The organism is Myxococcales bacterium (genome assembly GCA_016706225.1).
GTDB lineage: Bacteria > Myxococcota_A > Polyangia > Polyangiales > Polyangiaceae > JADJKB01.
This window is the reverse complement of sequence record JADJKB010000022.1, coordinates 749,731-806,990: the sequence shown is the minus strand read 5'-3', so window position 1 is coordinate 806,990 and position 57,260 is coordinate 749,731. Positions and strand designations below refer to the sequence as shown.

Annotated in this window: 52 protein-coding genes and 1 pseudogene (2 of these 53 only partly in view); 28 read left to right on the top strand and 25 right to left on the bottom strand. The window is 67.4% G+C overall.

The features are described from left to right. The 3 genes in view from IPI67_34590 to IPI67_34580 are tightly spaced (at most 12 nt apart) and all read right to left on the bottom strand, a layout consistent with a single transcriptional unit that may run on beyond the window. On the bottom strand, positions 1–700 hold the 5' portion of the coding sequence (locus tag IPI67_34590; GenBank protein ID MBK7585305.1) for a PEGA domain-containing protein. 413 nt of this gene lie to the left of the window's left edge; 700 of the gene's 1,113 nt are visible here — the first part of the coding sequence; its start codon is at positions 698–700; its stop codon lies off the left edge, out of view. Then, the gene (locus tag IPI67_34585; GenBank protein ID MBK7585304.1) at positions 697–2,160 is read right to left on the bottom strand and encodes a serine/threonine protein kinase; all 1,464 of its coding nucleotides are present in this window, start codon (positions 2,158–2,160) and stop codon (positions 697–699) included. Before IPI67_34585 ends, IPI67_34590 begins: the two co-directional genes overlap by 4 nt. Before the next feature lie 12 nt (positions 2,161–2,172). After that, positions 2,173–4,224 carry a hypothetical protein gene (locus IPI67_34580; protein ID MBK7585303.1) on the bottom strand — a complete coding sequence of 684 codons (2,052 nt, stop codon included), beginning with the start codon at positions 4,222–4,224 and terminating at the stop codon, positions 2,173–2,175. A 110-nt stretch (positions 4,225–4,334) separates the two neighbouring features. Here IPI67_34580 and IPI67_34575 point away from each other — a divergent pair, with 110 nt between their 5' ends. The 3 genes from IPI67_34575 (at position 4,335) to IPI67_34565 (ending at position 9,475) form a co-directional block, all read left to right on the top strand. Continuing rightward, on the top strand, positions 4,335–5,135 hold the full coding sequence (locus IPI67_34575; GenBank protein ID MBK7585302.1) for an FHA domain-containing protein: 801 nt from the start codon (positions 4,335–4,337) through the stop codon (positions 5,133–5,135). Next, positions 5,132–6,076: a 50S ribosomal protein L11 methyltransferase gene (locus IPI67_34570; protein MBK7585301.1), complete on the top strand. Its 945-nt coding sequence runs from the start codon at positions 5,132–5,134 to the stop codon at positions 6,074–6,076. The genes IPI67_34575 and IPI67_34570 overlap by 4 nt, the downstream gene beginning before the upstream one ends. A 231-nt stretch (positions 6,077–6,307) precedes the next feature. Next, complete coding sequence (locus IPI67_34565) at positions 6,308–9,475, top strand: glycosyltransferase family 39 protein (protein MBK7585300.1); 3,168 nt, start codon at positions 6,308–6,310, stop codon at positions 9,473–9,475. A 67-nt stretch (positions 9,476–9,542) separates the two neighbouring features. Here the strand turns inward: IPI67_34565 and IPI67_34560 are convergent, their stop codons facing one another. The 4 genes from IPI67_34560 to IPI67_34545 form a co-directional block, all read right to left on the bottom strand. Further along, a complete protein-coding gene (locus IPI67_34560; protein ID MBK7585299.1) occupies positions 9,543–11,024 on the bottom strand; it encodes a sigma-54-dependent Fis family transcriptional regulator in 1,482 nt (493 codons plus the stop codon). A 71-nt stretch (positions 11,025–11,095) separates the two neighbouring features. Further along, entirely contained in the window at positions 11,096–11,944 is an 849-nt protein-coding gene (locus IPI67_34555) for an MBL fold metallo-hydrolase (protein ID MBK7585298.1), read from the bottom strand. Between the two features lie 182 nt (positions 11,945–12,126). Then, on the bottom strand, positions 12,127–12,954 hold the full coding sequence (locus tag IPI67_34550) for a hypothetical protein (GenBank protein ID MBK7585297.1): 828 nt from the start codon (positions 12,952–12,954) through the stop codon (positions 12,127–12,129). A 73-nt stretch (positions 12,955–13,027) separates the two neighbouring features. Beyond that, the gene (locus IPI67_34545; protein MBK7585296.1) at positions 13,028–13,387 is read right to left on the bottom strand and encodes a DUF2804 family protein; all 360 of its coding nucleotides are present in this window, start codon (positions 13,385–13,387) and stop codon (positions 13,028–13,030) included. Positions 13,388–13,585: 198 nt separating this feature from the next. On the opposite strand from IPI67_34545, the gene IPI67_34540 reads away from it, so the two are divergent. The 4 genes from IPI67_34540 (at position 13,586) to IPI67_34525 (ending at position 16,524) form a co-directional block, all read left to right on the top strand. After that, complete coding sequence (locus IPI67_34540) at positions 13,586–14,308, top strand: hypothetical protein (protein MBK7585295.1); 723 nt, start codon at positions 13,586–13,588, stop codon at positions 14,306–14,308. Between the two features lie 10 nt (positions 14,309–14,318). Further along, the gene (locus IPI67_34535) at positions 14,319–14,864 is read left to right on the top strand and encodes a YaeQ family protein (protein MBK7585294.1); all 546 of its coding nucleotides are present in this window, start codon (positions 14,319–14,321) and stop codon (positions 14,862–14,864) included. Between the two features lie 61 nt (positions 14,865–14,925). After that, entirely contained in the window at positions 14,926–15,489 is a 564-nt protein-coding gene (locus IPI67_34530) for a TIGR02265 family protein (GenBank protein ID MBK7585293.1), read from the top strand. Positions 15,490–15,591: 102 nt separating this feature from the next. Beyond that, positions 15,592–16,524, top strand: a complete 933-nt coding sequence (locus IPI67_34525; protein ID MBK7585292.1) for a 3-phosphoglycerate dehydrogenase — start codon at positions 15,592–15,594, stop codon at positions 16,522–16,524. A 6-nt stretch (positions 16,525–16,530) separates the two neighbouring features. Here the strand turns inward: IPI67_34525 and IPI67_34520 are convergent, their stop codons facing one another. Genes IPI67_34520 through IPI67_34505 form a run of 4 tightly spaced genes read right to left on the bottom strand, consistent with a single transcriptional unit; the run spans position 16,531 to position 21,298 of the window. Further along, positions 16,531–17,454 (bottom strand): AEC family transporter, encoded by a 924-nt coding sequence (locus IPI67_34520; GenBank protein ID MBK7585291.1) that lies wholly within the window; start codon positions 17,452–17,454, stop codon positions 16,531–16,533. Positions 17,455–17,468: 14 nt separating this feature from the next. Next, positions 17,469–18,227, bottom strand: coding sequence for a hypothetical protein (locus tag IPI67_34515; GenBank protein ID MBK7585290.1), 759 nt, complete (start codon positions 18,225–18,227; stop codon positions 17,469–17,471). A gap of 14 nt (positions 18,228–18,241) precedes the next feature. Further along, a complete protein-coding gene (locus IPI67_34510; protein ID MBK7585289.1) occupies positions 18,242–19,909 on the bottom strand; it encodes a protein kinase in 1,668 nt (555 codons plus the stop codon). Positions 19,910–19,957: 48 nt separating this feature from the next. Next, entirely contained in the window at positions 19,958–21,298 is a 1,341-nt protein-coding gene (locus IPI67_34505; protein MBK7585288.1) for a sigma 54-dependent Fis family transcriptional regulator, read from the bottom strand. 634 nt (positions 21,299–21,932) lie between these two features. Between IPI67_34505 and IPI67_34500 the strand changes: the two genes are divergently transcribed. Next, complete coding sequence (locus IPI67_34500; protein ID MBK7585287.1) at positions 21,933–22,208, top strand: four helix bundle protein; 276 nt, start codon at positions 21,933–21,935, stop codon at positions 22,206–22,208. A gap of 46 nt (positions 22,209–22,254) precedes the next feature. Further along, a complete protein-coding gene (locus IPI67_34495; GenBank protein MBK7585286.1) occupies positions 22,255–22,590 on the top strand; it encodes a hypothetical protein in 336 nt (111 codons plus the stop codon). A gap of 973 nt (positions 22,591–23,563) precedes the next feature. On the opposite strand, the gene IPI67_34490 is transcribed toward IPI67_34495, so the two are convergent. Both IPI67_34490 and IPI67_34485 read right to left on the bottom strand, forming a co-directional pair. Continuing rightward, on the bottom strand, positions 23,564–23,884 hold the full coding sequence (locus IPI67_34490; GenBank protein MBK7585285.1) for a hypothetical protein: 321 nt from the start codon (positions 23,882–23,884) through the stop codon (positions 23,564–23,566). Continuing rightward, a complete protein-coding gene (locus IPI67_34485; protein ID MBK7585284.1) occupies positions 23,884–24,822 on the bottom strand; it encodes a hypothetical protein in 939 nt (312 codons plus the stop codon). The genes IPI67_34490 and IPI67_34485 overlap by 1 nt, the downstream gene beginning before the upstream one ends. Between IPI67_34485 and IPI67_34480 the strand changes: the two genes are divergently transcribed. The 8 genes from IPI67_34480 to IPI67_34445 all read left to right on the top strand — a co-directional run bounded on the left by IPI67_34480 (position 24,797) and on the right by IPI67_34445 (position 30,458). Beyond that, a complete protein-coding gene (locus IPI67_34480; GenBank protein MBK7585283.1) occupies positions 24,797–25,207 on the top strand; it encodes a hypothetical protein in 411 nt (136 codons plus the stop codon). The two genes, IPI67_34485 and IPI67_34480, sit on opposite strands and share 26 nt — an antisense overlap. 467 nt (positions 25,208–25,674) lie before the next feature. After that, the gene (locus tag IPI67_34475) at positions 25,675–26,001 is read left to right on the top strand and encodes a four helix bundle protein (GenBank protein ID MBK7585282.1); all 327 of its coding nucleotides are present in this window, start codon (positions 25,675–25,677) and stop codon (positions 25,999–26,001) included. Positions 26,002–26,315: 314 nt separating this feature from the next. Continuing rightward, positions 26,316–27,485 carry a hypothetical protein gene (locus IPI67_34470; protein MBK7585281.1) on the top strand — a complete coding sequence of 390 codons (1,170 nt, stop codon included), beginning with the start codon at positions 26,316–26,318 and terminating at the stop codon, positions 27,483–27,485. Further along, complete coding sequence (locus IPI67_34465; GenBank protein MBK7585280.1) at positions 27,482–28,030, top strand: hypothetical protein; 549 nt, start codon at positions 27,482–27,484, stop codon at positions 28,028–28,030. Before IPI67_34470 ends, IPI67_34465 begins: the two co-directional genes overlap by 4 nt. Before the next feature lie 628 nt (positions 28,031–28,658). Next, a complete protein-coding gene (locus IPI67_34460) occupies positions 28,659–28,985 on the top strand; it encodes a four helix bundle protein (protein ID MBK7585279.1) in 327 nt (108 codons plus the stop codon). Between the two features lie 172 nt (positions 28,986–29,157). Further along, positions 29,158–29,562 (top strand): nucleotidyltransferase domain-containing protein, encoded by a 405-nt coding sequence (locus tag IPI67_34455; GenBank protein ID MBK7585278.1) that lies wholly within the window; start codon positions 29,158–29,160, stop codon positions 29,560–29,562. Next, positions 29,549–29,968, top strand: a complete 420-nt coding sequence (locus IPI67_34450) for a DUF86 domain-containing protein (GenBank protein ID MBK7585277.1) — start codon at positions 29,549–29,551, stop codon at positions 29,966–29,968. Before IPI67_34455 ends, IPI67_34450 begins: the two co-directional genes overlap by 14 nt. A gap of 244 nt (positions 29,969–30,212) precedes the next feature. Continuing rightward, positions 30,213–30,458, top strand: a complete 246-nt coding sequence (locus IPI67_34445) for a hypothetical protein (protein MBK7585276.1) — start codon at positions 30,213–30,215, stop codon at positions 30,456–30,458. A 90-nt stretch (positions 30,459–30,548) separates the two neighbouring features. Here IPI67_34445 and IPI67_34440 read toward each other — a convergent pair whose 3' ends face one another. Next, positions 30,549–31,403 (bottom strand): class I SAM-dependent methyltransferase, encoded by an 855-nt coding sequence (locus IPI67_34440; GenBank protein ID MBK7585275.1) that lies wholly within the window; start codon positions 31,401–31,403, stop codon positions 30,549–30,551. Between the two features lie 296 nt (positions 31,404–31,699). On the opposite strand from IPI67_34440, the gene IPI67_34435 reads away from it, so the two are divergent. The 8 genes from IPI67_34435 to IPI67_34400 all read left to right on the top strand — a co-directional run bounded on the left by IPI67_34435 (position 31,700) and on the right by IPI67_34400 (position 39,193). Continuing rightward, positions 31,700–31,945: a hypothetical protein gene (locus tag IPI67_34435; protein ID MBK7585274.1), complete on the top strand. Its 246-nt coding sequence runs from the start codon at positions 31,700–31,702 to the stop codon at positions 31,943–31,945. Between the two features lie 110 nt (positions 31,946–32,055). After that, a complete protein-coding gene (locus tag IPI67_34430) occupies positions 32,056–32,658 on the top strand; it encodes a hypothetical protein (protein MBK7585273.1) in 603 nt (200 codons plus the stop codon). 60 nt (positions 32,659–32,718) lie between these two features. Beyond that, on the top strand, positions 32,719–33,201 hold the full coding sequence (locus IPI67_34425) for a hypothetical protein (protein MBK7585272.1): 483 nt from the start codon (positions 32,719–32,721) through the stop codon (positions 33,199–33,201). Beyond that, positions 33,198–36,200 (top strand): hypothetical protein, encoded by a 3,003-nt coding sequence (locus IPI67_34420; GenBank protein ID MBK7585271.1) that lies wholly within the window; start codon positions 33,198–33,200, stop codon positions 36,198–36,200. The genes IPI67_34425 and IPI67_34420 overlap by 4 nt, the downstream gene beginning before the upstream one ends. Positions 36,201–36,207: 7 nt before the next feature. Then, entirely contained in the window at positions 36,208–37,164 is a 957-nt protein-coding gene (locus IPI67_34415; GenBank protein ID MBK7585270.1) for a hypothetical protein, read from the top strand. 135 nt (positions 37,165–37,299) lie between these two features. Continuing rightward, the gene (locus IPI67_34410) at positions 37,300–37,626 is read left to right on the top strand and encodes a hypothetical protein (protein ID MBK7585269.1); all 327 of its coding nucleotides are present in this window, start codon (positions 37,300–37,302) and stop codon (positions 37,624–37,626) included. A gap of 96 nt (positions 37,627–37,722) precedes the next feature. Further along, complete coding sequence (locus IPI67_34405; GenBank protein MBK7585268.1) at positions 37,723–38,403, top strand: hypothetical protein; 681 nt, start codon at positions 37,723–37,725, stop codon at positions 38,401–38,403. After that, complete coding sequence (locus IPI67_34400) at positions 38,303–39,193, top strand: NAD(P)H-binding protein (protein ID MBK7585267.1); 891 nt, start codon at positions 38,303–38,305, stop codon at positions 39,191–39,193. Before IPI67_34405 ends, IPI67_34400 begins: the two co-directional genes overlap by 101 nt. Positions 39,194–39,501: 308 nt before the next feature. Here the strand turns inward: IPI67_34400 and IPI67_34395 are convergent. The 5 genes and pseudogenes from IPI67_34395 to IPI67_34375 all read right to left on the bottom strand — a co-directional run bounded on the left by IPI67_34395 (position 39,502) and on the right by IPI67_34375 (position 46,212). Then, positions 39,502–40,473: pseudogene (locus IPI67_34395) on the bottom strand (thrombospondin type 3 repeat-containing protein). Further along, positions 40,473–43,511 carry a thrombospondin type 3 repeat-containing protein gene (locus IPI67_34390; GenBank protein ID MBK7585266.1) on the bottom strand — a complete coding sequence of 1,013 codons (3,039 nt, stop codon included), beginning with the start codon at positions 43,509–43,511 and terminating at the stop codon, positions 40,473–40,475. The pseudogene IPI67_34395 and the gene IPI67_34390 overlap by 1 nt, the downstream one beginning before the upstream one ends. Further along, positions 43,508–44,662, bottom strand: coding sequence for a hypothetical protein (locus IPI67_34385; GenBank protein ID MBK7585265.1), 1,155 nt, complete (start codon positions 44,660–44,662; stop codon positions 43,508–43,510). The genes IPI67_34390 and IPI67_34385 overlap by 4 nt, the downstream gene beginning before the upstream one ends. 86 nt (positions 44,663–44,748) lie before the next feature. Next, positions 44,749–45,312, bottom strand: coding sequence for an AgmX/PglI C-terminal domain-containing protein (locus IPI67_34380; GenBank protein ID MBK7585264.1), 564 nt, complete (start codon positions 45,310–45,312; stop codon positions 44,749–44,751). 30 nt (positions 45,313–45,342) lie between these two features. Continuing rightward, positions 45,343–46,212, bottom strand: a complete 870-nt coding sequence (locus IPI67_34375) for a pirin family protein (protein ID MBK7585263.1) — start codon at positions 46,210–46,212, stop codon at positions 45,343–45,345. A gap of 189 nt (positions 46,213–46,401) precedes the next feature. Here IPI67_34375 and IPI67_34370 point away from each other — a divergent pair, with 189 nt between their 5' ends. Continuing rightward, positions 46,402–46,788, top strand: coding sequence for a hypothetical protein (locus IPI67_34370; protein ID MBK7585262.1), 387 nt, complete (start codon positions 46,402–46,404; stop codon positions 46,786–46,788). Positions 46,789–46,839: 51 nt separating this feature from the next. Here the strand turns inward: IPI67_34370 and IPI67_34365 are convergent, their stop codons facing one another. Beyond that, entirely contained in the window at positions 46,840–47,718 is an 879-nt protein-coding gene (locus tag IPI67_34365; protein ID MBK7585261.1) for a hypothetical protein, read from the bottom strand. Next, a complete protein-coding gene (locus tag IPI67_34360; GenBank protein MBK7585260.1) occupies positions 47,718–49,772 on the bottom strand; it encodes a trypsin-like serine protease in 2,055 nt (684 codons plus the stop codon). Before IPI67_34360 ends, IPI67_34365 begins: the two co-directional genes overlap by 1 nt. A 90-nt stretch (positions 49,773–49,862) precedes the next feature. Between IPI67_34360 and IPI67_34355 the strand changes: the two genes are divergently transcribed. Next, on the top strand, positions 49,863–50,606 hold the full coding sequence (locus tag IPI67_34355; protein ID MBK7585259.1) for a 1-acyl-sn-glycerol-3-phosphate acyltransferase: 744 nt from the start codon (positions 49,863–49,865) through the stop codon (positions 50,604–50,606). A 43-nt stretch (positions 50,607–50,649) separates the two neighbouring features. On the opposite strand, the gene IPI67_34350 is transcribed toward IPI67_34355, so the two are convergent. The 4 genes from IPI67_34350 to cobA all read right to left on the bottom strand — a co-directional run bounded on the left by IPI67_34350 (position 50,650) and on the right by cobA (position 56,455). Continuing rightward, positions 50,650–51,309 carry a hypothetical protein gene (locus tag IPI67_34350; GenBank protein ID MBK7585258.1) on the bottom strand — a complete coding sequence of 220 codons (660 nt, stop codon included), beginning with the start codon at positions 51,307–51,309 and terminating at the stop codon, positions 50,650–50,652. Next, positions 51,306–53,498: a hypothetical protein gene (locus IPI67_34345; protein ID MBK7585257.1), complete on the bottom strand. Its 2,193-nt coding sequence runs from the start codon at positions 53,496–53,498 to the stop codon at positions 51,306–51,308. Before IPI67_34345 ends, IPI67_34350 begins: the two co-directional genes overlap by 4 nt. Positions 53,499–53,511: 13 nt before the next feature. Further along, the gene (locus IPI67_34340; GenBank protein ID MBK7585256.1) at positions 53,512–54,729 is read right to left on the bottom strand and encodes a hypothetical protein; all 1,218 of its coding nucleotides are present in this window, start codon (positions 54,727–54,729) and stop codon (positions 53,512–53,514) included. Positions 54,730–54,934: 205 nt separating this feature from the next. After that, positions 54,935–56,455, bottom strand: coding sequence for a uroporphyrinogen-III C-methyltransferase (gene cobA, locus IPI67_34335; protein ID MBK7585255.1), 1,521 nt, complete (start codon positions 56,453–56,455; stop codon positions 54,935–54,937). Between the two features lie 299 nt (positions 56,456–56,754). Here cobA and IPI67_34330 point away from each other — a divergent pair, with 299 nt between their 5' ends. Further along, on the top strand, positions 56,755–57,260 hold the 5' portion of the coding sequence (locus IPI67_34330; protein MBK7585254.1) for a DUF4339 domain-containing protein. 403 nt of this gene lie beyond the right edge of the window; the window shows 506 of its 909 coding nt (coding positions 1–506); the start codon lies at positions 56,755–56,757; its stop codon lies beyond the right edge, outside the window.

Sequence of the window (57,260 nt, the reverse complement as noted above, 5' to 3'; positions counted from 1 at the left end):
CGTCGAGCGTGATCTTGGTTCCGCCCTGCAGGTTGCGGGACTCGGTGAACACGCGGAAGCCCGGCTTCTCCACCTTGAACGAACGGTCGCCCTGGGTGAGCACGACCGGCGCGGTGAGCGGTGACTCTCCGAGCTTGTCCCCGTCCACACTGATCTGCGCTCCGGGTTCGTTCACCGTCAAGGTCACCTCACTGACCAACGCGCGCACCATGTCGACCAGCGATTTGGCCTCCAGGCGGTCCGCGTCGGTCAGTTTGTCTCCGCCCTCTGCCAGGTATCGTTCGACCAACCCGAGCACCCGGTCGTAGCGCCGCTGCTGTTTCTCAGCGGCGGCCATGTTCCAGAGCAGCCGAGGGTCTTTCGAAAGCTCGTGCGCTGTCTCGAACTTGAGCTTCGCTCCAGCGTAGTCGCCGTCGACGTAGAGCAGCTTGCCTTGTTCGTACGCATCCTTGGCTTCGCCAGTCAGGCTGTCGGATAGGGGTGCCACCGCCGCGACAGGTTCCGGCTCGTCGGCCTTCTTGTCGGCCTTCTTGTCGGCCTTCTTGTCGGCCTTCTTCGCTTTTTCCTGCTTGGCGGCGGCGGGCTCCTGCTTCTTTTCCGCGGGCTGCGCCAGGGCATGCGGCGCCGCGATGGCAACACTGAGCAGCAGCGCCAGAGCAGAGCTCCACGGTGCGCGACGGGGTTCGCTTCGGGTGGTCACTTGAGTCCGATGTCCAGGGGGTTCTTGGGTTTGGGCGGCGGCTTGGGCTCGGGCTTCGGCTCGGGCTTGGGCTCGGGTTTCGGCTCGTTTTTGCTCGGGGCCTTGGGCTCGGCTTTGGGTCGAGGCGCCGCAGCCGTGGGAAGCGGAGCCGCAGACGTGCTCGGGGCAACCGTCACGGCCGGCTCCGTCGACGCTACTGCAGACGGTTCCACCGTCGGAGGCAGCGCGGGGTCCACGCTCGGTGCCTCGGTCTTGACCGGAGCGACGCTGGCGGCGGCGGGCTCGGGGCTCGGTGTCGGCGTGCGCGTCAGCCAAATGCCAAGGCCACCGAGCGCCGCTACGCCGACTGCAGCCAGGGCGATCATCGGGATGGGTGACTTCTTCTTCGCGCCGCTGACGCTGGTCTCGGTCCACGCCGCGTTGGTGCGCGCCCCTTCCCCGAAGGCAATCGTGGTTGCCGCCGGCTCGTTCGGCGAGTCGACCAAGCTCTCAGTTTCGACGGAGATCGATAGCTGGCCAGCGCTGCTGGTGAGTCCCGCTCGCGACAGCACCTTCCCGATGCGCTCGACGAGCCGATGAGAGCGGTTGGGCGCGAAGGGCGCGAGCGCATTGCACAGCTCCGCCACATTTTGCGGTCGGTCGACGGGATTTCGCTCGAGGCACTTCATCACGACCGCGGCCAGGGGTTTTGGCACGTCCGGCCGCAGCGCGAGCAGGTCCTGGGGGGAGTCCGAGAGGATGGCCGCGCACAGCTCCGGCAGCGAGTTGGCCGTGAACGGCGTGGTCTTCGAGAGCAGCTCGAACAAGATCACACCGAGGGACCAGATGTCCGTGCGATGGTCGACCGTCTTCGCCGACTTCATCTGCTCTGGCGACATGTAGAGCGGCGACCCCATCGCGGTGGCGGTCTTGGTCAGCGAGAAACTGACGGCGTCCGGCTGGGTCATCTTCGAGATGCCGAAGTCGAGCACCTTGACCATCTCGGAGCCGTCGGGGCGCTGGGACAAGAACAGGTTCGCGGGCTTCAGATCTCGATGAATGATCCCGGTCGCGTGGGCCTCCGCCATGGCGTCACAGGCCTGGATCACGTAGTCGACCGCGTCCTCGATGCTCACGCTGGCGGCGTTCTTCTCCTCCGAGAGGTCGTGCCCCTCGAGGTATTCCATCACCATGTACGGCGAGCCGTTGTCCATGCGCCCGACGTCGATGATGCGTGCGACGTGTTCGCTCTTGATCTTCACCGCGGCGCGCGCCTCACGCACGAACCGCTGGGCGACCTCCTCGTTCTCGACCGCGTCCGGGTGCAAGAACTTCACAGCGACGCGCTCCCCCAGCTCGACGTGGGTGGCTGCGACGACGACACCCATGCCGCCTTCGCCGAGGATGCGCTCGACGGAGTACTTGCCCGCGAGCAGCGTGCCCGGGGTCAGCGTGAGTTTTTCGAGGTCAACGTCGCCCATGTTTGCCTGGCCTCAGCAGCCGAGCCCCGGTGGAGTGCCGCCGTCCGCGTCCGTCATGAAGGTGCAGTATCCCAGCTGACCCCAGAGCGAGGTCAGGTTCGAGTCCGGGTTCGGTGTGCAGATCATGTTGGGATCGCTGCAAGGCACCTGGCAGTCACAGAGCTCGATGCACTGACCGAGGTCACCGATGTCGCTGGTGCTGGGCACGAAGTTCTTCATGCACGCGGCAGCGGCCGGCCCGCTCCCGCTCCAGCCGCAAGACGAGGCCGGGTTGATCACACACCCGCCGCTGCACACGAACGTGCCCGGAAGGCCGCCCAGGCTCGGATCCGGAATCGGGCTGCAGATGCCTTCGCAGAACTGGCCAGCGGTGGCGTCTGGAGGGCCCCCGTCCAAGGGAGGGCCCGCGTCCACGCCGGGCGGTGCGCAGCTCGCCCCGAAGGGAGCGCCGAAGGGAGCGAGCTTCGTGCACAGCCCGCTGGCCGGGTTGCACGACGTGAACGCGCTGCCGCCGATGTCGCAGTCCTGCGTGCCGCTGCAGGTCGGCAGGCAAGCTTGCGCAGGACCACCGCCCGAGAACAGCGTGGCGCAGGCCATGTCCGGGCGGCCACCGCACTTGTTGGGGTCGAAGCCGCCGTCGGCGTTGGCGGCTCCTGGAGCACAGCCCTTCAAGCAGTAGTCGGAGCCGGTGCCCGGTGGCCCGAACGAGAAGCAGATCGAGCCTTTTTCGATCAGGGAGCAGTAGTTCGACGGCAGCGCGCCGCCACACGGGTAAGAGCACATGCCCCGCGCGGGCACCTCACCCATCAACGCGCCCGCGACCGTATCCACACACACCAGTGGCGCGCATTCGCCGTTGGTCGTGCATTGTTTTCCGAGCGCGCTGCTCACCGGCGGCGCGTCGAAGGTCGGTGCGTCGAACGCCGAGTCGATCGGCGCATCGAGCGAGGCGTCCGGCGCGGCGTCGCCTCCGCCCGAATCGGAGCCGCCATCCGGGTTGCCACCGTCGACCGAGGCATCCGGCGACGCATCCGGCGAGGCGTCCGGCGACCCGTCGGTGTTCACGTCCGGGGCGATGGAGCCGTCGAGATCCACGCTGCCTGCGTCGAAGGTGCCCGAGCTGCTGGTCACGCTGGACCACGGACCGCAGGTCGGCAGCCCAGAGGTCTTCGTGGTGCAACTCACGGCGGTCGCCACGGCCACCACCGAGCTGTCGAGCAGCTTCTTGCACACACTCGGCGGCAGCTGGAGCCGACCGTTCTCCACCTTCCAACCCTCGGCGTCGTCCCGCTCGAGCGGGATCAGACAGGTCGTGTCGCTACAGATCCCCGCGCCGCCTCCGGGCGGCAGCACCAGCGCGACGTTGTATTTGTCTTCTTGGCCGGCCGGCGGTGCGGCCAGCGTGCAGTTCCCGTCCGGGGCCTCGGTCTGCGCGCCGTTGAAGCACGACAGGGTGTCGAAGCACTGCCCTTTTGCACCCGCCGCCTTGGCGCCACCGAAGATCTGCGTGGGGTCGTAAGGGGCCAGCGTGGCCGAGTCGACCTTCTGGGGCGCGCAGCTTCCCGCGATGCAGGTCTCGGTGTCCGAGCAGTCTTTGTTGGCAAAGCTCGGGTTGTTCGGGTCCGACTTGTCCTCGGTCACGCCTTCCCAGCACAACCACTGAATGCCGATCGGCAGCATCACCAGGCGGTCGTTGGGGACGGTGGTGGTGACCTCCCGCATGATGGTCGCCTTGCCGCTCTTGGTCCGCGCGACGATGCGGATCTTCACCGGCAGCTTGGGGTCGCTGGGGGGCAGGAGTGCCAACGTCCCCGGTAGCGTGGTCTTGTCCGGCGCCGGCCCCAGGTTGTACTCGTTGAGGAGCTTCGGAACCCCGTTGGTGAGCACCTCGATCCGCATGGACGCGACGTCTTCGGGTACGGACATGTCCGTACGAATCGCGAGCATGAGCCCCTTGGCGGGCTCGACGCTGTCTTCGCTCGAGCAGCCCGCCGTGCCGAGCATCGGAATGCCCAGCGCTGCCCCGATCACCAACCCTGTCCGCAGCCAACCGAATCTGTGCATGGAAGAGACGCCTACGTTATCACGGGAGCCGCCCGGGGGCCGCGCGCTGAGCCAATTCGGCGCAGGGGCTGCCGCGCCGCTGCCAGACTGGTGTAAATAGCTGGCCGCGCATGCCTCGGGCTCGCCTCTACCTCGACACGCCGGACGGGAAGCGGCACTTTCCGCCCGGCAGCTACCTCATCGGTCGCGCCGAGGAGTGTGAGGTGGTCCTGGCTAGCGGTCGCTGCTCGCGCCATCACGCCCGGCTGACGGTGAGCGCGGAGAGTGTGACTCTCGAAGATCTCGCCAGTGCCAACGGCACGTTCGTGAACGGCGCAAAGATTGTCGGCACGACGCTCCTCGCCAATGGCGACTTCGTCGTCGTGGGCGGTGAGATCGGCATCGAGGTGGTGCTCGAGCTCGAACCCGAGGTCGCGACGCCGGCGGCGCCCAATGTGCGCGCGAGTAGTGCGGATCGCGACAGCCGACCGTATCTGCCTCCCACCGCGAAGGTCGCGGCGGACGAGATCCTGGAGCGCGCGGCGGACCATTTGCTCGCCCATGGGCAGCATCAACAGGCTGAGCGCACTCTGGAACGCTGGCTCACGACGGCTCTGGCCGCCGCCAAGAGCGGTGAGTGGCGAGAGGACACGCTGATCGAAATGTCGCTGCGCTGTGCGGCCAAGCTGGCCAAGGCGTTGCGCTCGCGACGCTGGGTGGACTACGCGCTCGAGCTCTCCACCGCGGTGACGCGGCCCCTCTCCCTCGAGCACGCGAATCTCCTGAACGACGCCATCGATGCGGCGGGTGTGTCGCCGGCGCCGCTCGCAAACTACACCAGTATGCTGCGCGGGCTGTCTGCAACACCGGAAATTGCGCGGGCAATGGACGAAGCCGAGGCCTGGCACGGGAGCACGTCGGAAGCCCCGTGAGCTCGCGAAGCGAGCCGGAGAGCCCAGCGGTCTTCGAGCTGACCTTCGCGCTGCGCGCGCGTGAAGCGGAGCGACTGTCCGCGGCGTTGTTCGAGGCGGGCGCTGGCGCGGTCGAGGAACGCGCCGGCCCCGCATTGGTGGTCTATCTGACGGACGCCGCAGAAATCGCACGATATTCTCGGCTCGCCCGCGCGACCGTCCAGGGCCCGCTCGAGATCACCGAGCGTGAGCTCGACCCCAGCTGGCGGACCGAATGGATGCGACATCTCGGTCCGGAGGCCATCACCGAGCGTGTCGTGTTTCAGCCGCTCGGCAACGACGAGAGACTCTTGCGCGGCAAGCGCCGGCTCTGGTTCGAACCGGACCAGGCGTTCGGGGTCGGCAGTCACGCGACCACACGACTGGCCGCGCGCGCGGTGGAACGAATCGCTCGCGCGCGGCGTCCGCGGTCAGTACTCGATGTCGGAACGGGCAGCGGTGTGCTCGCCATGCTCGCAGCGATCTCCGGTGCCCAGCGTGTGCTGGGGATCGACGTCGATCCGATCGCGGTCAAGGCGGCCAGGAGGAACGCGCGGCACAACCACCTGACCTCGCGCTGCTCGTTCTCGGGTCGAACGCTCGCTCAGGTGCGCTCGCGCTTCGAGCTGGTGGCCGCCAACATCGAGACCTGGGTGCTGCTCGAGCTCGCGCCGGACCTCGCGCGCGTCACCGCACCCGGCGGCCGTTTGGTGCTGTCGGGTGTGCTGGCGGAACGCGGTGACGAGATGGCTGCGGCCTTTGCTGAACGAGGTCTCTCGGAGCGGGCGAGGGAAGTCGAGGACGGCTGGATCGGGCTCGAGCTGTGTCCGAGCGCGGCGTTGAGCGACGACGTCGACGGCCCAGCAGCTCGGCATCGAGTCGAGAGCCAGCTTCCGGCGCGCACCCGCCGCTCCAGAAGCTGACCCGCAGCCACCGACACGAGCTGCCCCTGCCGCGCGCCGCGCTCCCACCCCCTCCTGAGCCGGCGGAGCCGGCGATTTGGAGGGGGTCGACCACCCGCAGGGGCAAAGCCCCGAGGATGGGCGGGGGGAGGCAGCATCGAAACAAGCGGCCTGCGAGCTGGCTCGCCGTGCCGCGGCCGGCGTCGCGCCAGTGGGCAAGCCCGGCGAAAATTGCTACGACAGCCCGCCCGAATGACGGACGACCCTGGCAAGCCGGAGGCAGACGGCGCAAAAGACGAAGCAGCCGACGACGCGACCGAGAATGCGGCGGAGGCGTCGCTGCACCAAGACGACACGGCGAGCCAGACCTCGCCGCCATGGGCCCCGGCCACACCAGCCGACGAGGGCGCCGAGCCGGCAGACCCGCCCGCAGCGCAAGCGAGCGAGGGCGACGAGGATCACGACGCGCCGGACGGGTCGCAGGCCGACAGCGCTGGACCCGAGGCTGCGCCCGCCGCTCCGTCCGAGCCCGCCCCGATCACGACCAAGACCGAAGAACCCGGCGAGTCTGCCGCACCGCCCGGCAACAAACCTCACTGGGTTCGTGGCGCGATCATCACGCTGGTAGGAGCCATCGGACCGTTTGCGCTGATGGCGACGCCGCGTCGTTGGCCGTTCAGCGTTCCCGTCGGGTTGGTCGGCGCGCTGATCGCCTTCTTTGGCATCGCGGACATGCTCGGCACGTTCGACGATCCGGACGACAAGGTCAGCGTTCGAGCCGAAGGGGCCAAGCTTCGCCCCGCGGTGCTGGAGTTGATCACCGCGTTTGCGGCGTGGTTCGTCTCGCTGCGGCTGGCCGTTGCAGGAGGACTCCCGTTTCCGATCCTCAGCGCCGCCGTGCTCGTGACGGGCACTTTTCTTTGGCTGGTGACCGCGGGTTTTCGCGCCGCGCAGGCGCTGGGAGCGCTCAGGCTGGACGAGACCGGTCGTGAGCGCCCGCTGCTCAGGCGGCACGGCTTCTGGCTCATCGTCTTGACGACGCTGATCTACCTGCCGCTGCTCGGCAGCTATTCGCTGTCGGACCCCTGGGAGACCCACTACGGCGAGGTCGCCCGCGAGATGTTGGTTCGCGACGACTGGATCTCTCTCTGGTGGGCGCAGGACGGCTGGTTCTGGTCGAAGCCGGTCCTGGATTTCTGGATGCAGGGGCTGTTTTTCTCGGCCCTCGGCGTACGTTACATGCCCGACCAGATGCTCTCGAGCGTGGCGCAGGGGCGCCTCCCTCAGCCCGAGTGGGCCGCGCGCATCGGTGTCTTCCTGTTCACGGTGGCGGCGGTCTATCTCATCTACAAAGGCGTGGCGAAGGCCTGCGGTCGTCGCGCCGGGCTGCTCGGCGGCATCGTGCTCGGGACCATGCCGTATTGGTTCCTCATCGCCCATCAGTCGATGACGGACATGCTGTACGTGGCGCCGCTCACGGCTTCGATGGGGTTGTGCCTGCTGGGTTTCCACACCGGAGCGGAGGAACAAGCGCGGGTCTACGAGATCAAGATCGGCTCGCGCAAGCTGCGGGTCTCTTTGTGGCACCTGGTCTTCGGCGCGGTCGTGCTGCTGGTCCTGCCGCAGGTGCTGTACCTCTTGACGCGCAACGTCACGCTCCACATCGAAGGCTCACGGGGTTTCCGCTGGCACCTCGACCAGTTCTTCTCCGGCTCCGGCGGGGGCAACTGCGGCAACCCCGGCAACGAGCCGTGCAAGAACCAGGTCCCGGTCAACAAACTGTTCCAGCCGTGGCATGGCGCCGCGCTGTGGACTGTCGTCACCGGCATTTTGCTGTGGCTCAACCGCAGCGAGCGGCGGCTGTCGCGGCTCTATTTCCTGGGCGCGTGGGTGTTCGTTGCGCTGGCTGCCATGGGCAAGGGCGCGCCGGGTCTGGTGCTGCCGATCTTCTCCGTGGGGGCGTACATCGCAGCGACCCGGCGCTGGCGCGATCTGCAGCGCGTCGAGGTCTTGAGCCTGCTCTTGCTCATCGCGTGCATCACCCTGCCTTGGTACGTGCAGATGTACATGCGGCACGGCCAACCGTTCACGGATCGGTTGCTGTTCCACGACATGTACAAGCGCGCGTTCGTGCACGTGCACGACACGAACATGGGGGACGACACCAGCTTCCGTTATTACGTCTGGCAGCTCGGTTACGGCCTCTTCCCCTGGACGGGCCTGGCTGCAGCGGGCCTCGGCTGGTGGTTGCGTCGTGACAACGACCAGGACGACTCCAAGGGCGACGCAGGGGCATTCCTGGCTCTGTGGTTCATCAGCGCCTTCGGCATGTTCACCATCACACTGACCAAGTTCCACCACTACGTGTTTCCCGTAGTGCCGCCCACCGCCATGCTGATCGGGCTGATGCTCGACCGTGCGCTGGGCGGTTCACAGCTGCCGCGTGGGCGTGAGCTCGCAATCTATCTGACCGGCATCACGACCAGCGTGACCCTGGCCGTCTACGGGGTGATGCGCTTTTTCCCGGGCGCCATCACTGGGCGCCTGGCCGGAGAGAAGCCGCCCGCGCCCGTGAAGTGGATCGGGTATCTGTGCCTCGGCTTGGCGCTCGTCGTTGGGTATGCGGTCATCCGCCGCCTGAAGGGTCGAACCGTGGCGGAGCCGGAGAGCGCGCGCGGCCAGCCGCCGGGTGAGGTGTTTGCGTTGACCGGCAGCGCCGAGCCCGCGCCGACCGGCACGGCCAGCACGACGCTGGGTGTGGTCGACGCTCGGGTCTACGACCAGCTCATGATCGCGGCGCTCGCCATTGCTTCGGCGATCGTGGTCGTGATCGCCGGTCGAGACATGTTCTACACGCTGCAGGGCGACATCGAGGGGCAGGCGCGCTTGATGCACCTGTTCACCTACAACTACCGGCGTCCCTGGCCGACCTCCCTGGACTTCAAGGCGATCTTGGCGGCCTTCACCTTCGTGGCGGCGGCGCTCAGTCTGCTGATCGCGGTGCCACGCCTGCGTACCCACGCGAGCATCGCATTGGTCGCGGTCAGTGTGCTGTGGGCGGCGTGGGGTGTGAACGTCTACCTGTACAAGGCGGCGCCGCACTGGGGTCAGCGTGAGACCATGCTCGCGTACTACGCGGACCGGAAGAACCCCGACGAGGTGATGATCTCGTACCAGATGAACTGGAAGGGCGAGAACTTCTACACGGGCAACAAAACGCCCGCTTTCGTCGCCACCGGACAGAAGTTCAAGGACTTCATCGAAGAGCAGAAGAAGAAGGGCATCACCACGCTCTATTTCACGACGGAGCATGGCCGCGCCCAATCGCTGAAGGGCGAGATTGGTGCGCACAAGACCTTCGAGGGCATCACCACGGAAGCGCTCAACAACAAGTTCTTCACCGTGCGCGTGACGTTCTGAGCCGACGCGCCGACGGCGCTCCACCTACCCCGCGGCAGCGGCCGCCGGCCCCGCGCCCTGCCCGCGCTCACTTCTTCTTCAGCGCGCGACCGATGGTATTGCGGCCCACACCGAGGCGCTTGGCGGCCTCGGTCTTGTTGCCCCCGCAGGCGTCGACTGTCGCCTGAATGTAGATGCGCATCGCGTCGTCGAGCGTCATCCCTTCCGGCACGCGCACGCCGGGGACAGGTTTGCCGCTGCTCGGTGAGGTTTCGGCGAGCTCGTTGCCGCGCCGCGACTGTGGCCAGTGTTCGTCCGCGATGCGGCCATCGGGTGAGAGCACGACCGCGCTCTCGACCCAGTGCTCCAGCTCGCGCACGTTGCCCGCCCAGCGGTGGTTGCGCAGCACCGCCAGTGCATCGGGCTCCAGCACGGGGATCGGGCGGCGATAACGGGTCGCGTACATCTCGGCGAAGTGTCGCGCCAGGATCTCGATCTCGTCGGCGCCGCGCTCGCGCAGCGGCGGCACGTCGATCACCACCACCCGCATGCGGAAGTAGAGGTCCTCGCGGAACTTTCCCTCTGCTACCAGCTTCTCCAGGTCGCGATGAGTGGCACACACCACCCGCACGTCGGCCCGCAACGTCTCGCGCCCGCCCACCCGTTCGTAGCTCCGCTCCTGCAGAAAACGCAGGAGTTTTCCCTGAATTTCCGGCGGCAGCTCACCAATTTCGTCCAGGAAGAGCGTGCCCTCGTGGGCCAGCTCGACCTTGCCTCGCACGCGCCGCTCGGCTCCGGTGAAAGCGCCGCGCTCGTGGCCGAAGAGCTCACTCTCGACCAGCTGCGCCGGCAACGTCGTGCAGTCGACGGTGACGAACGGGCCGCCCTGTCGCGGTGAGTTGACGTGAATCGCTCGCGCGAAGAGCCCCTTGCCGGTGCCGGTCTCTCCGCGCACGAGCACCGTGGCGTCCGTCTGTGCGGCCAGCCCCACGCGTTCGTACACACGACGCATCGCGGGGCTGCGGCCGACGATGCGATTGAACGGTCCGCGCAGCATCAAGCCCGGCCCCGACTCGTCGGGCGCGCGCAGCGTGGTCAGAGCCAGGGCCCGCGCGAGCTGCTGGCCGAGCGCCTCCAGGTAACGCTCGTCCTCCGAGTCGAATGGCCCGTCCTGCCGATTCAAGAGCTGAACCACCCCTCGCACCGGGGCTCGCCCGTGTTCGCGGATCGCGGCCACCAACATGCTCTGGGTGTGGTAACCGGTCGCCCGATCGGCGCTGGGATCGAAGCGCTCGTCCTTCGCGGCGTCGTCCACCCGCACGGTCTCGCCCGTGCGCGCGACGTGGCCGGCGAGACCCTTGCCCATGGGCTGGCGCAGCTCGGGCACCTCGGGCAACACGGCCACCCGGGTCACCAGATCGCCGCGCTCGGCGTCGACGAGCCAGATGCTCGCGCGGTCCGCCCGCAGCGACTCCGCCATGCGCTCGCAAGCCGTCGAGAGCAAGGTGTCGAGATCGACCTCGCGTCCGAGCAGCGAGGACAGATCGATGAGCAGCGAGAGGCGGGACATGGAGAGCGGAGTGGGAGCCAGCATAACCGAGGCCTGGCGCCCGCTCGCGCTCGCTGCGCAGGTTGGCGGGTTCATGCGGCGGCCGCGCGGGCCGGCAGCACGATCTGCATGCCTTCCCGGGCGGCGACGGCTCCCGGGAACAGGTCACGAGCCTTGCTCTCGAGCTCGAGCACGGCGGCGTCCGTGCGCCGCGGGTCGTGGTGGAAGAGCACGTACTGACCGACACCGGCGGCGTGCGCGAGCTTTGCGCCGTCCTCGTAGGTCGAGTGTCCCCAACCCACCTTGGAAGGACCGACCTCGCCGCGATACTCCGCCGGGGTGTACTGCGAGTCGTAGATCAGCACGTCGGCGCCGTCGGCCAGCGCACGCAGCGCGGGATCCACACACGAGTAGTGCTCGGTGTCCGTCGCATAAACGACGCTGCGGCCACCGTAGTCCAGGCGGTAGGCGAGGGAGCCGCCCGGGTGGTTGCCCTTGGCAACACGAATGCGTGCACCCGCGAGCTCCAGCTGATCGCCCGCCATCACCTCTCGCGTGTCGAGCTGACACGGCAGCTCCTCGAGCCGCACCGGGAACACGGGCGTCGACATCTGGTGTTCGAGCACGTCGATGTTGCTCAGGCGGTCCGCCTGGGGTCCCACCACCGTGAGCTTGGTGGTCGGCAGGTAGATTGGCGTGAAGAACGGCAGGCCCTGGATGTGGTCCCAGTGGTGATGCGACAAGAGCAACGTCGCCTCGACCGGCCCTTCTTTCATCAGGGCGTCACCCAGCGCGCGGATGCCGGTGCCCGAGTCGAAGAGGAAGCGGGAGGTGCCACACACGACCTCCACTGAGCTGGTGTTGCCGCCGACTGTCGCCGTCTCCGGTCCCGGCGCCGCGATGCTGCCTCGTACACCCCAGAATCGAATTGCGAACGTCATGGTCTTTTCTCCTTGGCGCCTCCCCAATGCGAGACCTGTGCCGTCGTCAGCATTGGGCAAATACCGGGAGAAAACCCCATCTGTTGCGAGCGTGCACCCGCCTGGCGCGCCAGCCTGGAGCGGTCGGGCTCAGGCTGGTGCTCTCACGCGACGCGCGAACGCCGCTCCGATTCGGGCCGCTATCAGGCCTGACCCTGCAAGAACGCCACTGCCAACAGATGTGCAGCGGTGTCGACCTCACTGGCGTTCGATGCGCTCACCGTTTGAGCCGAGCCGCTCTTCGACACGCTGAGTGAGCTGGCCGCTCGCCGTTTGAGCAGTCGATCATCGTAGCGCGCTCCCGGCATGCGCTCGCGGAGCACCGCGAGCAGGGTCGTGAAGCTCTCCGTGGTGCTCTTGCCCATCCGGGCGCCGAGGCCGGTGTAGTGAAGGCGGGTCTCTCGCAAGAATGCGTGCCCCGTGCCGCTCTTGCAGAGCACGTACAGCACCCGCTCCGTCTCCAGGCTCGCGCTGCGCTCGGTGACCGTCGTGGTCTTCGAGCGAATCAGCCCACCGGACAGGAGCGCCCGACCGACGGCCATCTTCTTCTCGCTGCGCTCGGTGGTGCTCTCTTCTTCCCTGGCGTGGGTCGCAACGAGCAGCGCCAGCACGTCGCTGTAAACGAGCGTCGATTTGCCCACGCCCGGCGTCTCGAAGGAAAGCGCATCGCCACCGAGCTCGAACGTCTTCGGTTGCAGCATGTCGGCCGAGGCCCCGACGCTCGCCGCGTCACAGGCGACGGCGCCATGCTCGCGGCTGCGCAGCGAGGCCAAGAGCCGTCGGGCGCTGTCCGCGTCCGAGGTCGCGAGCAACACCACCGGCAAGGGGGCCGAGAGGGCGAGTCGCAGCTCGTAGGGTGCCTTGCCGAGCAGGGGCCCGAGCGCCGCGAGCTCGGCCTCGAGCAACGCCGGCTCTGGCGGGCTCGGGGGCCTGGCCGCGGAGCCCCAGCGCGTGAGCGCTACCAAGAACATCTGCCTCGATGCTCGCGCCCCCGCGCGTCGGTGACAAGGAGGGAACGCGCCAGCAACTGGCGCGCGGCGCGCTTCACCACAGCGCGTCGTGATTCTCGACCACGCCGAACACGCCGTCGACCTCTGCCGAAGCGAGACCCGCGGGAGTCACGGTTCCGTGAAAGGTGCCGTACGCCTGCACGAAGTTGCTGCGCAAGATCCCGAGCTCCAGGCGTTGACGCCGAGCACCCAGTGGGCGGAACTCGAGCTCGACCTCGGCGGTTGAGCTCCTGCGCCCCCCCCCCCCCCCGCCCCCCCCCCCCCCCCCCCGCCCCCCCCCCCCCCCCGCCCCCCCCCCGCCCGCCCCCCCCCCGCCGCCCCGCCCCCCCCCCCCCCCCCCCGGGCGCGCGCCCCCCCGCCCCGCCCCCCCCCCCCCGTGTGGCCCCTCCCGCAACCCCCGCGCCCCCTCCCCCCCCCCCCCCCTTTTCTTCCCCCGTCCCCCTCCCCCTCCCCCTCCCCCCCCCCCCCCCCCCCCCCCCCCCCCCCCCCCTGCCCAGCCGTCGCTCCGGCGAAGCTGAGGTGGCGCTGACTTTTCCAGTAGCGGGATCATCGGTGGTGCCGGAGATGTGCCCGTGCGAAGCTAGCAGAGCGCATGTCGGCCCGCTCGCTCTCGCTCTCGACCTTCGCGGTCCTCATGGCGACGGCCTTCGGGGCGTCGAGCGGTGACACCACACCAGGCTTTCGGAGCTTGGAGGTCGGCGGCAAGCAGCCGGCCTGGTACCACCCGCCCGTGCCACCTGCTGCGCAGCGGCCGTTGACCGTGTTCTTGCACGGCATGTGTGCACTGCCCGAGTGGGAGTGCCCAGTGTTCGAAGGAGCCACCGGCTCGTCGTGGCTCTTGTGCCCGCCGGGCCCGACGGCGTGCGCGGGCGGTGGGGCGATGTGGGTCGGCCCCACCGAGAAGTTGGGCGCGCGCGTTGGGAAGAGCATCGAACTGCTCGAGCGGCGTGAGCCGGGGACCATGGATCTTGGAAGGCGGACGCTGGTTGGATACTCCCTCGGCGCGCCGGCGGCGCTGCGTCTCGCCCTCTCGCAGCCCGGGCGTTGGCGGCGTCTGATGATCGTCAACGCGAGCACCGACCCGAGCCTCGCGCACCTGAAAAAAGCGGGGGTAGAGCGGCTGGCGCTGGTGGCCGGTGAGCTCGACGGCACCTCACAAAAGCTCCGCCGGACAGCGAAGCGGCTTGCCGGCGCCGGCTTCGACGCGCGCTACTTCAGCATGGGCAAGGTCGGTCACTACTTCGACGCCAAGAGCGCCGAGCGCTTGCAGGAAGCATTGACGTGGATCGGCGCCGACTGGCCGAGCGCCGGCTGAGCCGCGAACGATGGCGCTCTCTGCAACCATCTACCGCTGGCAGGTCAACGTCTCGGACGTCGACCGGGGGGTGTACACGACCCTCGATCTACGGCTCGCGCGGCACCCGTCCGAAAACATGCGGTACTTGATCACCCGCACGCTCGCCTACTGCCTCTCTTACGAAGAAGGCATTCAGTTCAGCAAGGGTGGGATCTCGTCGACGGATGAGCCGCCCATCTCCGTGTACGACCCGACGGGGCTCTTGCTCGCGTGGATCGACATCGGCTCCCCGGCGGCGGAGCGGCTGCACAAAGCGAGCAAAGCGGCGCCGAAGGTCCTGCTCTACACGACCTCGGACCTGGCGTTGCTCCGGAAGGACGCGGCCGGCATCCACAAGGTTGCCGCCATCGAAGTGTTCTTCATCGATCCCCGGCTGGTCGACGCCCTCGAAGCGAAGCTCGACCGCAACTCGAGCTTCGAGCTGACGCACACCGACGGCCACCTGTACGTGACGGTCGCGGGGGCGACCCTCGACGGCAGCGTCGAGCGCCAGAGCCTGGTGGAACCCAGCTGATGGCGAGTCGGCAGGAAAAATCAGCGCCGGCGTCGAGGGATTCGGTTACGCTCACCGGCGCGTGATCCCGAACGGCTCAATCCGAGGCAGCGTGGTGCTCTCGCGCCTCGCCCTGGTGCGACGCACGAAGGGCGACGAGGCGGTGAAGCGCGTGATCGGCGCCTTGCCCGAGGCCGATCAGAAGTTGTTCGGGGGCAGCGTCCAGTCGGGTGGCTGGTATCCGTTCGATGCCGGGGAGCGCATGGACGCGGCGATCGCCGCCGAGCTGGGCGGCGGTGACGAGCTGTTCAAACAGTTCGGCGCCCGCTCGGCGGAGTTCAACCTGGGTGACACCCAGAAGCTATTTGTCGAGGGCCAGGATCCGCACGGGCTCTTGCGCAGTGCTTCGGCAATCTACCGTCTGTACTACGACACGGGGTCGCGCACGTACCACGCACAGGGCGCGAAGAAGGCCATCCTGCGCACGCTGCAGAGCAAGACCTACTCGACCTACGACTGTCTCACCGTGATCGGCTGGCACGAGAAGGCCATCGAGATGTGCGGGGGGCGCTCACCGCGCGTCACCCACAGCAAATGCCGGGCCCGGGGCGACGACTTTTGCGAGTACATCTGCGAGTGGGGTTGAGCGTCTGCGCAATCCCTGCGCAGGCCAGTGATCGCTGACGATCGTCGGTTGCGGGGCGGGGTCGGTCGCGCTACCAAAGCGCCAACCGAAGGAGGCCTCCTCGTGTCCAAACATGTCGTTCTCGCCACCGAGAAACCGTTCGCAGCCGCAGCACGCGACCAGATCCTCGCGATCTTGAAGCAGGCCAAATACGAGGCGGTCGCCCTGGAAAAATACTCCGGGAAGGCGCCGTTGGTCGAAGCCGCGAAGAACGCGGACGCGCTGATCATCCGCAGTGACATCGTGGACAAAGAGGTGCTGGCGGGGGCCAGCAAGCTCGCGCTCGTGGTGCGCGCAGGTGCCGGCTACGACAACGTCGACATCAAGACCGCGAAGGAGCGCGGCGTCGCCGTCATGAACACGCCGGGCCAGAACGCCAACGCCGTCGCCGAGCTGGTGGCGGGCATGATGGTGATGGTCGCGCGCAACCTGTACGACGGCACCACGGGCACCGAGCTCAAGGGCAAGACCCTCGGGCTGCATGCCTTCGGCGCGGTGGGACGTGCGGTGGCGGGTATCGCCAAGGGTTTCGGGATGACGGTGTCGGCGTTCGATCCGTTCGTTGGTCCCGAGGCAATGACCGCGCTGGGGGTCGAACCGGCGGCATCGGTGGAGGCGCTGTACGAGCGCTGCCAGTACGTGTCGCTGCACATCCCTGCCACGACCGAGACCAAGGGCTCAATCGGCAAGGCCCGATTGCTCGCCATGCCGAAGGGCGCAACGCTGATCAACACCGCCCGCAAGGAAGTGATCAACGAGCCGGAGCTGCTGGCGGTCTTCGAAGAGCGCCCCGACTTCCGCTACGTGAGTGACATCGCGCCGGCGGCGGAGACCCTGGCGACGCTCAAAGAGAAGTACGCGGCGCGTCACTACGTCACGCCCGTCAAGCTCGGGGCGCAGACCGGCGAGGCCAACGTGAACGCGGGCCTGGCGGCCGCGCGGCAGATCGTCGCGTTCTTCGAGAACGGCGAGCGTCGCTTCGTGGTCAATCCGTAGCCCGGTCTACGGCAGGCCGAGCACCCAGGCCCACGCGGGCACCGTCACGAGCGAGAGCGGAACCCCGACGCCGACCATCAGGGTGGCGAGCCGGGGTTCCAGCTCCGATTCCATGGCCAAGATGGCGCCGGTGATCATCGGCGCCATCGCGGCCTCCGTGATCGCAACGTCCGCGACGAGCCCCGACATGCCCAGAACACGCCTGAAGACGAGCATCACGATCAGCGGTGCAACGAACAAACGCACCACGAGCCCAAGCCCGAGCGGACGCGCGTGTTTGCGAAGCCCGCGCATGTCGACACGGAGTTGCCAACCGACCGCCAGGAGCGCGAGCGGGACCACCAGCTGCGCGAGTTTTTCGAGCAGGGCGGTCAGGAACGGTGGGAAGGTCGTGCCGCGCAGGGCAACGGCGAGCACGAAGGCCACGAACGGCGGAAAGGCGATCAGGCGGCGGAGCAGCGCTGTGACGCTCGGGCGCGCTTCTCCTCTTCCCCAACCTGCGGTCACGATGCCAGCGGTCGCGAGCACCAGGAACTGCCCCTGATCGACCAGGATGGCCCGCGCCAGTCCCGCCGGTCCATACAGCGCCTCGATCAGCGGAAAGCCGACGAACGAAGTGTTGGCGAGACCCGCCGTGAGCAGCAGACACGCGGTCACCTTGCGCGACCAACCGAGTACACGCCCGGCCAAGCCGAGCAACAGCCACGCGACCGCGAAGATCAACACGGGTGTCGCGAGCGCGGCGCCCAGCTCCGTCAGACCGCCTGGGCCGAGGGAGAGCTTCTGCAGCGTGACCAGCGTGAGCGCCGGCAGTGCGAGATCGATCACCACGCGCGTCAGCACCTCGGGTGTGCTGGCCGGAAGGCGCCCGCTCATTCTCGCGAGCGCGCCTGCCACCAGGCACACGAGGACCAGGAGCAGGTTGGCCACGCCGTTTCGATGCCTCAGAAGCGGACGTTGAGCGTCGCGGCGGTCGAGCGCGGACCGACCCGGGCCGAGGCGCTCACGCCGCTTTGTTTGTCGAGCACCAGGTAGACGCCGATGCCGCTGGCCAACGCTCCGGCGGCGAGGCCGATGAAACCGAGGGTCTGCTCGCGCTTTGCGCTGTCGATTTCACCCTTGGCTTCGGCGCTGTTCCAGTGAGTCTCGCCGGCCTTCAGATCGTGCACCGTGTCGTTGCGATTCTTCGCCGACACGAGCAGCACCCCGCCGACGATCATCAACACACCGCCGGCCGCGAGGGTCACGTAACCCGCGGTCGGAGAGCTCTGTGTGTCCCGCTTGGGCGGCCTCGCCGGCGGCGGTTCTTCGGGGGGAGCTTCGCGGGGCGTTGGCCGCGCCGCCGAAACCTCGGCGCGCAGCGTTGCGATGTGCGCGAGCATTGCTTCGCGATCCGGCGCCGTGTCCCCCGCGAGTGCGAGATATCGCTCGAAGGACTCCGCGGCAGCTCGTTTGTTACCCAGCCGCTCGGAGATCAGACCGACGCGCAATGACACCGCCGGTTTGTCGGCGATGCGCTGCACACACGACAAGATCTCCAGCGCAGCGCGCGGATCCGCCGGCTCACGTCGCAGCGCCTCCTCGAACAGAGCCCTGCCTTTTTCTTCCATCTCGTCCGGGTTGCCGGTGTGGCTCGGACAAGCGGGAACCTCGGCCCGAACCGTCGCCGACAACAAGGCGACGAGCGCGAAGGACTCGGTCACGTGGAGCGCCCGTCTCAGCGCTTGAGACACCCCGGGTAGTCGAAGCTGTCGGGTGTACAGGGTTTGGTCCCTTTGTTGGTCCCCGTCACTTTACCGGGGGACGGCTTGGGCTTACCAGCTTGCGGCGACGGCTTGGACTTCGCGGGCTTCGGCGCTGCGGAGGCGGTAGCCCCCGGGGCTGAAAAGTCCGCCGAAGCGGCCGAGGTCGGCGCTTCGGGGGCGAGCGCGGAAACCTGAGTCGGCTCTTCGGTCGCGCTGACCGGGAGCGCCGGCTCCGTGGCGCCGATGGCCTGGGACGGCTCGGGTTCGTCCCGAGACTGGGGCTCCCTCGACGTTGCCAGCACGGATGCGATGACGAGCACGAGGGCGGCCACGCTGCCCACGATCACACCGCCGACGACCGCGGAGGAGTGGCGACTCGTCGAGGTGACCGGTGGCGGTGCGTGCGAGACCCGTGCGCCGGCATCGACACTCGCGTCGTCGCTCGAGTGCGCCCGAGCGGCATGAACCCCACGACCGCTGGCCAGCGCCGGGATCCCCGGTGCGTCCGAAGGAGGCGGCGGATAACCCGATACGGCGACACGGCGTGTGCGCGGTCGATCGTCGGGCTCGGGTCTCGACTCGCGGGGCGCGCGCAACTTCGGGCGCTTGAACAGGGTGAACGTCCGCGTCTCGAAGCGCGGGCGCTTTGGTGCATCGGCATCCCCCGGCACGGTGCTCGCGTCGTCCTCCAGCATCGAGGCCAGCTTCTTGCGGGTCGTGCCCGCGTGCCGAGTCGCGTAGTCCGACAGCTCCTGCCGAAGCGTGCTCGTGTCCTTGCCCCGAGCCGCGAGCCAAGCGTCGAGCGCGGCGGCGACCGCGGCCCCGTCCGGGAGGCGCGCCCCAGGGTCCTTCACCAGCAAGTGATCCACGATCGCCGCGAGCTCCGGATCCACGTCCTCTTTCAGCGACGCGAGCGGCGGAGTGTTGGCGTAAGCCACCAGCTTCAACAGCTCCAGATCCCCCTTGGCCGCAAACGGCAATTTCCCCGTGATCAGCTCGAACATGACGATGCCGAGCGAGTAGAGATCGGCGCGTCCGTCCACGGGTTTGCGCGCCGCGTACTCCGGCGACATGTAGCCGATCTTGCCCTTGATGATCCCGGTGCGGGTGTGGGAGCTCTTTCCGGTCGCCTTGGCGATGCCGAAATCGGTGAGCTTCACGCTGCCGTCGAAGCCGACCAGGATGTTGCTGGGTGTGACGTCGCGGTGGACGATGTCGAGGGGGCGGCCGTCTTCGCCCGCGAGGATGTGCGCGGCGTGCAGGCCCTCGGCGGCTCGCGCGGCGGCGTACGCAACGAGCTCGACGGGGATTGGCTCATCGGCGCGGCGACCGGTCAGCGCGATGCGAGCGAGCGCCACACCGTCCACGTATTCCATCACCAGGTACGGGCCGTCGTTGTCCTCGCCAAAACCCACCAGGCCCACGACGTTCGGGTGGCTGAGTGCGCCGGTCAGCCAGATCTCGTCGCGAAACATCCGGACGAACTCGGTGTCGCGCGAGTACTCCGGGTGCATGCGCTTGACCGCGACGAAGCGCTCGCCGTCCCGATCGGCGAGGCGCGCCAGCTCGACGGCCCCCATGCCACCGCTGGCGATCTCACCGAGGACGGTGAGATCCATCACGGGGCCCGTCTCGGACATGACCGAGTTATTATCCCAGATTTCTCCGGGACGTGCCGTCGAGCGGAATCAGCGCCCTTCGCCCATGCCGTGTTTGCGCATGAGCTTCTGCATCATCTGTCGCGAAACCTCGGACAGCGCGGCGGCCCGGGTCACGTTGCCGCCCGAGCGCTGCAGCACGAATTCCAGGTACGCGAGCTCGAAGTCGTCCCCCGCCTCACGCCGAGCCACACGCAGCGGAACGACCGAGCCGTCGACGAACCAGCTTCGCGCCGGCACTCCGCCCGCCGGCCCCGGTGCGCTCTGCATCTGATCATGGTGAAGCGGGCGGTCCGGCGTCACGGTCAGCCGCTGCACGGCGTTGCGCAGCTCGCGCACGTTGCCGGGCCAGCGATGCGCCTTGAACATCTCCCATACGTGAGCCGGCACGTCCGCGAGCCGACGCGGGGGGCTCTCCAGGCTCAGGAACCACTCGACCAGGAGCTCGAGATCTTCCATGCGGTCGCGCAGCGGGGGCACCGCTGCGTGGGTGGTTGCCAGGCGGAAGTACAGATCCTGACGGAAGCGGTTCTGCTGGATCTCGGAGCGCAGGTTGCGGTTCGTGGCGGCGATGATGCGCACGTCCACGCCGATGGTCGAGCGGCCGCCGACGCGCCGGATCTCGCGCTTCTCCAGCGCCCGCAGCAACTTCGGCTGGAGCTCCAGCGGCAGCTCCCCGATCTCGTCGATGAACAGCGTGCCACCGTTGGCTTGTTCGAACACACCCAGGTGCGTCGCATGGGCGCCGGTGAACGCCCCGCGTTCGTGTCCGAACAGCTCGCTCTCCACCATGGTCGGGGCGACGGCGCCGCAGTCGAACACCACGAACGGCCCGCTCGAGCGCGCGCTCTCCGCGTGCACGCTCTCCGCGATCAGATCTTTGCCCGTGCCGGTCTCACCCTCGATCAGCAGCGAGACCTCGCTCGGTGCGATGCGCTCGAGATCCGCGAACAGCTCGCGCATGCTGGGCGCGCGGCCGAGCACGTCGCCGAAGCGGTCCGTCTGGACTTGTTCACGGTCGACGGTCTCGCCCAGCCACTGCACGGCGATCCAGGTCTCGCCGAGGGCGATCTGAAAGTCGCCCGTCACGAACCCGTCTTTCAGGCGCACGCCACCCAGCACGATGCCGTTCGTGCTCTCGACGTCGCGCACGCGCATTCCGAGTGGTGTCGGCTGCATCTCCGCGTGGCGGCGCGAGACGGTGTCGTCGGTCAGCACCAGATCGTTTTCGGCGGCGGTGCCGATGCGGATCTGCGTGCCGGCGCTCTCGAAGTAGAGGCCCTTGTTTGGGCCCCGCGTCACGGTCGCCCGCACCTTTGCGTATCGAACGACCGTCGGCAGTGGCCGGGCGCGAGTGGGGCCTTCGCTCATCGAGCGGGATATATCTCACAGCGCGAAAAGAGTGCCTAGCTCAGCCTGAAATCAGGGGCCGGGTTCACGCGTCTGGGCGCAGGAATTGGGCGCACCAATGAACCGGGCGCGCTGGGCGGCGGAGGGGGCTGCGAGGTGGCCGCGTTGTTCGGCGAGGGGCGGCGCGCGGCCGCGCATGCGCGGCGATGAGAGTGCGCGGGTGCAGGGGGCAAGGGGCAGGGGGAAGGCGATGTGGGGTGGGGGTTGGGCGGGGGGGCTCTCGCCGCGGTCGCGCGAGCCTGGACACGGTCTGCGCGCGGCGGGGGATCGTGGTCGCTCCTTGGAGCAGAGAGAGATGAGAATGTTGCGGATCCATTCGGAGGTGCTGGAGGTCGTTCGTCAGCTGCGGGGCGTCATGGCCGTCATCGATCGCAAGGACCGGGCGCGGGTGCAGGGGGCAGAGGGCAGAGGGAACGCGATGTGGGGTGGGGGTTGGGCGGGGGGCCTCTCGCCGCGGTCGCGCTCGCTTCGCTCGCGCGAGCCTGGACCCGGTCTGCGCGCGGCGGGGGATCGCGGTCGCTCCTTGGAGCAGAGAGAGAGATGAGAATGTTGCGGATCCATTCGGAGGTGCTGGGGGTCGTTCGTCAGCTGCGGGGTGTCATGGCCGTCATCGATCGCAAGGACCGGGCGCGGGCGGCAGCTGCGGCGCTGCTCCGCCAGCGTTGGTTTGAACTTGGCCGAGGGCATGTACTCGAGGGGGCGCAATCGCGCCGCGAAGTACCACGTCGCACTCGGGTCAGCGCGGGAGATGCTCGCGTGCCTAGAGCTCGCCGATGCATTCGGCTACGTCGCACCGCTCGACGACGAGATGCGCGGGACGTTCAATCGCATCATTGGGTCGCTCGTGCGGTTGGTGGAGCGGGCGGGGTGAGGGCTGGGTGCGCTGGCGCGCAGCTTGCTCGATTCTCTGAGGCTTGGTGCGGTTCACCTCCAAGAAGAAGCGGCAACGAGCGCTGATGGAAGTCTCTTCGGAGCTCCGTCGGCGACGACACGAGGACGCGCGCGTCACGCACGGCTGGCTCTCGGCCGTGCGTCGCGGACACTTCGAGTACTTCGCAGTGCCCACGAACGAGCGCGTCCTCAAACGCTTCCGTCGTCACGTCGGCAATGCCTGGATGCGCCAGCTTCAGCGGCGCAGTGAGAAGGGTCGGCGCTGGTCGGTCGAGAAGAGTCGCCACTTCGAGCGCAAGATCGCGCTTCCGGAAGTCGAGATCCGTCATCCCTGGCCCGAGGTGCGCTTTGCGACCCGTTGACCCAAGGTGGGAGCCCGGTGCGGGAAATCCGCTCGCCGGGTTCTGTGCGGGAGGCGGACCGAAAGGGCCGTCGCTACCGCGACCAGCTTTGACCGTGCCGGAAGTGGAACCCGAGGACGACACCGCGCAACAGGATCGAGATCTCGAGCAGACGCCCGCACCGCAGATTCCGCCCGCGAGGGCGAAACCGCTCGCGCGCCGGCTCTCCGCAGCGGGCGACGTGTCAGCGCTGGTTCCCGCGCGCATGGTCAACGAGGTGCGTTCGGTCTGGCTGAGCTCCGAGCGCCTGGGTCTCACCGCCAAGATCGACGTGGTCGACGTCGACGAGTCCGGGACGGTGGTGATCCCGGTGGAGTACAAACGAGGCAAACAGCCAGAAGTTCCCGAGCTTGCGCCTCGCAGCCTAGCTACAAGTCACCGCGCTAGGGCATTCCGGCGTCGACTTGCATGTTCCTCCCGTCTGCGCGCTGCAGGCGAAGGCACATGCCTTCTCCGCGTCGTGGAAGCAGACCTGCAGAGGCGGGACCCGGTGTGGGCAGGCATTGCAGGAGAGCGAGTCTGCGAAGTAGCCCCCGCTGCACAGCGCGCCGCATCCTTCGATGCATGCATTTGGGTCGCCGGTTTCGCAGACACAATCGGATAGATCGTCGGCGCAACCGCCGCAGTTTGGCCCGACTGTGCAGTCCGGCGGTGCCCCGGGCCCACCGGTGCAGATGCACGCGGCGAAGACACCTTCCGACTTGCAGAATTGCACCCCCGCGTAGCCGGGACAGGGACATGCGGTGGTACTCCCGGGGGAGCAGGGGCCACCACCCGAGCTTCCGCCTTGTCCACCGGCACCGGACGTAGAGCCCGCGCCACCTTCGCCACCGCCGTCACCCCGTGTGGAGCCCCCACAGGCGGGCGTGGCGCAAGAAAGCGCCACACCCGTTGCAGCCACCACCAACAACCTCAAGGCAACACCACCCGTGACCTACTGCTCGTCGGTTCCAGCACCGCCCGCGCTGAATCCGGGTGCAACGCCAGTTGGGTCCGGACCGTCGACCTTCGGGCTCACCACCATTGCAGCCTGCCCGATGAGCTTCTGTCGCGGTGCTTCCGCAAGTGTGGCGAGGTCAATTGAGCCGTTCCCCGCTTTGCCGCTTGGTCCGGCGGCGCGTTGGCGCGGCGGCGGACCGTCGCGGATCGTCGCGGGAGCCTCCGCTTGAATGGGTGTGAAGTCGCGGTTGGTACACACCACCAACCCCACGACGCCCGAGCACGCTAGAAGGAAAAGGGATTTCGAGCTTCGCATCACAAATCCCACTGATTATAGAAATAGCAACGGCCCTTCGCATTGATGGAGCTGCCGGACCCGCCCTGCCATGAGCGTGCGTACCAGAGGAATCGCCCGCCGCCTGCGTCCACTGGGTAGATCCGCACTTTCTCTCCGCCGCCTGCGAACTTCCCGTGGATGTGGGTGAAGTAGCAGATTGCATCGTCGGTATACACGCCCAGGTTGAGCGTGACGTTGCCCGAGACACTGAACGGCACCCCCGTGAAGTGGCACGCCTTTCCTCCCGACGGCGTGCCCACGAACAACGAATTCGCTTGCGCGCGGATGCCGTAGTTGGAATCGACCTCTTGGCAGTCATTCGAGCTGAGGATCGAGGAACCGAACGGATTCGAGGACTGGGCGACATCGACCGACTCGCCACCACCAGCCGTTCTGCCCGGTCCGGGCATGCCGGGCCATGCCTGTTCGATTGTCGCCGCATCGCCCCACCAGGCGTTGCTCTGGTCATGATCGCAGCTGCCGCCGCTCGCGCCAGCCCACGTGCTGATGTTCTCCGTCGAAACCCAGACGACGTCGTTGGCTCCGTCGCCGGTGAAGCACGACCGGGGCGCGCACGCAGCTTCGCCGTACTCCTGAGTCGCGCGGGTGGTCAACCACCACCAACCATCATTGCGCATCTCCACGTTGATCCCAACGTCGTAGCCCTTTTCGCCATCGAAACGACCCGCCGCCTGCGTCAACCAACAGACCCAAGTGCTGATCGGTCGCATGGCAATGGCACCGCCGTTCTGTGCGGTGGCCCAAGCGAGGTTCGAGTGAGGACACTGTCCGAGCGCGCCGGACGCCGTTGCGGTCGCCTCGTCGTCAGGATCTGAACCGGAGCACGAGGCCATCAACGGGACCGCGAGGAAGGTCGCGCTAGCAATCACCATGGAGCGCATGGTGATGGAGCGCATGGTGATGGAGCGCATGGTGATGGAGCGCATGGTGATGGAGCGCACCACCGCTGTCAACGCGGAGTGCCTCGCGGGCCTCGCGGCTGCCGAGCTTCCCGGCTTCCCGGCCGGGGGCGCGCGCCCTCGTCTGCGTCGTGGTGATTGGGACCGCGTGCCTGCCTCGTGGATGCGGCCTGTCGCAAGCCGCATCCGGCTCGAGGCGATCGGCTTGAGCTGCTCGGCGAGAAGGACGATCAGTGGAACGATCAAAGCCCGGGTCGACAAGTGCGCCGGTCCGGCGGAGGGGGGGTGGTTGCTGGCGCACTCGAAGATCAACAGCTTCCCTCGCACCCAGTCTCCAGGCTTCAGCAAGTGCACGTCGTGGGTGCTTCCCGGACTGATCTGAATTGTCCGCGGGCCGCGACCCACCGCCGCGGTCGCGCTCGCTTCGCTCGCGCGAGCCTGGACCCGGTCTGCGCGCGGCGGGGGATCGCGATCGCTCCTTGGAGCAGAAAGAGAGATGAAGATGTTGCGGATCCATTCGGAGGTGCTGGAGGTCGTTCGTCAGCTGCGGGGCGTCATGGCCGTCATCGATCGCAAGGACCGGGCGCGGGTGCAGGGGGCAGGGGGCAGAGGGAACGCGATGTGGGGTGGGGGTTGGGCGGGGGGCAAGAGGGAGGAGGGAAGAGGGAAGAGGGAAGAGGGGTGGGGGACTGCTCGTGCGGTTTTTGATTTTACCGCCGTGCTCGACCGCGTCCAGGCCGGGGCCGCGGCTCTCGCCGCGGTCGCGCTCGCTTCGCTCGCGCGAGCCTGGACCCGGTCTGCGCGCGGCGGGGATCGCGATCGCTCCTTGGAGCAGAAAGAGAGATGAAGATGTTGCGGATCCATTCGGAGGTGCTGGGGGTCGTTCGTCAGCTGCGGGGCGTCATGGCCGTCATCGATCGCAAGGACCGGGACCTCGGGCGGCAGCTTCGGCGCTGCTCGGCCAGCGTTGGTTTGAACTTGGCCGAGGGCATGTACTCGAGGGGGCGCAATCGCGCCGCGAAGTATCACGTCGCACTCGGGTCAGCGCGGGAGATGCTCGCGTGCCTCGAGCTCGCCGATGCGTTTGGCTACGTCGCACCGCTCGACGACGAGATGCGCGGGACGTTCAATCGCATCATTGGGTCGCTCGTGCGGTTGGTGGAGCGGGCGGGGTGAGGGCTGGGTGCGCGGGGATGGCGTGCCCGCCGCACTCGGTTGCTGCCCGGCGAGAGTGCGCGTGTGCAGGGGCAGGGGGCACACAGCTCTCCCACCGAACCAAGAGGCGGACCTGGAACTCGAAGCGGCAGAGAAAAGAGAGGGCCTCGCCGCCAGGAAAGGTCAACGGAGCGAGGCCGGTCGAAGCCAAGAAAATACATGTATCTTCCTGTGCTCGCGTCGGGTTCTTGCGGGATTTTGGGGCTTTAATTTGTGCTCACCGTGGAAACCACTAGCCTGCCAATCGTCCCCTCTTCGAACGTTTGCTAGCCGAAATGGGTATCCAGTCAGTCCTCAGTCTCCGCGACGTTCGTTCGAACGTTGTCGGCTTTTCTCCCCTGAGCGTGTCTCGGATGACGGGGATTAGCCAGGCGCGCCTTCAGGCTCTCGAGGACGGCAGTCAGGAGCTGCTGGTCTGGGAAGCGGAGGCGCTGTCGCGGCTCTACGGAATAGACGCAGATGTGTTGTCTTCTGCTCCAATTCACATTTCCCCGGGTGACGTGGTCGCTACGCTTGCCAGCGTCGACGAATTTCACCAGATCGGAGACCAGGCCCGTGCGCGCGTGGTCGCTGCCGCGCGTGCAGCGCGTGACGTCGTCAAGCTGCGTAGGCTTCTGTCGGTTCAGCATCAACTTCATGTGCCGCGCGTCCAAGTCCCGCACGAAGCCGATGCCGTTCCATACCAGGAAGGAGCTGAGGCGGCACGCCACGTACGCACGGACTGGGGCTTGGACCAGGATGTCATCCGTTCGATGCGCGACCTCGTTGCCAGTAAGTTGCCCGGGATCGCTGTTCTTTACGCACGTCTTGGTAATTCAGGGCCGGCGGGACTCACGTTCGCCGGGCCGACGTTTGGGCCGGCAATCGTGCTGAACCTGGAAGGAAAGAATCGCAACCCGGCGGTTCGCCGGTTCAGCCTGGCACACGAACTGTATCACTTGCTCTGTGATTGGGATCATGTCGAACCGCTCGCGACGCTTTCTGGGTATCTAGAAGATCTCACGCTGGAGCGCGAGCAGCGCGCTAACGCTTTCGGCATCCGGCTGCTCTGCCCCGAAGCCAAGGTCAACGAACTTCCTTGGGGTGACGACATCGGAAATGCAAAAGTCCTAATCGCGAAGTGGGGTCTGCATTACAGTGCGGCGAGACTGTACCTGCGCAACCTGCGCAACCTTGCCTTGCCACCAAGTCCACCCAATGAGGTTGTCGAGCAGGGCGCAGATTCTTGGTGGGAAGACGGCGAGAAGCCCCAGGGGCTCGAGGGCTTTCCTCTCCCAGACGTGCCCTCTGAACGCCGGACTCTCGTGGCGAGGCTGGCCGCGGAGGCCTACTCACGTCGGCTGCTGCAACGTGACACCTTCGCTGAGTTCCTGGACGTCGCCCCCGATGCAGAGGTAGAGCTCGTGCTTGATGCGTTCGGGATGGACGTGCCCGAGGCTGCGTGAGTGAGTACTGGGTCGACTCCGACGCCTTTCACTGCTTGCGGAAGCTCGCCTTCGGAAAGACGACCCTCTTATCCGTCCTGATGGCGCACCCGGCAATTCGACCGATAGTCATGGCCGGGCATGCTGCGCATCATGAACTGAACAGCGTGCAGGTCGAGGTCTCCAAGTACGAACGGGAGGGGGCTCTCATCGTTCGTTCAGCCAAAGCCAATGACTCAGAATACAAGCGCCTGAGACGCGAGACCCACAAAGGCGAAGCTGAGGCGATCGTGCTCATTCGAGCCCTGGAGAGAGCCCAACGCCCCGTCTTCGTTACTCGCGACGCTCAGGCGACTGCAACTGCCCAAGCGGAGGGCCTGCGTGTCACCGATGTCTTCGGCGTGGTCGTTGAGTTGATTCAGCTGCAGGCTTTGAGCCTTGACGACGCATCGGTCGCACTCGCGCCATGGGATGACCGTTCCAGAGAGATCTGCAGACCTCGAGACTGGAACGGCTTCGATGCAACGCTTCGCCTTCGGCAAGCACGTGGGTACCCGTACTCCTGAAGGTTTTGCGGCAAGGGGGAGGCAGGCTCGCGGCCGACTGCACGCGTCTGTGGTGCTTCGCGCTGGCTGGTAGCTCCGCGGCGAGAGTGCGCGGGTGCAGGGGGCAGAGGGCAGGGGGAACGCGATGTGGGGTGGGGGTTGGGCGGGGGGCAAGAGGGAGGAGGGAAGAGGGAAGAGGGGTGGGGACTGCTCGTGCGGTTTTTGATTTCCGCCGTGCCGACCCCGGCCCCCGCTCCCCGCTCTTCGCGCGAGCCTGACCCGTCTCGCCCGGGACCGACCCCGGAGCAGAAAGAGAGGAAGATGTTGCGGATCCATTCGGAGGTGCTGGAGGTCTCGTCAGCTGCGGGCGCAGGCCGCATCGATCGCAGGACCGGGCGCGGGGGGCAGAGGGCAGGGGGAACGCGATGTGGGGTGGGGGTTGGGCGGGGGGCAAGAGGGAGGAGGGAAGAGGGAAGAGGGGTGGGGGACTGCTCGTGCGGTTTTTGATTTTACCGCCGTGCTCGACCGCGTCCAGGCCGGGGCCGCGGCTCTCGCCGCGGTCGCGCTCGCTTCGCTCGCGCGAGCCTGGACCCGGTCTGCGCGCGGCGGGGGATCGCGATCGCTCCTTGGAGCAGAAAGAGAGATGAAGATGTTGCGGATCCATTCGGAGGTGCTGGGGGTCGTTCGTCAGCTGCGGGGCGTCATGGCCGTCATCGATCGCAAGGACCGGGATCTCGGGCGGCAGCTTCGGCGCTGCTCCGCCAGCGTTGGTTTGAACTTGGCCGAGGGCATGTACTCGAGGGGGCGCAATCGCGCGGCGAAGTATCACGTCGCACTCGGGTCAGCGCGGGAGATGCTCGCGTGCCTAGAGCTCGCCGATGCGTTCGGCTACGTCGCGCCGCTCGACGACGAGATGCGCGGGACGTTCAATCGCATCATTGGGTCGCTCGTGCGGTTGGTGGAGCGGGCGGGGTGAGGGCTGGGTGCGCTGCGCTGGATGGCGTTCACCCTACCTACGCGCTCGACAGGCCCGCGGGGTCTCGAGATCTGCGCTGAGCTCGAGAACAGGCCGCGCCAACGTCGAATGACGGTACCCTGCGCCCGGCGGCGCCCCCGAGGGGTTGTGACTGCGCTATGCTGAGAGCCGGATGCTCACGGAATCACAGCTCGCCGACGTCGTTCGCTGCCTCGAGCGCGAGACGTCGCTCGCCGCCCTGTGGCTGTTCGGGTCCGAGGCTCGGGGTGGCGCGCGTGCGGACTCGGACGTCGATCTGGCGGCGCTCTTCGTCGAGTCGCCGACGCCTGCGGTCCGGCTCGAGCTCTCCGCAGCGCTCTCTCGGCTGCTCGCGCGCGAGGTCGATCTGGTCGATCTCGGCACTGGCTCTCCGGCGATCGCGATGCAGGTCCTGCGTCACGGTCGGCTCCTCGTCGATCGTCGGCCGGAGCTGCGGGTGAGCTTCGCCACAGTGCTGCCATCCCGCTACGAAGATCTGCGGATCGTTCGGGCGCCCATCGAGGCCGCCATCGCGGAGCGCATGCATGGTCGAACGTGACGTCGTCCTGGCGAAGGTCGCCGCCATCGACCGTAGTCTGGCCCGGATCCGCGATGTGCGGGCCGGAGGCAAGCGCCAGCTGCTGCCCATCGACGTCGAAGACATCGTGGTGCTCAACCTGCAGCGTGCCGCGCAAGCCGCCATCGACCTCGCGGCGCACGTCGCCGCCACCGAGGCCTACGGGCTGCCGACGGACCTCGCCGACGCATTCTCGATGCTGGAGCGACACGGCGTGATCGCCGCGGAGCTGGCCGCGCGGCTTCGCAAGATGGTGGGGTTCAGGAACATCGCCGTCCACCAGTACGAGACGCTGGACCCGCGAGTGATCGACGCCATCGTCGAGCAGCGGCTCGGCGACTTTCAGTTGCTCGCCGATGCCGTCACGAAACGTTTCGGCGTGCTCTGACGCTGGCTCCTTCGCGGCTCGGATCGGAGTCGCGCGACCTCGTTGGCGGATCGGCCGGGGGCTCGAGCGGCGGCACGTCGAGCGGCGGTACGGGAACTGGCGGTACTGAAACCGGCGGCACCTCGAGCGGCGGCGCGGGCACCGGTGGCACCTCGAGCGGTGGCAGCGCCGGGACTCAAACCGGCGGGACGTGGGACGCGAATACTGGGCGATCTTCTCGGCGCCCGTCGGAGGCGGAGGCTCCGTGACCGAATTCTGGGGCAGCCTTCACACCAACAACGCGTTTGCTGCAGACGCGACCCACCTGTTCGCGCTCACCTCGCAGGCTGGCCAGTTCAACGCCGTCAAGCGCGCCAAGTCGGGCGGAGCGGTCGCCCAGATCGGACAACTTCCAGCGGGCTCCTCCCAGCTGATTGCCGTGGACGCGACTCACATGTGGTTGAGCGTCACGCAGCTTCCCACGGCCAAGCTCTACAAACTGGCGAAGTAGGCCGAGACGGTTCAGTGTTCGCGCCCGCGTGAGCCCCGAACCGCGTCGGCTCGGGGCTGTCGCGCAACCATGGCTCGGTCGGCGAGTCGCTCAGGCCGGGCGTCGGGCGGTGAGAATGCGCCGCTCGGCGGCGACGAACGCGTCGTCGCGGGTGCCGTTCTCGAGGGCGGCCGCGAACGCCTCGAGCGCGGTCAGGTCGAAGCTGGATAGTTCGCTACCTCCCATCGTCAGGCCGCGGCGAGCGTAGCGGGCCAGCCAGCGGCGGCCGACAGCGTCGAGCGGCGCGTCGTGACGGAACACCACGGTCCGGTCGGTGGTGTCCACGAGGCCGGCTCGGGCGAGGTCCGATGGCCAGTCGTGCCCGACCGCGTCGAACCCCAGTCGCTCGCGGAGCGCCAAAGTGGCGGCCTGCTCCAGACGTTGCCAGCAGCCCCCGGCGACGAGCGGGTCCCCGGGTGGGAGTACGTCCAGCCGACCGGCGAGTTCGAGCATCACGAACGTCCCGGCAGGGCGGAGCAGGCCCCGGAGGCGGCGCAGGACGGCGACCGGGTCGGCTACGTGATGGACGACCATCGACGCCCACACGACGTCCGACGGCGGCAGCTCGGGGATGTCGCGCTCGATGTCGGCCTCGACCGCACGGACGCGTCCTGCGACCCCATCCGCGGCGGCACGGCGCCGCAGGCGATCCAGCAACGGACCGGACGAATCGAGTGCAGTGACCTCGGCGGAGGGGAAGTGCCGCGCCAGCTCACACGTGACGACGCCCGGCCCGCAGCCGGCGTCGACGACGTGGGACGCTTCGTCAGGGTTGAGCCCGGGGCGGAGCGCGTCGACGATCGCTTTGACGAGCGGGAGCGTCATCTTGCCGTCCAGCTCGAGACTTTCCACCATGGACTGCCAGTCGAACTCGCCGCCGTGGTGGTGCTGACCGTGCCCGCTCATGGCGTGACACTACCCCACCGCTGAGTGAAGACGATGGGCGGGTATTGGAAACGCAGCTCCACAGAGCCTCTCGCTAGCGGCCCGACCAGGCCGACGAGGCCGCGGGAGCGCGCGGCGCTTCTGTTATCACGGTCGAGATTCTACGGTGTCCCACGCAGCACGAAGTCGATGTCCTTGGTGGCGCGGGGGCGCCCGTGGAAGGCCACTGCGGTCGCAGAGCCTTCGCCGAAGACATCCAACGAGTGTGTGTTGCCCGCACGCGTGGCTGGCGATAACTTCCGCCCGAGGAGAGACCAATGTCCGACGAAGACCTCAAAGCAGAGCTGGAACGACTCCGAGCCGAGAACGAGAAGCTCAAGCAGAAAGGCAGCCGCGCCATCTCGCTGAAGGTCTCCGAGAAAGGCGGCCTGTCCGTTTACGGTCTCGGTCGCTTCCCCGTCACTCTGTACAAGGAGCAATGGGCGAAGCTGCTGGACATGGCCGACGAGATCCGAGCGTTCATCAACGAGAACGAGTCGAAGTTGAAGACGAAGGGCGGGTAGGTCGGACGATGCTGCCTCGCGAGTCCGCTGGGGACCACACCACAATCTCCGGCGTCGAACGGGAGCGCGCCGCTGGACGACCTGCCGACCGACCGCTAGGCTTGGGCGTCGTGCCAGATCGTCGTCGGAGCTTGGCTGCCGTTTGTCTGACCCTGGCCTTTGTCGCGTGCAGCTCGACCACCACCAACCCCGATGGAAATTCGAGTGGAGGGAGCTCCGGATCGGGAGCTGACGGAGGAAGCGGTGGCGTATCCAGCGGGGGAAAGCCCAGTGGCGGTGCACCGAGTGGCGGCGGCGTGACCAACGGCGGTGCACCGAGCGGCGGCGGCGTGACCAGCGGCGGTGCACCCAGTGGCGGCGGCGTGACCAGCGGCGGTGCACCCAGTGGCGGGGGCGCGCCCACCGGCGGCTCGGGGGGCAGTGGGACCGACGCGGGGTGCTCGACGACCGACTGCAAGGCAGCCCTCAGCTGCTGCGGACCGAGCGGGTCGGCGGTGCAAAGCATCGAAGAGGCCATGAAGAGCGCCGGCGTGTGCGAAACGACGTCGCCCTGCGACGATACCTTCTGCATGGAGCTGTGCGCCGCCACGGGGAACCTCGACGCATACAAGTCGTGTCTGGGCTGCATGAAGGACAACTCGATAAAGCTCAACTGTGCGACCGGCTCGGCTTGCGCCGCCTTTGAGGCCTGTTTGGGGCCCTGCGCGCCGTGATGCGCGTGCGGTGACAGCCCTCAGCCGCGACGCGCCCGCACTGATGTACACTCCGCCCCCATGGGGAGAACCGCGCACCTGGCTGCGACGAGAGTCGCTGCTCTGTTCTTGATTGCGCTCGGTTGCGCGAGCGCCTGTGGCGACTCCGGCGACTCGAAGAGCGGTGGGGGCAGTAGTGTCTGGGCTCCGACGACGGTTCCGTTCGATCCGACGTGCAAGGACTGTGAAGAGGTCGGGAAGGTCAACCTCCCCCACATGGGCGAAGCCCGGCTCATGGCAAACTCCCGCGTCGACGATCCCACCGCCCAGTGGACCCGTTGTGTGAACGGTATCCTCGACTGCATCGAGGAGACGCGCGACGAGAGCGCCTGTGTCGCGAAGTCGTCCTGCCCGGGGCCCTGCAAGGCCGACTACAAGACTCACCTGAGCGCCCTCGGTCACTCGGAGCTGGCCGATCGCTGGGCTGCGCTCCGCGCGGTCTTCGAAGCACCCACCTCGCGCTGTGCACTGCCTTCGAACTTGAACCCCGAGGTGACACCGTGAGCCGCCGCGTGCGTACGGTCGTTGGGCTCGCGACCGTCGCGGTCGCTTGCCTCGCCGCGGGACCGGCTTCGGGATGGGACGTCGGGCTCGACGCGGAAGAGGGCTGGAAGTCCATCTACTGCTCCCACGTCGCCGATGTGGATGTGACGTTCAAGCAGGACAAGAACGACCAGCCCATCGAGAACACCGGCAGCATGCATACGGGGGACAAGAAACTCCTGGGCAACGAGCACGCGGAGATCTCCGACCACGTGCTGTGGCTGATCGATCCCAAGCTCGGCCAGATGTTCGGCACCGCAGCGTGCCAGAGCACCGCGACGGCGGACGTCAACTGCCCGCGCATGGTGGATCTGAACGCTAGCTGGCTGCGGCGCGGCATCGTGCACCCGGCGCCCAAACAAGGCGAGCCCAACCCCAACCTCGCCGGCGACATCGAGAAGACCGCCCTGGAAGAGCGGCGGTTCCCCCCCTTGGCAATGTGGTCTTCGCTGCCCGATTTTGCGTACACGGTGTACGACTGGATCAACGCGCGCCGGCTGTGCCCGCCGCTTCCCCAGGACGCGGACCAGCGCAAGCTGTGCCACGTCTACACCGCATGGCTCGGCGCGGGCCTCAACAGCACACACTTCGGTCACCTACCGCTGCGGGTGTACGCGCGTCATCACGAGATCGCGCTGTCGTTGGCCGTGAAGGCGCGCGAGCTGCGCGAGACCCTGAAGGCGGGCAACGCCGACATCTGGCACAGCGAGTACGTGAAGGAGCTCGAGCGGCTTGCGCTCGCGTACGAGGCCGCCGGTCAGCACTTCGTGCAAGATCGCTGGGCGTCCGGCCACATGATCGCACGCTGGGGAGCGGGTTCGTACGCGGAGCTGCCGCGCGTCGGCGGTGCAAAACCAAAACTCGACGACGCCGTCATGACCGGGGTGCTCACCGGCATCTTGCACGGGAGCCAGGCTGTCTTTCATCACCCCGACCCTCTCGGTGCACCGCTGCTGGACACCGAAGGGCCAAAGGGCCTGTTGAACTTCTTGCTGCTCGGCGCGCTGCCTGACAACAAAGGCACACTCGCGCGCTGGCGCTACACCCACGACAACAAATTCTCACCCCCCACTCAGACCCAAGCGTGCATCGGGGACTACCTCTTCAAGCCGTTGATGGTCAGCTCGTACAGCGGAGTGAAGGGTGTCTCCGTCACGCCGCCCATCTCGCTCGCCAGCGCCGTCAATCAGCGCAAGGGGATGGTCTACTGCGGCGCCCAGGGTTTTCGCCACGTGATCGCGGCGCTCGAGAAGAACCCCTCGACCGCCACCAGCTTCGGCATGCTCGAGCTGCCGCTGCCGGAGCCCGAGCAAGCCGAGCTGAAGTACGAGTGGGTCCCGGGCGCTTTGCGCTTCGGGCAGAACCCCGCCGAAGATCCGCTGTGTAACAGCCAGTGGGTGACCAACGAGTCCTGGTACATGGGGATCCGGACCATCGCGGGCCAGACGTCGTTCCACGAAGATCTCGCGGTCGTCGCCAAGGTCGCACTCACCGATCCCGACGCCGTGTACACGCCGCCGGCGCTGCGCATCTTGCCGGCCTACACCCTCGCGCGAATGGCCGGCATGGAGCAGGTGCTCTACGACCAAGCGCACCGGAAACGTCCCGACGGCAGTGTGGATTACGGCACCGAGATGGCGCGCAACAGCCCTACCCTCTACGCGAACGGTTTCTGGTGGAAGGGCAACCAGAACTACGCGCTCCCCGAGTACTACGAGCCGGTCGATCTCGACACCCTGCCGGATCTCGATTCGGTCCATGGTCGGGACAAGGCCGCGGTGTACGGGCTGTTCAACAAGGGCGCGGTTCAGCATTGGTGCGGGCAGAGCCTGTCGAAGGACGCGCAGGGCGCGACCACGGGTCGACTCGCCGAGTTGCGGGCTCAGATCGTCTCCACCGTGGGCGACGACGAAACGCGCAAGGTTCTCACGGCCGCGTGTTCGTACCTGGCCGAGCGTGTCCACAAACGCACCGACCCGACCTACGACGGCCCGCGCTCGGAGGTCATGGGAGAGGTTCTGCCGTTCGATCAATCACCCAAACATGGCGCCAGCTACGAGCCCGTGTGCAAACTCCTCGACCAGTCCGGGCTGGTGGCCACGACCGACACGAAGGACGACACCCGCCCGTATCTGCTGCACCCGGGTTACGTGGAGAAGGCTGGTCAGAAGGGAGACGGCGGCCACGCCGCGAAGTCGCTCGAGAACTGGTGCCAGCGCGTCCCCGTGTTCGACGTGACGACGCCGCCATCCAAAGACCGGGACGTCGTCTACACCGTCAACGCGACGTCCAGCCGCTGGTTGGAGCTCCGGGGGCGAAACTTCGGGCTGAAGACGCCGAGCGGCAAGCTTGGCCAGGTGCTGGCCAAGGACTCCGCGGGACAGTGGCAGCCGCTCGACGTCTGGGACGAGGCGAGCAAGGGTGAAAAGGGCGGCTGGTCCGACGACGGCAAGCTCCTCTACGCCCGCCTGCCGCCGGCGAAGAAAGGGTTCCCCACCACCGCCACCAAGCAGATGCCACCGCACCAGCTGCTGAGCCTGGCGCCGAGCGCGTACGAGCTGCGCTTGATTCGGGCCAACGATCCGTTTGCGGATCGAATCGCGCTCCTGTCCGATGGCGGCGAGACGGTCGGCAAGTACGTCGTCGACGTGCACCCGCAGGTGTTGCAAGTGAAGTGGGCCCCCGTCGCCGCCGGGACGCAGGAGATCCGCGGGGAGTTCTGCTACCCGGTATGGCTGCGGCCGCACATCGAGCTGCTTTACCACAGCGCCTTCAAGCTCCAGGCCGGCGTCTACACGCCGCTCACCAGCGTGGGCGACCAATGGTACGAGGACATCCCGTGGCAGCCGACGGCCAGCGTCACGTGTGATCCCGCGAACGAGCGCGCGGGCGTGTCGATCATGAATCCGGACCCGACGATCTTCGACGGCACGGTCGTGTACGTCTTTGCTTACCACTGAGCACCCCATGGCCCGCTCTCTCCGCACCATCGTTGCCACCGCGCTCTTCGCACTCCTCGGTTGCGACACGCTGAACCCGACGGATGCAGGCTCGGACGAGGGAACGACGGACGACCTCGTTTTGTTCAGCAAGGCGCCCGACGTGGGGGCCTGCGTGGCGGGCGCGCTCACCCCGGAGTACCAGGCGCGCGTCGTGCGGCGCATCAACCAGCTCCGGCGCCACCACGAGCTGCCCGATGTCGTGATCTCCAAGGCCGAGCTGGCTGCGGCTCAGGAGGTCGCGCTGGTCGCGGTGGCCAACGCCAAGCTGACGCACAGTCTGCCAGCCAACGCGTTCTGCAACAGCCCCGAGGCGACCACGTCGAGCGCAGAGAGCCTGCTGTTCTTGTCTGCGGGCAACCAGGTGGGCAACGTCCGGGATCCGGATCGTTTTCTGGGCGACTGGCTGCGGGACGTGGACGTACCCAGCCTGGGCCACCGCCGCTGGTTGCTCGATCCGTTCGTGAGCGAGGTGGCGTTCGGCTTCGTGCAAGGCAAGCCGAAGGTGGACTTCCCCTACCAACCCGTCGTGGGCGCTGCGCTGCATGTGGTGGACAAGAAGGACGTGGACCGGACGTGGTGGGCGAGTGACTTCGTGGCCTACCCGTTCGGCCTGTACCCGGCCGCGTTCGTCGACAAGAGCTGGCTGCTGTCGTTCTCGGTCGTCGCGGATCGTAGCCAGCGACTGGGCAGCGTCGATCGCGTGTCGTTCGCCAAGGCAGCGGTCAAGGTGACGGACGAGGCCGGCGTCGCACACGCCGTGGCTGATCTGCAAGGCGCTTACGATCTCACCGGGGTCCCCAACGTGCTCACCTGGCGCACGGATGGGCTTTCCAACGGCATGAAGTACGTCGTGAACGTCAGCGGCGTCACGGTGGACCAACAACCGCGGGACTTCGAGTATTGGTTCCTGCTCATGCCGTAGAGGCGCTGCCTCGGGCGCGCGTGGAGCGTGACGCGCGGAGCTCACCCGACGCACGCCCCCGCGCCCCTTGTCCCCGGGCGGGCGGCTCGTGATAGTGTCGAGCGTCAGTGTCGGGTTGCCTCGAGAGAGTGGACGATGAAAAGAACAGTGATATGGCTCGGGCTGGTGGCTGGTGCGCTGCTCGCGTGCAAGGACTCCAAGCCGGCCGGAAGTTGTGACCGGCACGACGTGGAAGGCTGGGAGTCCTGCTTCGACTATCCCAAGTCGCAGCTCGACTCGGGGAAGAGCTCGTGCTTCGGGGCGAACCCCGGCAAGTGGGCCGATGCTCCGTGCAGTCACGCGGGCGCGCTCGGTGGGTGCAAGTTGGGCACCGGGATCACCAAGTGGTTCTATCCCGGCTCCAAGATCAAGACGGCCGCCGACGCGAAGACGGCCTGCCTCGACACGTGGGTCGATCCCTGACTCGCGACCAACCCGGACCGCAAGCTGGATGCCGGCGGAAATCCGCGGTCGCCGATGCCCTGCCCACTTGCCGGAAGCGCCGCTAGCCTTGGTGTCATGCGGAGCGGGTTCGGCGGTCGGGGACAATTCGCGATCGAGTCGGTCGCGGCCCTGGTTGCGTCGTGTTGCCTCTGCTCGTGCAACGAGACGCCGTCGTCCCCGCCACCTGCTCCCGTGCCACAGCGCGCCAGCGCCACGGCTCGTCCGCCGGGCCCTCCGCCGGCGACGCCGTCCGTGGCGCGCAGCCCCGACCCCGCTGCGGTCGCCGAGATGGATGCGGATGCGGCGTGCGAGCGGCTCTCGACCGGGTGGAATGCCAGCGAGATGGTCTCGGTGTTCCAGCCCTCTGCCACCACACTCGTCACCGTCCGCGTGCTGGCCTGGCAGGTCGACCTCGACGATCGGCCCCTGAAGGTCGAACGCGCGCTCGTCTGGCTGCGCTTCGTGCCCGAGGGCAAGAGCCTATTCTCCATGCTGGCGAACCTGTACCGTCATCCCGATGCCAAGGGGGCCTGGGCAAAGGATGGAGTCACCGACGTCGCGCACACATCGGATCAGCGCTTCGAGCGCGAGCCGACCGCTCGGCTTCGTCTCTTGCAGGTTGACGTGAGCGGTTGGGCTGGCGAGCCTGCTCGGGATGGCGAAAGTACTGGTTGCGGGGGCGACGGGTTATCTGGGGCGACACGTGGTGCGGGCGCTTCACGGCGCGGGGCATGTCGTCCGCGCACTCGCTCGTGATCCCGAGCGGCTGGGCGACGTGCGCTCGTTGGTGAGCGAAGTCGCGGTGGCCGAGGCGACCAAGCCCGAGACCGTGACCGACGTCGTGGGTGACGCGACCGTTCTGGTCAGCTCGCTGGGCAAGCACGACTTCAAGCGCAAACCCAGCGCCTGGGAGGTCGACTTCGCTGCAAATCGCAACCTGCTCGAGCGCGCGCAGGCAGGCGGCGTGCGGCGCGTCGTCTTCGTCTCGGTGTTCCGCGGTCCCGAGCTGCGCAAGGCTGGGATCTCGTCGGCGGAGGCTCGTGAGAGTGTGGTGGACCTGATCCGCGATTCCGGGCTCGAGTACGTGATCGTTCGACCCAACGGCTTCTTCAACGACATGGAAGATTTCTTCAAGATGGCGAAGAGCGGCACGTCATGGGTGATCGGCGACGGCACGAAGCGCATGAATCCGATCCACGGCGCCGACCTCGCGGACGTCGTCGCGCGCAGTGTGGTCGAGCCTGCGGGGGGAGGCGTCGAGCTCGACGTTGGAGGGCCTGACTCGCTCACTCAGCTAGAGATCGCCACGCTTGCGTTCGCTGCGCTCGGGACCAAGCCGAAGATCCGTCGGCTTCCGGCCTGGGTCCTCCGAGGGATGGCGCCGCCGCTCTCGCTCTGGAATCCCTTCGTCGCGGATCTGCTGCGGGCCGTCGCCATCATGAGCAGCGAGGGTGCCGAGGCGCCGAGACATGGCAGCCACCACCTCGCCGACTTCTACCGCGAGCTGGCGGCCGGGCCGGCAAGCCCCGCGCATCCGACTTCGTAGGCGCGCGCTGGTCACGGAACCGGACGGCCACGCGCGGCCTTGCGCCGCCGCGAGCCCAAGACAGCGGCCGCCACCAGCAACATCGAGGCGCCGTCCCCGCCAGGGCTCGGGGTCGTGCGGCAGCCGCAGCCGCCGTCATCGCCACTCAGGGTCTTGGTCTTCTGCCCGCTGCCCCCGCTCGCCGCGCCCGTGCCCCCACCGCCGGAAGGCATGATGATTCCGCCGGCCCCCGCGTCACCACCGGCCCCCGCCGCGCCGCCTGCGCCCGCCGCGCCCGCTGCTCCTGCTGCTCCGCCAGTGCCGCACGCGCTGTTCGCATCGCACGCGTCCCCCTTGCCATCGTTGTCGCAGTCGGCCTGGTTTGCGTTCTTGTCGAGCGGACAGTTGTCGCTCGTGTCCGGCACGCCGTCGTCGTCGTCATCCGTGTCGCAGGCGTCGCCCTTGCCGTCGTTGTCGGTGTCGAGTTGCCCCGCGTTCTTGTCGTTCGGGCAGTTGTCCTTCGCATCGACGACGCCGTCCCCGTCCTTGTCCGCGGGCTCCGTGCAGCTCGGGCCTTTCGGAAAACCATCCGTCGGGCTCTTGCCCAGACGGCTGTCCGTCGCGGGACCAAAGTCGGCGTCCTCCGCGATCTTGTCTTCCGGATGATTCAGGTTCCAGAGTTGCTGAAACGCCAGCACGTCCTTGCCCTTGAGGTTGACGCTGCCCGAACCGACATAGGTGTAGTGGTAGACATCGCTCGAGCCGTACCACTGAAGATTTTTGGCCTGGAGCGCCGTCTTCCACGCGCTGTAGTCGCCGGTGTCGAACGCGGTGCCACCCTCGTGGTTCGAGTTCCCGGGCGTTGCGGCCAGGGGAATGCCGCAGCTCTTGTTCAGGTACCAGTGATAGAGCAGCCACTGCTGCGGCAGCGTGCGCAGCATGCTGGAGATGTGCAGCGTCATCGACGGGTTCGCGTCGACGGCCTTGACCAGCGCGTCCACCGCCGGCGGCTGCATGAACATGAACACGTGGCTGTAGCTCTTCACCAGGTTCGGGCGCGAGGGCACGGCCTTCAGCGCGTTCGGGTTGTCGCAGTTCATCTGCGCGATGATCTGCTGACTCAGCCCCTCCACCACCGAGGTGGAGCAGTTGCCCGACAGCGCCTGCGACACCGTCAGCCCGCTCTGCACGGTTCCTAGCTCTTCGTGTGGCTCGGGACCGTCTGGCTCGTCCGGCTGCACTTCGAGCGCGCAGCCCGCCAGTAACAGAGCTGCCGAGAGACCGAGCCCGAGTCGTTTCATCACGCCGCCTTGCGTCGCCTGAGCGCACCCACGCAGAGCAGCGAGGCTAACATGAACAGACCCGTCGCCGGTGCCCGCGTCCCGCCGCTCACGCTGCAGCCGCTGTCCTCGTCGCTCTGCATGACCTTGGTCTGCTGGCCCCCGCCGGAGCTCCCGCCGCCACCGGCCGAGCCGCTCGAACCACCGGCCCCGCTGCCCGCCGAGCCACTGGAGCCACTGGAGCCACCCGAGCCAGCACCACCGCCGCTGCCACCGCCGCCGCTGGGTGCATCACAAGCGTCGCCGACGCCGTCCCCATCCGTGTCCGCCTGATCCGTGTTGGCGTCCGAGGGACAGTTGTCGGTCGTATCCGGGACGCCGTCGCCGTCGTCGTCCCCGTCGCAGGCGTCCCCCTTGCCGTCGCCGTCGCTGTCGGCCTGATTGGCGTTCGCCACGAGCGGGCAGTTGTCGGTCGTATCCGGGACGCCGTCGCCGTCGTCATCGGCGTCACAAGCGTCGCCCTTGGCGTCCTTGTCGGTGTCCTTCTGATCGGCGTTCTTGTCGAGCGGGCAGTTGTCCGCGCTATCGAGCACACCGTCGTTGTCGTTGTCGGTGTCGCAGGCGTCGCCCTTGCCGTCTTTGTCGGTGTCCTTCTGGTCGGCGTTCTTCGCGTTGACGCAGTTGTCCTTGTCGTCGGTGACGCCGTCGCCGTCGCTGTCGGCGGGCGCTGTGCACGAACCCTGCGCGGTCAGCAGCTTGATGTCGCTGCCGTAGTAGAACTGCAAGATTTGTTTGTAGTCGTAGCCCTTGCTGTTTTCGAGGCAGCGTCCGCCCCACTGGCTCATGCAACCGCGGTTCTGACCGTAGCCGGGCGGTCCGATGTACCCGAGGGACGTTTGTTTGACGCTCGTGCCGCTGAGCCCAGCGTTGTACGTCACGTACTTCTCCATGGCGTGGCTGGGGCTGCCCTTGCAGCTGGGGGCGGACGTGTTGTTGTCACCGCTGACGTAGAAACCGTAGGTGAGCATGCCGGCGTGCGAGAGGTAGATCCCCGCGGTCTCCTTGACCGCCTGGATCGCCTTGGCGCTCGGGTTGGCGCCGCAGGTGTAGACCTGGCAGCCCTGGCCGTCGCAGATGGAACCCTTCGTCGCCATTGCGTAGTAAGCGACGGAGCGCGCCGCGATGGCTTGAGCCTTCAGCGCCTGCAGGTTTGCTCCGCCGTTCTCGCAGGTGATCACGTGCGGGAGGTAGTCGTCCTCCATGCTCTTGGTGCCCTTGCCGGTCACCGGGATCGTGCAGTAGGCCTTCGCCAGCGGCGCGCTGACGTCCTGTTGCACCTCGAGGATCGGCTCCTCGTTTCCGACGGGGCCGGATGCACAGCCGAGCGCAACCCACACAACCGATACGAGCCCGAGGCGAGTCCAATTGCTCATCGAAGAAGTCTCCGATGATAGCCTTTTGCAAAGCCGGGACCAGCGTCCGAGTGTGCAATTGCAGCGGTTTGTCTGCTGGGACAGAGCCTGCTGCCGCCCGCTCGTGCCAACCCGGGGTTGGCGGTCCATCGCAGATCGGGCTCCGGCGAGCTGGCCTCTGCCGCACCGCGCAAGCCGCGGTCGGGCTCGCCTGCTCACCCGCGGCGCGTGCGCCGCCGACCCATGACTATCGCGCCACCAAGGCCGACCAGCATTGCGCCGAGCGGAAGCTGGTTCTCCCGAGAACCCCACCCCGTCGCCGTCGAGGTCGTCGTCACACACGTCACCGATGCCGTCCTCGTCGGTGTCGTCCTGGTTCTCGTCGGCCAGATCGGGGCAGTTGTCGCTCGTATCGCTGACCCCGTCGCCGTCCCGATCGTCGTCACAGGCGTCGCCCTGGCCGTCGCCGTCCGTGTCGGTCTGCGCAGCGTCCGCGGTCGTCGGGCACACGTCCGTTGCATCCGGCACTCCGTCACCGTCGTCGTCGTCGTCGCACACGTCACCCTTGCCGTCCGCGTCGGTGTCGGCCTGATCAGCGTTGCCCTTCAGCGGACAGTTGTCGCTCGCGTCCGGCACTCCGTCACCATCGTCGTCCGTCTCACAGGCGTCGCCCTTGCCATCCTGGTCGGCGTCGGCTTGGTTCGCATTCTTGACCAGCGCGCAGTTGTCTGCGCTGTCCAGCACACCGTCGCCATCGTCGTCGGTGTCACAGGCATCGCCCTTGCCGTCTTTGTCCGTGTCCAGCTGGCTCTTGTTGGCGGCCGTCGGGCAGTTGTCCTTCGTGTCGAGCACGCTGTCGCCGTCGTCGTCGGTGTCGCAGGCGTCGCCCTTACCGTCCTTGTCCGTATCGCTCTGGGTCGCGTTCTTGGTGGTCGGACAGTTGTCCTTGGTGTCGAGCACGCCGTCGCCGTCGTCGTCGGTGTCACAGGCGTCGCCTTTTCCGTCTTTGTCCGTGTCCGTCTGGCTGGTGTTCTTCGTCGTGGGGCAGTTGTCCTTGCTGTCGGCCACACCGTCGCCGTCTTTGTCCGGAAAGTCCTGGATGTTGTTGCGACGAATGGCCTTGTAGCTGGACGAGATCGTGCGGCTCCCGCGCACACAGCCGTAGCTGCAGCCCTTGCACTCGATGGCCGTGACCCAGCCCCACGGGTCACCACTCTCGTACATGAAGATGTGCCCTGCGCCGCCCGTGTTGTACACGAACGAGTCGGCGGGTTTGGCGCTGCCTCGCGAGATGGTGCTCCAGTGATAGCTGTAGTTGTCGAAGTAGTACGTCGAGTAAGGGTGAGAGTCGGTCGTGACACTGCTGGCGCTCGGGACCTGCCAGGCCTTCGCCACGAACCCCGAGCAGTCTGCGCCGTACGAACCGGAGTGGGAACAGCTCGGGCAGCTTCCGGAGCACGAGCCGTGAGACGTGGACGTGGTGCTCCAGCGACCGTGGCCCCACCAGTAGGAGAACTTCACGACACCCTTGCCGCGGGCGACGATCTCGGCGCGCGTCGCGGCGGGTGGTGTCGCAATGGCGGGCAGGGTCACGGCGACGGCGGCGCCGAGGGAGAGCACCTCGATCAATTTGCTGATGCGGCTCATAGCGAGAACCTCCGCATCGTCGCGCCTTCGTCTCCGTACGCGAGGTGGTAGACCGCGCCGTCTGCGCCAACCCGGATGCGTCGGAAGCTCTCCTCTGCTCCGGAATTTGCCGGCAGCTCCACGCGAGCCAGCTCGGTGCCGGTGGAGTCGAGCACGACCACGATCTCGCGGGCGTCTTGCACCTCGAAGCCGGGCGCGAGCGCTTCGGCGAGCAGGCTCGCTCCCAGAAACACTCGGCCGCGTGTATCGGTGTCCAGCTCGAGCAGCTGCCAGACCGGCAGATCGAAGCTCACCTTGGCGAGTGGGGTCACGCCGTCTCGGGTCTTCTGCGCGATGAAGGCCGCGTTGGCTCCGGACTTCGAGGCGCGCAGCACGCTGCCGTCGGCGCCGAAGCGCCCTTGCACGATGGTGCGATCCTCGACCGGATCGCCGCTCGCTTCCGCGAGCTTCACCAGGTTCGCGTGTTTCACCTCGACCCAGGTGCCGTCGTCGCGCTGAAAGAGGCCGGTCACGTCTCCGCCCTCGGCGACACCCTTGCCGGCCAGTGGGATCTCGTGGGTGACCTTGCCGCTGCGATCGGCGAAGGCAACGGACTCCTTGCTCAGCCGATCGAGGAGGACCAAGCCATCATCGCTCGTCAGCGCCACGTCCTGGTACGTGTCGCCCGGCACGGGCAGACTGCGGGGCTCCACGCCTGGCTCGAAGATCTGAACCCGTCCGTTGACTTGGTCTAGAACGAACGCGCGTCCACGCGGGTCCACCGCAAAACTCATCGGCCCTTCGGGCGACGACTCGTTGGCGCTGCGGCGTCCGAGCTCTCCCTTGCCGCCACCCCAGCGCGCGCTGAACACCTCTTCGGTCTTCACGTCGCTGACCCGAGCGCGGGTTCGGTTGGTGGAGGGCGCGGCCCTCGGTGCCACGGGTGTGACCCGCGGCAGGGGAACCGGGGCATCGGCGAAGGAGAGCTGAAATGCGCCCGTTCTGAGCGAGGTGACCCGGGGGCTCCAGAGACCGAACGCGGCCAAACCAAGCGCTGCGATCGAGACGGCGACGGGCCAGCGGCTCTTGGATCTGGGCATTGCCAGGTCTTCGTTTGCAAACTCGGGGCCGAGCGTCTGGCCCACGATCACACGGATTTCTCTCGGGCTCACCGCCAACTCGCCCTTGCCGGCGCCAACCCACAGTTGGCACGCTCGGGCAGGCGTGCGCCCGAGACCACCGCCCCCCCTGTGCGTGCTCAGGGCACGAAGCTGAGCGGGAGTTGCACCACGGACTCGCTGTTGGCCGCGGGAAATCTGAGCCCACGCACCGCGGTCGCGACACAGGCGTACAGCGCGGGGTCAGGGGCCGTCGAGACGTCGCTGACTTCCCTCACGGCGCCACTCGGTTCGATCACGATCTTGATGCCGAGCTTCACCTTCAGCGTCGGGCGTGTCTTTTTTTCTTCCTCGTAGCATTGTTTGAACTGCTTCCTCGCGCGCGTGAAGGTCGTGGAGATGTCCGAGACCCCTCGTGGACCGAGCTCGGCGCAAGGAACCTCCGATCCGTCGGTGCGAGCGCAGGGACGGTCGGGTGTGGTTGCAGGGTCGCTGCGCGGCGGCAACGAAGGAGCTGCGACCTCTGCCTCGCTCGGTGCGCCGGCGTGATCCGAGCTCGTCGCTGCGGCCGGGATCACGACCTCCTGGGACTCGGGCCTCGAGGCCGTCTCGGCCGGTGATGCGGCGCGCTGTCGAGCGTGTCCACATGCCGCCAGCGTGAACGCGAAGAGCGTGCTGGTTGGCGTCTTCCGGGCGTGGAGCATGCGCATTCGTAGGGCGTTCGGCGCTGGAAATCAGCCGCCGATCAGGCGTCCGGTTCGGTAGTCCTCGAAGGCCTGGCGGAGCTCGTCGTCGGTGTTCATCACGAACGGACCGCGGCGCGCGACCGGTTCGTTCAACGGTCGGGCTGCCAGCAAGAGCCCGCGGCCCGCGTCCGCGTCACAGCTCGCCTCGAAGGTCTCACCCGCTGCGAGGACCGCCAGCTGCCCGCGCCGAAGCTCGCGCTTCGATGGGCCAACGCGGAGCGCGCCATCGACGACGTAGACGAATGCCGTGTGCCCCGCCGGCAGATCGTGGCTGAAGCGTGCGCCGCGCTTCAGCGCGACATCCAGGAACACGGGCTCGACGTCGATGCCCTGCACCGGTCCGGTCGCGCCCTGCGCATCGCCTGCGACCACCCGCAGCTGGGTCCCCTCGAGCTCGCGCTCCGGGATACGCTCGGGGGGAATGTCCTGATAACGAGGTTTGCGCCACTTGTTCTGGCGCGGGAGGTTCACCCACAGCTGGTAACCCCACATCAGACCGCGCTCCTGTTTGGGCATCTCGGAGTGAATGATGCCGCGCCCCGCCGTCATCCACTGCGCACTCCCGGGCCCGAGGCGCCCACGATTCCCGACGCTGTCTTTGTGCTCCATGGCGCCGTGCAGCATGTACGTCACGGTCTCGAAGCCGCGGTGTGGGTGATCGGGGAATCCTCGGATGTAGTCGTTGGGGTTGTCCGACTGGAATTCGTCGAGCAAGAGAAACGGATCGAGCATGGGCAGCGCGCGCCCGCCCAGGATTCGGTTCAGGTTCACGCCTGCGCCGTCGGTGGTGCGCTCTGCGGTGATGACCCGCTCGATTTCCCGCGAGCGTCGCGGCGGTTCGGCTTCGGTCTTCGGCATGGGTTCGCCCTTCCTGGACAAGAGCAGCGCGCCGAGGGGAACTGCGGCGGCGGCTCCCAGGATCAGGCGGCGACGGCTGACGGACATTGGACGAACTTTAGCGCGGGTCTTCCGCGGGGGAAGTGCCGGCCGGTCTTCTTCGGTGATTCTGCCGCGCACGCCGGGCTGCTATCGTCGCCGCACCTGATCATGCCGCACCCGCTCTGGCTCTTTTCGTCCGTCTCCCTGCTGCTCATTCCAGCCTGCGGGTCCGACGACGGAGGGGGCGGAGCGGCGGGCACGGGCGGCTCCGGCGGCAATCAGGCCACGACCTGCGCCGACGGTTACCCCAAGCTGGGCGCGCCCTGCGCCATCGCCTTCGAGAAGTGTGCAAGCTGCGGCACGTATGCGTGCTGTGATGTCTTCGAGTGTCAGAGCGGCGCCTGGGCACAGACTCAGTTCCACACCGCGTGTCCGTCCGATGGCGGCAGTGACGCCTCGGATGCCGGCTCCGATGTGGAGAGCGACTCCGAGCCTGGTGACTCTTCCATCAGTGACGGCGCGGCAGCGGATGCTGATGACGCGTCGACCGAGTGAAGCCTGAGCAAACTCGAGACGCCCGGTCGGAGCTGCGGCGTGGCGTGCCGTTCAGTTCGGGCACGCCGGATCTTCGAAGTGTACTGTGATCGAGATCGCGTCGACCTGGGGTGAGCCTGCTGCGGTCGCCGTCACCGTCAACAGCACTCCGAAATCCGCGGCCTCGACCTCGGCCTTCTTGAGCGCCGTCGCGCCCCAGAGCTCCGCTGCGCCGCCGTAGGCCCACACCGCATCGGTCGGCGTCCAGGCCTGGTTCTTGGCTCCGTTGGTCGCGAGCGGCGCACCGTTGACGAACACCCGCACGTCTTGATCCTTCAGGTTCGCGCCGCTCCCGGCCGCCGAGCGCTCGATGGAGACCTCCACGCCGAGCACGGTCGCGTTGGCGGGCAGCGCGAACCCAAAGGCGGACGCCTTCAGCTGGTTCGTCGTCTTGCCGGTGGCGAGCGCGGCCGCGGTCGTCGCCCACTTGTCGTCCGAAGCCATGGCCGCGTCCAGCGTTGTCCACGCCACGTTGCCGGTGATCTTCTGCTCGAACACCGCGTCAGGGAAGTGCGTCTGAGATTGTTTCTTCGTGCAGCCGCACACACCCTTGACGCTGCCGCCGCCGCAGCTGTCGGGCGCTTGACAACCACAGCTCAAGCTCGAGCCGCAGCCATCGCTGAGCTCACCACACGCCGGTGCGAGCGTCGCGCAGGTCGTCGGGAAACAGCTGCCGTCGTTGCCTCCGTCCTTGCCGCCGGTCCCCGCATCGCCGGGTTTGGCCGTCGCATGGCGACAGCGGCCATCGGTCGAACAACTCATCCCCTCCGGGCATTCGGCCTCACCCCCGGTCGGATCACAGAGGAACTGCCCGTCGTCGAAGCTCTCGTCCACCACGCAGCTCGAAGCGAGCGCGACGGCGAGCGGTGCCGCCACCACCCATCTTCGCATCAAGCGCGCTCCCACCACCAACGACGACGAGCGACGAGACCGAGAGCGACCACTGCCAGCAACCACTCGGCCCGGGTTTCACTACTCTGCGTCGTGCAACCACCCGAGTCCGAGCTGCCGTTGCCGCTCTTCTTTCCGCCCGTGCCGCTGCCGCTGCCCGTGCCGCTGGCGTTGCCAGTGCCGGACGAACCTCCACCGCCCGAGCCTCCACCGCTGGCCCCGCTACCGCCGTTTCCGCCGCTGCCGCTGCCGCCGCCGCCGCTCGCCGACGCCGGGGCCCAGGTCGTCTTGTCGACGCAGAACAGGCCCAAGCCGACCACGTTGCACTCGAAACCGGGTGGGCAGGGTGAATTTTCCGGAGAGCACTCGCGCGAACAGCGACCGAGCTCGGCGTTGCAGTGGCCGCTCACACACTCGTTGTCCGTCGCGCACTGTTCGCCCAGTCGTTTGGCGGTGGGCACACAAAGATCTTGCCCGACCACGCTCTGACAATCGAAACCGTAGGCGCAACCGACGCTCGGGTTGCAGGCCTTGGTGCAGAAGTTGTCGCGCCGGTCGGCGAGCGTCATGCACGCCCCGCTCGCGCAGTACTCCGCACCCATACAACGCTCCCCGGTGCCCAGCTTTCCCCCACGCACACAGCGCCCCACGTGGCAGGTGAAACCGCTCGGACAGCTGCCGCCCTCCGCGCAAGCACGGGTGCAGCGAAGCACGCCGAGCCCGTCGTCTTCACAAGCGGTGTCGGCTTCGCAGTCGGAGGTCGTCGTGCACGCCTCGCCCAGGAGTCGCGGTCCCGCCACGCCGGCGAGCGCCGCGCACTCACCGCAGTTGGTCTTGGACGCACACGCCATGTCGTCGGGGCACTGACCGAGGGCGGGATTACACGGCAAGGTGCAGCCCGCAGCCCCGCAGTGATCTGTCTCGCAGTCGGAGCCGGCGCTGCACGCCTGCAAGATCTTCTTCGTGCCGGGGTTGCCCGGCTGACAGAAGCCCTGCCCGCAGCTCGAGACACAGTGCGATCCGGCGGGACACCCGGCTCCACCCACGCAGTGTCGGACACAGGTCTTCCCGGCGCCGGTGTCTTCGCACAGCCCCGAGGCGCACTCCACCTCGCTACTGCAGGTCTGACCGTCGGCTTTGCACGAGTTGTCGGCGATGCCGTCGCAGTCCTGATCCTTGCCGTCGCCGCAGAGCTCGGTCGACGGCACACACACCCCAACGATGCCCAGCGCGTTCAGCAGGAACTGGCTCACCTTCCCGTTGCGCACACTCGTGGCGTTGCTGATCCCCACGCCGCACTCCACACCTGCGTCGGATTTCTGAGCTGTGCTCGTGATGCCGACCAACTCTCGCTGTGTGCCAGCCGCAAACGCCCCGAAGAAGAAGGCGCCGCCGGAGTCTCCGCTGCACGCGCCCTTGCCCTCTGTCTTGACGATCCCCGTCGAGCCGTTGACGTTGAGCAGAGCATCGACGGTCATGCGTTTCACGCCCACGGCGCCGCTCGTGAGTGAGCTCCGGCCATAACCGACGATGGTGAAGCTATCGCTAGTGCCGGGCACGTAGTCGGTCTTGACCTTGTGGATGAACGTGCCGGCGGGTATGGCGCTCGAAAGCCAGATCAACGCGACGTCCTCGCCCGCATCGACCGCGGGTTGAACCTCGAGGTTTGCCGGCTGGCCGATCCACTCCATCTTGGTGCTACCGCGGTAGGTGAGGGAACCGGTGCTCGGCCCGAAGCCGACACGGAAGCGATCACCCTTGAGCGCGAGATCGGGACCGTTCGCGACCTCCTTGAAGGTGCAGTGTTTGGCGGTCACCACCAGGGTCGGGCCGATCACGGTGCCCGAACACAGGAATGGATAGTCGAGGTGCGAGATCGAGACGACGCCGGTCTCGGCGGGATCCGGCACGCCGCCGATGACCGGTTGCGCCAGGCTCACGGTCTCCGGCTCCTGGTTTCGCGCCTCGGAGCAAGCGAACGCCACGCACGGCAGAGCGAGCGCGAGCGTCAGCTGCGCTCGGGAGCGAGGGAAGAGCTGTCCGATTGGGGGCACCGTGACGCCCCCATCGTAGCTCAGAACGCCTGACTGTGACGCCCTCGGTCGTTGAGCGCGGATCGGGAAAAAGGCGCTACCCTGGCGGGCGTGGCGCAGGCTCGCAGCATCGTGCGCTCGGCGCTGACCTGGGCCGGGTTCGCGGGGGTGGTCTTGGTCGGTGTCCCGCCGATGGTGCTTGGTTACCCGCTGGTGCTGGTGGATCCCAACCGCGCCATCTCGGACTGGTACTTCCGGCGCATTGCCCGGGTGTTGATCGGCTTGAACCCGTTCTGGAAGGTGACCGTCGATGGCAAGGAGCAGCTCGAGCGTGGTGGGCCATTCGTGCTCGTGGTCAACCACCAGAGCTTCGCTGATCTGATGGCGATGTGTTTCCTCGACCACCCGACGAAGTACCTGGGCAAACACAGCGTGTTCAAGCTGCCGGTGTTCGGCTGGGCGCTCGCGATTGCCGGGGAGGTCCCGGTGAGACGCGGCGATCGCAAGAGCGGTGCGGAGGCCCTCGACAAGTTGCGGGAGTGGCTGGAGCGCGGGGTCTCGGTGGCGTTATTTCCCGAGGGCACCCGCAGCGCGGACGGCAACATCGGCAAGTTCAAGCTCGGCGCCTTCAACCTGGCGATCAAGGCCGGGCGCCCCATCGTGCCCGTGGTGATCGCTGGCGCGCGGGAGCTCTTGCCCAAACACTCGGTCGTGTTCGAGGAGGCGGCGAACATTCGAGTGCGCGTGCTCCCGCCGGAAAGCACCGAAGGCCTGACCTTGGATGACGCGGGGGCGCTCGCGGAGCGCGTGCGCGAGCGCATGTGTTACGCGCTCGGCGAGATGGAGAGCCGCTGATGGTTTCGCGAAAATCAGGCGCGCGGCGCCCGGGTGCTGTCGCCTAACCCGAGCAAGGTCCGCTGCAGTTCCCCTGCATGCAGTTCCAGTACTGCAGCCACTTCTCGCTCCCGCTCGGATCGGGACCAACTCCGAAACAATTGCTCTGCATGCACGACATCAGGTCCGCCGCGCCCTTGCAGTAGCTGAAGCGACAATCATCGACCTGCCGACAGCCAGAGCCGGTGTCGCACTGCTGAAACTCAGGGCAGCACGAATTGCGCATGCAGCTGTCGCAGCTAGGCGAGAAGAAGGCCCAGTCGGTCGGGCAATTCGCACCGCCGCCGGAGCCGCCGAACCCTGCCGCGCCGCCGAACCCTGCCGCGCCGCCGAAGCCCGCCGCGCCGCCGAAGCCCGCGGCGCCGCCGAAGCCCGAGCTGCAAGCCATGCTGTAGTTCGAACAGCAATCGCCCTTCTGGACACATTGCGCGTCGCAATAACAGGTGCCACCCGCCGTGGACACCGGGGTCTCGGTTCCACAGATGGCCGAATGACAGCCGCCCGATGGAGTCGTCCCGCCGGAACCACCCTTGCCGCCGCTCCCCGGCTTGCCGCCCGCGCCTGCCTTGTCGTCGAAGATGTTCTTGCCGCTGAACGGCACGGGCCCCGAGTCCTCGCAGCCGAACGCAGTCACGAGCAGACACGAGATCAACAATCGCTTCACGATCCACCTCCCGCGGCGCGGACCCGGAACAACGTCCACTTCACACTACCTGCGCTCTTGCTCGCGAGCTCGAGCGCAGGGAGCTTCCCTTTGGCCAGCTCCGTCTGACACACCTCGACGATGGCAAAGCCGCTCTCGCGAGTGTCAGCAAAGCTGTTGTCGCTCGTCCGCAGCGTCAGCGCGAGGGGGGTCTCCGCGACCCCGGCGGCGACGGCCAGCACACACTGATCCGCGCTCAAGGAGAGCGCGTCCGAGGGCACGGAGAGGAGCTTCCCGGCCACCAGCGTCGAGCTACCCCGCAAGAGCGGCTTCTCCAGGCGTTTGCCCACCGTGTCGAAGGCTAGCGCGTCCACCGTCTCGAAGCCCGGCTTGCTCGCTTCGACGCCTGCCGCGGCCATCGCCTTTCGAGCTGCCTCGATCTGCGCTTCGGCCATCGCGGCGCGAAACCGCGTCGTGATCGCGGAGCTGGCCGCCGCAGCAATGTATGGGACGAGTCCGTCGGGGTTGTCGATGGGTCCCCGATCAGGTGCGTGTCCTTTCACGTTGTGTGCAGCGTCGTCCGAGACCTCGAAGTCGGTCCAGGTGTACTGGAGCGGCGTCTGAAAGGTCTTGGGCGCCCCCGCGTCCGCAGCCTGCAACGAAATGCTCAGCACGCTGGTGACCGTCCGTGAGTACTGCTTCTTGGTGTACGGCCAGTCCGCCATGATCGGCACAGTGATGGTGTCGGGCTCCTTCGCGAGCTCACTCTCCGCGGTGCTGAGCTCGGTACGAGCCGTGGTGACCTCGGAGTTGCTGGGTTGAAGCAGGCCGTCCGCCGCGGCGCAGCCGGTGGCCGCTGCGACCGCCGACCATCCGGTGGCCTTTGCCGCCTGGGCGTTGCACTCGTCGATCAGCTTCTTCTTTTCCCGATCAAAGTCCTGCTTTCTCGTCTGAAAATCCGCCTCCGCCTGCGTGAGCGCCGAGCGCGCGGCCGAGACGCGCTCGCGCGCGGCCGGCTTCTTGGGGTTCTGCCGCACGTCGTCCCTGACCTTGTACTTGCTCGTCTCATTCACCTCCGTGGTGCTGAGGTCGCTGATGGTGACCTCGCTGAGCTCGACGCCAATCTTGTAGGTTGCGTCGCTCGCCCCGGCATCGGCCATGCGGATGCCGGTCGCGTCGCGGGACATCGCCGTCCGCATCGCCGGCGTCAGCTCGGCGTACAGCCGCTGACGACGAGAGTCGGGTGCGCTGCCCACACTCACGGCCACGATGGTGCGGGCGTAGCGGGCGCCATTGACCAGCTTGCCTTCCAGAAAGTGCACCGGGCCGAGCGTGCGGCGAACCGGCCGAAGCTCTACCGCAGTGTCGCTCATCACGCCCTCCCACACGCCGAGCGTGGTTCGGCACTCGACGTGGGGTTTGTCGTCGTCGGTGTCCTGCTCGCAGCGCGTGACCGGCAGGCGCAGAAACCCGAACGGGTCGCCGGGCCGTGTTGCATGCTCGGCGCCGATGGCGCTGAAACACTTGCTCAGCACGTCCACTCGGACTTTCAGCGCGCCGTTGCCGAGCGTGGCCCACACCTGATTGCCGGTCTTTCCCGCCGCCATCGCCTGCGCGTGCACCGGACCGAGCGCGAGCCCCTCGACCGCGAGCGCGACGTCGCCCTCGGCGTCCACCAGCATCGCCGCCGGAGCGCGCCCCGCCGCCTGAACCTCGTCGCAGGTTGGCGCCCAGGGTGTGAAGACGAGCTGCTTGCCGACCAGCTTCTTCGCCTCCTCGAGTCCAGGCGGAACCGGCTGCAGACAGCCCTGGGATGAGCCCGCGGGGAGCTTCAGCCAGTGTTTTCCGCCGTCGCCGCGTCTCACCTCGATGGCTGCGAACGCGTCGCCGCCAGTTCTCACATAGGCGTCGACGATCTCGACGACGGTCATCTCCTTGCCTTCTGCGGCGCCGCTCAGAGCCTTGCCGCGACCCTGCTCGAGATCGGCGAGAGAGTCTGCGATCCAAGCGGCGCAGGCTCCGGGGGGTGCGTACTGCACGTACCGGGTGCCGGGCTCGAGCCCCTTCCATTTCGCGGGGTCGTCGCCCGAGGTCGCCGCGTAGTTGGACAGTTTGAGGGTCTTTGCAGGCCCAGCGCAGCCGCTTCCGAAAAGGCTGACCGAGATGGACGCCGTGAACAGCACTCGACGAAGGAAAATGGTGGTTGCCATGTTGGTTCCTCGCTCAGAAAAAGCTGATCAGGATGCCGCCACCGAGCCGCTGCTCGATGGGTGACGATGCCGCCGTTGCGTTGGCGAGTGTGGCGTTGGTGTTGCCGCCGCTATCCGCGACGTCGCTGGGTGTGAACCCGCCCGATGAGCCCAGACGCGTTTCGTACCAGCCGGTGAAGTAGACAATTCCCGCGCGGACGCCAGCTTGAAGTACCGCGTAGGTTGCGGTCTGGTACTCACCGGCGCGAAACTCGTAACGGAAGTCGCCGAACAGTCGCGAAGGTTCCTTGGCTTTTGCCCGGGTCCGGACCCGCGCATGGAGCCCGTATTGCAGACCGTGGTGGATGCCGGTCTTGGCCGTCGAAGTGCTGCTGTCGGCGTCGAATGACACCGAGTACATCTCCAGCCGATAACCGACGTAAGGCCCCGCCGAGAAGTACTCGACGGGCCCGAGGTCCATGCCGAACATGCCACTCACGCGCTGGGTGAAGACTTTGAAGGTGCGGCTGGTCGTCGCGCTGCCGGCCTCTTCCTTGCGATTGCCGAACGCAAATCCAAAATCGAAATCGAACCACGGGACCAGCAGTTGCCCGACGCTGCGAAACTCGGCCGCGACGCCGAGGTCGGCGTCGAGCATCGAGAAGGCCGTCTCGTCGTCGGTGCGGTCGTCGTTGATCGGGTTGAAGGTCGCCTTGCTGAGCCCAAGGCGCATCGAGACGACGTGCAGCTTGCCGACGTCGACGATTGCCGGGACACTCACGCCGTTGGAGCTGGCCGCATCGGACGACTTCTGCTCCTGTCCGGGCTGAACGAAACCCATGCCGGTCCAGCGCGCCCCGCCGACGCTGTCGACTGGCGTCGCAGCGGGTCTCATCGCGGGCGGTGGCGGCGGAGCTGGGGGCGGTTCGACCGGCGGAGGCGGCGGTTCGACCGGCGCAGGCGGCGGTTCGACCGGGGCAGGCGTCTCGGCTCCCTTGCCCTCGTTTCCTTTCCCCTCCTCCTTCTTCTTCTTCTTCTCCTTTTCTTTCTCGTCCCGGGCTCTCTGTCGTTCTTCTTTGGCCTTCTGCTCCCTGACCTTTTTCGCTTTTTCCTGCTCTTCCTTCGCCCTGCGTTTTTCCTCTCGCTCGAGCTTCTTCTTCTGCTCCGCCTCTGCCTTTCCACTCGAGGGCGGTGGCGCGTCGGCAGGTGGGGCGGGCTGCCGGCGAGCTTGTACGGTCAGGGGTACTGCCAACACCAGGAGGAGAACGGGGAGCGAGACGCGCAAGGGGAACCTCCAATTCTGCAACGCTACGCGCAGCGCCGCGAGTCACCAACGGATGGATTTCGAAGCCAGAAATGGCCGGTGCTCGCGGGAATCCTGGCGGCTTGACTTTGGTTTCGAGGCTGAGGCGTTGCTGGGAGCCGGACGACGGCCAAGCGTGACCCTCGTATGGAGCTCACTCTGCCGACGAAAAATGCGCCTCGAGCGCGTCGAGAACGCCGGTCACCGTGTACACCTTCGCGGTGAGCGTGGGTTTGATTCCGCGTTCTTCGAGCGCACGGCTCGTCACGGGTCCAATGCTCGCGACGACGACGGAGGCCAGACTGGCGGCTGCGTCGTCACCGAGCAACTCGCACAGCGAAGTGACGGTGGACCCGGAGGTGAACATCACCACGTCGAGCCCGCCGTTTGCCAGCATCGCCCGCAGCTCGGTCGCTCGCTCGCTGCCGACGGGTCTTGTCTCGTACGCCGCAACGACGTCGACCTCGGCGCCGGCCGCGCGGAGCATTTCCGGCAGCGCATCGCGCGCCACCAGTGCGCGCGGGATCAGCACGCGGCGCACCGGGCCGGTTGCGAGCAGCGCCTTGCCGACGGCCTCGCCCACGAACTCGTCGGCGACCAGATCCGCGACGACGCCGTGGGGGCGGAGCGCCGCTTCCGTCTTTGGACCGATGACTGCGACCCGCGCAGAGCCGAACGCGCGCGCGTCTTTGCGCTCTGCGGCGAGCGCCGCGAAGAACCGCTCCACGCCGTTGGCGCTGGTGAAGACCACCCAATCGTAGCTCGACACAGTTCGCGCAGCCGCACGCAGCCGCTCCGCGTCCGGTGGCTCGACGATCTGGATCACCGGAAATACCACCGGCTCTGCCGCGCGCTCCCGCACCTGGCGGGCGGTGCTCTCGGCTTGATGCGGCGCGCGCGGCACCAGCACCCGCTTGCCAAACAGCGGGCGGTTGTCGAACCACCTCAGCTCTTCGCGCAGGCTCACCACGTGGCCGACGATGATCACCGCGGGGTTCGTGACACCGGCCTCGCGCACCCGGACCGCGATGTCCGCGAGGGTACCGGTGACGACGTGCTGCTCTGGCCGCGCGCCCCACTGCACGACCGCGGCCGGCGTCGAGGCGGGGCGACCCCCTTCGACGATCGCCGCGGTGATCTGCTCGATGCGCCGCATGCCCATCAAGACACAGATCGTGTCCGTCGCGGTGGCCAGCTTCTTCCACGCGTCCGGTGACCAGTCGGTCCCGGCTTTGTCGCTACCGGTGATGATAGTCACACTCGACGAGAGCTCGCGGTGTGTCAGCGACATTCCGGCGTAGGCGCTCGCGCCCACCGCCGAAGGGATCCCTGGTACGACCTCGAACGGAACGCCCGCGCGCGAGAGCGCGGAGGCCTCTTCGGAGCCACGAGCGAAGAGGAAAGGATCTCCACCTTTGAGTCGCACCACACGTTTGCCGGCGCGGGCGTGCGAGATGATCTGCTCGTTGATGGCGTCCTGCGACGGACTCTCGACGCCGTAGCGTTTGCCGACGTTGATCTTGACGGCGTTCGGACAGCCTTCGAGCAGCGATGCGTGAGCGAGGGCGTCGTAGAGCACGACGTCGGCTTGCGCCAGCACGTCGCGCCCGCGCACCGTGATCAGGCCCGGATCACCCGGACCCGCACCGACCAGCCAAGCTCTGCCCACGCTCATGTCGCCCGAAAGCGTAGTCCGACGGGCGGCGGTGTGGGGCATGCCTGCGTCGGGACCGTGCGGCGAAGTGCGCAGTTCCTGTCGCTCCAACCGCCTGATATTACGGATTTGCCACGCTGCGTTAGACCTCCGCTGCTTGACACTCGCTCAGGCTTTTGACAAACGCGGCCCCTCGGCGCCCGCCACGTCCCGCGCACGAGGCTCGAGTTTTCGAGCCCACCCCGGGACCGCCGCCCGCGCTGGCAGGTTGGGGAGTTGTCGTTGGGGGAAAGCTCATGCATTTGTCTTCGGAAACCAGTTTGACCGCGCAATCAAGCAGCCCACCCTCGGAAAAGACCGACCCGTGCGCGGCGCCGACCCCGGAGCCGGAGACGGATCCGGAAGGTGCCGGCGTGATCGGTCTGCAGATCTCGGGGCTCGATCGCTGGTTCGTCACCAACGGTGTCACCGCCGTGGGTCCCGTGAGCTACGAGCTGTTGCGCCGCGGGGTCGAGTCCGGACGTATCCCGGCGGGCGCCTTCGTGCGCCACGACAACTGGAAGGTGTGGCGCCGGCTCGACGAGCTCGAGCAGCTCTCCGCGGCGAAACGCGAAGAGGCCGTGCAGCACCTGTCGGCGATCAGCGCAGCGGCCGAGGAGCGAGCGAGCAATCCGTATAACGAGCCACCGCCTCCGCCGACCGAGGAAGAGCTCGCGGAGCAGGAGTCGCCGAACAAGATCCCGTCGATGCGCCCGGCCGCGGTGGATCCGGCCGGCGTGCTAGAGAGTGCAACCGATCTGGAGCAAGCAATGCTGCTCGCGCTCTC

Coding starts and splice junctions, on each gene's coding strand:
- IPI67_34585 (MBK7585304.1), bottom strand. CDS start 2,160: ATGGGCGACGTTGACCTCGAAAAACTCACGCTGACCCCGGGCACGCTG.
- IPI67_34580 (MBK7585303.1), bottom strand. CDS start 4,224: ATGCACAGATTCGGTTGGCTGCGGACAGGGTTGGTGATCGGGGCAGCG.
- IPI67_34575 (MBK7585302.1), top strand. CDS start 4,335: ATGCCTCGGGCTCGCCTCTACCTCGACACGCCGGACGGGAAGCGGCAC.
- IPI67_34565 (MBK7585300.1), top strand. CDS start 6,308: ATGACGGACGACCCTGGCAAGCCGGAGGCAGACGGCGCAAAAGACGAA.
- IPI67_34560 (MBK7585299.1), bottom strand. CDS start 11,024: ATGTCCCGCCTCTCGCTGCTCATCGATCTGTCCTCGCTGCTCGGACGC.
- IPI67_34555 (MBK7585298.1), bottom strand. CDS start 11,944: ATGACGTTCGCAATTCGATTCTGGGGTGTACGAGGCAGCATCGCGGCG.
- IPI67_34550 (MBK7585297.1), bottom strand. CDS start 12,954: ATGTTCTTGGTAGCGCTCACGCGCTGGGGCTCCGCGGCCAGGCCCCCG.
- IPI67_34540 (MBK7585295.1), top strand. CDS start 13,586: ATGTCGGCCCGCTCGCTCTCGCTCTCGACCTTCGCGGTCCTCATGGCG.
- IPI67_34535 (MBK7585294.1), top strand. CDS start 14,319: ATGGCGCTCTCTGCAACCATCTACCGCTGGCAGGTCAACGTCTCGGAC.
- IPI67_34510 (MBK7585289.1), bottom strand. CDS start 19,909: ATGTCCGAGACGGGCCCCGTGATGGATCTCACCGTCCTCGGTGAGATC.
- IPI67_34505 (MBK7585288.1), bottom strand. CDS start 21,298: ATGAGCGAAGGCCCCACTCGCGCCCGGCCACTGCCGACGGTCGTTCGA.
- IPI67_34490 (MBK7585285.1), bottom strand. CDS start 23,884: ATGCGAAGCTCGAAATCCCTTTTCCTTCTAGCGTGCTCGGGCGTCGTG.
- IPI67_34480 (MBK7585283.1), top strand. CDS start 24,797: ATGGAGCGCATGGTGATGGAGCGCATGGTGATGGAGCGCATGGTGATG.
- IPI67_34485 (MBK7585284.1), bottom strand. CDS start 24,822: ATGCGCTCCATCACCATGCGCTCCATGGTGATTGCTAGCGCGACCTTC.
- IPI67_34475 (MBK7585282.1), top strand. CDS start 25,675: ATGTTGCGGATCCATTCGGAGGTGCTGGGGGTCGTTCGTCAGCTGCGG.
- IPI67_34470 (MBK7585281.1), top strand. CDS start 26,316: ATGGGTATCCAGTCAGTCCTCAGTCTCCGCGACGTTCGTTCGAACGTT.
- IPI67_34460 (MBK7585279.1), top strand. CDS start 28,659: ATGTTGCGGATCCATTCGGAGGTGCTGGGGGTCGTTCGTCAGCTGCGG.
- IPI67_34455 (MBK7585278.1), top strand. CDS start 29,158: ATGCTCACGGAATCACAGCTCGCCGACGTCGTTCGCTGCCTCGAGCGC.
- IPI67_34450 (MBK7585277.1), top strand. CDS start 29,549: ATGGTCGAACGTGACGTCGTCCTGGCGAAGGTCGCCGCCATCGACCGT.
- IPI67_34440 (MBK7585275.1), bottom strand. CDS start 31,403: ATGAGCGGGCACGGTCAGCACCACCACGGCGGCGAGTTCGACTGGCAG.
- IPI67_34435 (MBK7585274.1), top strand. CDS start 31,700: ATGTCCGACGAAGACCTCAAAGCAGAGCTGGAACGACTCCGAGCCGAG.
- IPI67_34425 (MBK7585272.1), top strand. CDS start 32,719: ATGGGGAGAACCGCGCACCTGGCTGCGACGAGAGTCGCTGCTCTGTTC.
- IPI67_34415 (MBK7585270.1), top strand. CDS start 36,208: ATGGCCCGCTCTCTCCGCACCATCGTTGCCACCGCGCTCTTCGCACTC.
- IPI67_34410 (MBK7585269.1), top strand. CDS start 37,300: ATGAAAAGAACAGTGATATGGCTCGGGCTGGTGGCTGGTGCGCTGCTC.
- IPI67_34405 (MBK7585268.1), top strand. CDS start 37,723: ATGCGGAGCGGGTTCGGCGGTCGGGGACAATTCGCGATCGAGTCGGTC.
- IPI67_34400 (MBK7585267.1), top strand. CDS start 38,303: ATGGCGAAAGTACTGGTTGCGGGGGCGACGGGTTATCTGGGGCGACAC.
- IPI67_34390 (MBK7585266.1), bottom strand. CDS start 43,511: ATGAGCCGCATCAGCAAATTGATCGAGGTGCTCTCCCTCGGCGCCGCC.
- IPI67_34380 (MBK7585264.1), bottom strand. CDS start 45,312: ATGCTCCACGCCCGGAAGACGCCAACCAGCACGCTCTTCGCGTTCACG.
- IPI67_34375 (MBK7585263.1), bottom strand. CDS start 46,212: ATGCCGAAGACCGAAGCCGAACCGCCGCGACGCTCGCGGGAAATCGAG.
- IPI67_34370 (MBK7585262.1), top strand. CDS start 46,402: ATGCCGCACCCGCTCTGGCTCTTTTCGTCCGTCTCCCTGCTGCTCATT.
- IPI67_34365 (MBK7585261.1), bottom strand. CDS start 47,718: ATGCGAAGATGGGTGGTGGCGGCACCGCTCGCCGTCGCGCTCGCTTCG.
- IPI67_34345 (MBK7585257.1), bottom strand. CDS start 53,498: ATGGCAACCACCATTTTCCTTCGTCGAGTGCTGTTCACGGCGTCCATC.
- cobA (MBK7585255.1), bottom strand. CDS start 56,455: ATGAGCGTGGGCAGAGCTTGGCTGGTCGGTGCGGGTCCGGGTGATCCG.